A 55,461-nucleotide genomic window follows, 5' to 3' on the forward strand; every position below is an offset into this window, starting at 1 on the left:
GTCAGTTCCGGCACGGCGTTGAACAGGTCTGCCACGAGGCCGATGTCCGCCACCTGGAAGATGGGGGCGTCGGGGTCCTTGTTGATGGCGACGATGACCTTGGAGTCTTTCATGCCGGCAAGGTGCTGGATCGCGCCCGAGATGCCGATGGCGATGTAGACTTCGGGCGCCACGATCTTGCCGGTCTGGCCGACCTGGTAATCGTTGGGCACGTAGCCTGCGTCCACCGCAGCGCGCGATGCGCCGATGGCGGCGCCCAGCTTGTCTGCCAGCGGGGTGATATACTGCTCGAACGTCTCGCCGTCCTTCAGCGCGCGGCCGCCCGATACGACGATGCCTGCGCTGGTGAGCTCGGGACGGTCGCTCTTCACCGCGTCCAGCTTCACGAACTGCGAGATACCCGCATCGCCGGGGCCGCTCGCGGCTTCCACGCTGGCGCTGCCGCCTTCTGCCTCAGCCTTGTCGAAGGCCGTGGTGCGAACGGTGATCACCAGCTTGGGATCGCTCGACTCGACCGTGGCGATGGCGTTGCCGGCATAGATCGGGCGGGTGAAGGTCCTGGGGCCTTCCACGCTGATGATGTCGCTGACCTGCATCACGTCGAGCAGCGCGGCAACGCGGGGCAGCACGTTCTTGCCGGTGGTGGTGGCAGGGGCCAGCACGGCGTCATAGCCGTCCATGAGGCCGGCAATCAGCGGGGCGAGGTTCTCGGCAAGACCGTTGGCATAGGCGGCATCGTCCGCCACCAGCACCTTCTCGACACCGGCGATGGCAGCATGCGCATCGCCAGCGGCGGTGGTGAGCACGTGCACCGGGCCGCCGAGCGCGGCAGCGGCGGTGATGGTGGCGAGGGTGGCATCGGCGACAGCGTCGCCGTGGGGTTCAGCAAATACGAGTGCGGTCATTTCATCTAACCTCTCATTCCGTTCGCCCTGAGCCTGTCGAAGGGCTGTCCTTCTCTCAGCGCGACGTTCAAAAACAAAAGCAGTCCTTCGACAGGCTCAGGACGCTCTGCGCGACTTACGCCACTCCGAGCGCTTTGAGCTTCGCGACCAGCGCGTCCACATCTTCAACGATCTCGCCAGCCTGGCGGACCGGCGGCTCGGAGACGTTGGTGGTGGTGAGGCGCGGGGCCACGTCGACGCCGTAATCGGCAGGCGTCTTGGTATCCAGCGGCTTCTTCTTCGCCTTCATGATGTTGGGCAGCGAGGCATAACGCGGCTCGTTCAGGCGAAGATCGGTGGTGACGATGGCGGGCAGCGTCAGCTTCACCGTTTCGAGACCGCCGTCCACTTCGCGGGTGACGGACACGGCATCGCCGTCGATCTCCACCTTGCTGGCGAAAGTGCCCTGCGGGCGCTCCATCAGTGCAGCGAGCATCTGCCCGGTCTGGTTGGAATCGTCGTCGATAGCCTGCTTGCCCAGCATCACTATGCCGGGCTCTTCCTCTGCCGCGATGGCCTTCAGGATCTTGGCGACGGCGAGCGGTTCGACCGTCTCATCGGTTTCCACCAGGATCGCGCGGTCCGCACCCATGGCGAGCGCGGTGCGCAGCGTTTCCTGCGCCTTGGCCGGGCCGATCGACACCGCGATCACTTCCTCGGCCTTGCCCGCTTCCTTCAGCCGCAGAGCTTCTTCCACCGCGATCTCGTCGAACGGGTTCATGCTCATCTTGACGTTGGCAAGATCGACGCCCGATCCGTCGCTCTTCACGCGCGGCTTCACGTTGTAATCAATCACCCGCTTCACGGGCACGAGAATTTTCATGGGAATCGCCCTCTCGTTGGTTTCGTGTTCTGCCGCATATGTAAACTGCTTTACGTATAGGTCAAGCAGCCCCTTTTTCTGGCGGTCTTACGCCAACAACAAAGCCCGGGAGCCTGCGTTCCGAAGCGATAAACATGCATCGTGCTACCACGCCAGCGAAACCGGATGGTCGCCGAGGGATTGTCCAGGCAGGAGAGAAAATCGTGGCCGCATCCCAGTCGACATCACCGCGCAGCGTCAGCGACATCCTCGACGCGCTGGATGATCTTGCCGATAAGAACGAGTGGGTTTCCGCCGGGCAGGCGATGCAGACCTTCGGCACCCGCACATTCGGCCCGGCCATCATGGTGCCCGCCCTGCTGGAAATCACGCCAATCGGCGCGATCCCTGGAGTGCCGACATTCCTCGCCGTCATCGTGATCCTGGTGGCGGCGCAGAATATGATCGGCCGCAAGACCCTGTGGCTGCCCGGAATCATCACCAACCGTTGCGTCTCTGGCGAGAAGCTTGCCAAGTCCGCGGACAAGCTGAGGCCCATCGCGCGCTTCATGGACCGGCATTTTCACGGACGCTGGAAACGCATCACGCACGCGCCGTTCGCGCAGATCGCGGCGGGTATGGTATGCCTGCTCTGCCTGACCGTGCCGTTTCTGGAAGTGCTGCCGTTTGCCAGCAGTGTGCCGATGCTTGCCATCGCCGGGTTCGGCCTGGCGGTGCTGGTGCGCGACGGCGTGCTGATGGTGGCGGCGCTTGCTGCCAGCATGGTCGCGCTGGGGCTCGGCCTCGATTACTGGAACGGCGGTATGAGCGACACCGAGCAGGCCGACGGCATGGTCAGCGAGGAAACGATGGATGCAGCCAAGGAGAAGGCCGAGGAAGCCGGCAACGCCGTGCGCGAGGCCAGCGAAGGTGCTGCCGAGGCGGTGAAGGGCGAATAGCCCGCCAGCGCCCCGGCGTGCACTTCAAAGGGTCAGGCGGCCTGCTTCACTTCGGCGACGATCTTCTTCGCTGCATCGCCGAGGTCGTCTGCCGGGATGATCGGCAGGCCGGAATTGGCGAGGATATCCTTGCCCTGCTGCACGTTCGTGCCTTCCAGACGCACAACCAGCGGCACAGAGAGGTTCACTTCCTTGGCCGCGGCAACGATGCCGTCGGCGATGATGTCGCACTTCATGATGCCGCCGAAGATATTGACGAGGATTCCCTCGACAGCCGGATCCGACAGGATGATCTTGAAAGCCGAGGTCACTTTCTCGGTGGTGGCACCGCCGCCTACGTCGAGGAAGTTAGCCGGGAAAGCGCCGTTCAGCTTGATGATGTCCATCGTCGCCATGGCAAGGCCCGCGCCGTTCACCATGCAGCCGATGTTGCCGTCGAGCTTGATGTAGGCGAGATCGTGCTTGCCCGCCTCGACTTCCATCGGATCTTCCTCGGTCTCGTCGCGCATTTCCTCCACGTCGGGGTGGCGATAGAGCGCGTTCGAATCGAAGCTCATCTTGGTGTCGAGCACCAGCAGTTCACCGCCTTCGGTTTCCACCAGCGGGTTGATCTCCAGCATGGCGCAGTCGAGCTTGGTGAACGCCTCGTAGAGCTTCTTCGACAACTTCTGCGCTTCCTTGGCGAGGCTGCCTTCCAGCTTCAGCGCAAAGGCCACGGCGCGGCCGTGGTGCGGCATGAAGCCGGTGGCCGGGTCGATGGTGATGGTGGTGATCTTTTCGGGCGTGTTGTGCGCCACGTCCTCGATATCCATGCCGCCTTCGGTGGATACGATCATGGCAACGCGGCTCGTCTCGCGGTCGATCACCATGGAGAGGTAGTATTCCTTGGCGATATCCACGCCATCGGTCACGTAGAGGCGGTTGACCTGCTTGCCGGCGTCGCCCGTCTGCACGGTGACGAGGGTGTTGCCGAGCATATCCTTCGCGTCCTGCTCGACATCCTCGATCGACTTTGCGAGCCGCACGCCGCCCTTGGCATCGGCGGACAGTTCGGAAAACTTGCCCTTGCCGCGGCCACCGGCATGGATCTGCGCCTTCACCACGTAGAGCGGCCCAGGCAGCTTCTTCGCGCCTTCGACGGCTTCTTCCACGCTCATGGCCGGATAGCCGGTGGGCACGCCGATGCCGAATTTCGCGAGCAGTTCCTTGGCCTGGTATTCGTGGATGTTCATGGGTGAGCTGACCTTCGTTCAAGAAATGAGAGTCGGGACGGGATTTTGCTGGGCGCTAAAGCATTATCGCGCGGCGCTTGCAATCGGTTCCGCCCCGTCGCAAATGCCTTTGCATCCATGATCGACAGCATGAAACTTGAACAGATCTGCCGCGAGGCAGGTTACATGGCGCTTCGCAAGTGGCCTGCACGGGGCCATGACCTTGAAAGCTGGGAAAAAACTCCCGGCAGCCCGGTGTGCGAGGCCGACCTGGAAGTGGACGCTTTCCTGCGCCGCGAACTGGGCGCATTGCTCCCCGCCGCCGGGTGGCTGTCCGAAGAGACCGCGGATAGTCCGGACCGACTCGACAAGGGCCTCATCTGGCTGGTCGACCCCATCGACGGCACGCGAGACTACATTCGCGGGCGCGAGGGCTGGGCGATCTCGGTTGCCCTGATTTCAGGTGGGCGGCCACTCATCGGATCACTGGTGGCCCCGGCGCGCGAGGAAGTGTGGTCAGCAGTGGCAGGCAAGGGTGCCTGGCTGAACGGACAACGTTTGAGCGCCAGCACGCGGACCCGGTTTCCCGGCGCCCGCGTGCCCGTACACGATCTGCCCAAGGAAGATGGCGATCTCACCAAGGTGGAGCAGCCCAACTCCATCGCCCTGCGGGTAGCCATGGTGGCGGACGACAGGGCAGACCTTGTCGCCACAGTGCGCTGGGGGTTCGAATGGGATATTGCCGCCGCCGCCCTGATCGCCCGCGAAGCGGGGGCCGCGGTGACCGACGCTTTCGGCAAGCCGCTCGCCTACAACAAGCGCGATCCCCGCGCCTTCGGCCTGCTGGCCAGCGCTCCCGGAATTCACGCGGCGGCGGTCGAGCGGCTGAGCGAGAGGGCTGCGCGGCTGGTGAAGGGATAAGAAAAGGGCGCCCCAAGCGGAGCGCCCTTTCGATGTTGCGTCTCGGAAAAGCCGATCAGTAAGCCTGTTCCACGTCGTCCTGGGTGATCGGCGTGATACGGATTTCCACACGGCGGTTCTGCGAACGCCCGCTTTCGGTGGAGTTGTCAGCAATCGGATACTGCTCGCCGTAGCCGATCGTCTCGATACGGGCACGGGCCACGCCGCGCGAGACGAGATAGTTGGAGACCGATTCGGCACGGCGGCGCGACAGATCGAGGTTGTACTGCTCACTGCCAGTCGAATCGGTATGGCCCATCACGTCGATCAGCGACTGCGGGTAATCGATCATCGACTGTGCCACGCCATCCAGCGTGTCGCGCATCTGCGGCGAGATGGTGGTGGAATCGACCGCGAAGGTAACGTCGGGGAAGTTCACCAGGATACCGTCACCTTCGGGCGTTTCGCTCACATCCACACCCGTGCCGGCCGTGACTTCCTCGAGTTCGCGGATCTGCTCGTCCATGCGGTAGCCGACGTAGCCGCCAGCCGCCGCACCGATGCCGGCGCCGACGATGCGGGCCGTCTTGCCGCCGATCAGGCCGCCCAGCAGGTAGCCGAGGCCAGCGCCGCCGATGCCGCCGATGGCCGTGCGCGAAGCGTATTGTTCACCGGTGTTCGGGTCCGTCACACAGGCCGTGGTGGTGCCCAGAAGCGCGAGCGCTGCCGTGGTCGAGACGAGCATCTTGTTGATTTTCATAACGTCCTTCCTCATTTTGCATGCGGCACGATCCATCCACTGCCGCAATATCTGCCTGCATTAACGCCGGTTTGTGCAGCCTGTTCCGTGAACGTCCGCTTTCTGGGGCTTTCCCCACGGCTGCGAAACCTGCTAGCGGCGAAGACCTGATGGACCCGTTTCCCTGGCACTACCTCGCCGCGCTCGCCTTCCTGATCGTGCTCAACGGCGTATTTGCCATGTCGGAGCTGGCGATCGTCTCTGCTCGCACGGCACGGCTGCGCATGGCGGCCGAGAAAGGCAGCAAGGGCGCCGCGGTTGCCATGCGGCTGGCATCGGACCCGGGGAAGTTCCTCTCCACCGTGCAGATCGGGATTACGCTGATCGGCATCATCGCCGGTGCCGTGTCCGGCGCGACGCTGGGCGAGCCGGTCGGCCAGCGGATCGCCGCGCTGGGCGTCGATCCCGACCTTGCCGACAATCTTGGCATCGCCCTGATGATTGGTCTGACGACCTACTTTACCCTCGTGGTGGGCGAGCTGGTGCCCAAGCAGCTAGCCCTGCGCGCGGCTGAACCAATCTCGATCGTCATGGCGTTGCCGATGGACCTTCTGGCGCGGGCGACCGCGCCGTTCGTCTGGCTGCTCGACAAGTCGTCCGGCTTGATGCTGTCCCTTCTGGGCATTCGCCACAAGGGCGATCACAACCTGACGTCCGAAGAGCTGCGCATGATTCTGGCCGACGCCACACGGACCGGGGTTATCGAGGAGCAGGAGCACGCTATCCTCGCGGGTATCATGCGCCTCCAGGAACGGCCCGTGCGCGAATTGATGACGCCGCGCACCGAGATCGACTGGCTCGACATCGACGCCGACGAATCGGAGATCCGCCTAACCATCGCCGAATCGCCACACTCGCTGTTGCCGGTGGCCGAAGGTTCGCCCGACAAGGTACTGGGCGTGGTGAAAGTGCGTGAGGTGCTGACGCTGCTGATGACCGGGCAGGCCGTCGTACTGGATGAAATGCTGCGCAAGAGCGAAGTGCTGCCGGACCAGCTAGATGCGATGGATGCGCTGCGCGTGCTGCAGCAATCGGGCACCGGCATGGCCATGGTGCATGACGAATACGGCCATCTTGACGGGATCGTGACGACGGCAGACCTGCTGTCCGCCATCGCGGGCGATTTCGCCAGCCACCAGGACGAAGGCGACACGCCGATGTTTACGGAGCGCGAGGACGGCAGCTATCTCGTCTCCGGCGCGCTGGCGGCGGACGCGCTCGCCGAGCGGCTGGATATCGAGTTTCCCGAGCACAAGGAATTCGCGACGGCGGCGGGTTACGTGCTCTATGTCTTGAAACACCTGCCGGCAGAGGGCGAGCACTTCACCGAGCAGGGCTGGCGCTTCGAGATAGTCGACATGGACGGTCGCAAGATCGATAAATTGCTCGTGAGCAAGCCTGGGGACTGACACCCACACGCTAGCGCCAGGGGTCCGCGAGATTGTTTGTTTTGCGAAGCCGCCTCCGCGGCTTCGTCCTCGGTGCTATTCGCTTCGCGGCACCTGCGGGCGGCCGTTCGGCCTTGCGGCCCGCTATTTGCGGACCGTTTCTCGGCTTCTCAATCAGAGGGCGGCGAAAGTCTCGGTCGCGATCAGCGACCGCAAGCGCGAATGCGCGCCCGAGCTCATGCGAGGAAAGCCAAGCGGGCCGGACGGCTCGCGCCCGGCGCTTGAGGGACTAAACAAGCAATCAGCCCGGAATCACGGCCCTTGCCGCCTGACCGTCACCCTCGGGCGCGGCGATGATGGCCTGGACGGCCGTGCCCTTGTCCACCGTGTAGGTGTCGGCATCGCCCACCGACGAGCGGATGCCGGGCGCTGCTTCACCGGCCTGGCCCAGCGCGGAGGTTTCCACGGCGCTGCGCGGGGCGCTGCCGCCGAACAGCGCTTCCAGTGCCTGCTGCGAGGCGGTGCCTTCGGCTGGGCGCGGCGCGCCGGGTTGCGGGGGCACGAGATGGAAATCGGGCGGAACCACCAGCGGCGCCTGGCGCTGCACGGCGAATTCATCGGGACGCTCGCGGTCGATGCTGATGCCACCACAGGCGGCAAGGCCGAGCACGGCGGCGCTGGCAGCCACTATGCGGAAGATGGGGTCGCGGGTAAGGTTGCGCATAATTCTCAAGTCTCCGGGCCGGTGGCGGCCGTCGGTGTTTTTGGCGGTGTTCTATTCGGTAGCAGCGTCCTGCTCATTGGACGGTTTCTCGCGCATGAACAAGGCGCGGGCAAGGATAATCACGACGCCGACGGTGATCGCTGCATCGGCCACGTTGAAAATCAGGAATGGGCGGAACGTGCCGATATGGAAATCGGCATAGTCGACCACGTAGCCGAAGCGATAACGGTCGACGATATTGCCCAGCGCGCCGCCTAGCACCAGCGACAGCGCGAGGATTTCGCCCAGCAACTTCTCGCGCATCATCCACACCAGCACGACCAGCGCGATCAGCGCGGTGACGCCGACGAGGATCCAGCGCATCTCCATGGATGTAGCCTCGAACATGCCCAGCGACACGCCGTAATTGTTGGTGCGGGTGAAATCGAAGAACGGCAGCAGCGGATAGTGATCGCCCACGCGGGTGAGGCCCAGCGTGTTGACCACGTAGTCCTTCATCCATTGGTCGGCGGCGAAGATCGCCAGCGCCAGCAGTATGCCGTAAAGGCGGAATTTCGCGAGCGCACTCATTCGGCAGCATCCATCTGGGCCACGACGTCCTCGCAGCGGTTGCACAGGTCGCCGTCTTCGTCGACTTCCGGCAGCAGGCGCCAGCAGCGGCCGCACTTGGCGTCGCCCGATTTGGCAACGCTTACCACGTCCCCATCGCCCAGCGTCACTGTGCCGGTGATGAACAGCGTGGCAAGATCATCCGCCGAGAAACCTTCCGGCACGGCGCTGGCCGGCACCGTCACTTCGGCTTCCAGGCCGGAGCGGATCACCTTCTCGCGGCGCAGCGGTTCGATGGCTTCCATCACCCGTTCGCGCAGCGACCGCAGGGCTTCCCAGCGCTCCGCATTGGCATCTGCGGCGGGGATTTCCGGCCATTCGAGCAGGTGAACGCTGCCACCTTCCGGATGGCGCGTCGACCATACCTCTTCCGCCGTGAACACCAGCACCGGCGCGGCGTAGCGGATCAGCGCATTGAACAGCGTATCGAGCACGGTGCGATAGGCGCGGCGCTCCATGCTGCCGGGCGCATCGCAATAGAGCCGGTCCTTGCGGATATCGAAGAAGAAGGCCGAGAGGTCCTCGTTCATGAAATCCACCAGCGCGCGGGTGTAGGCATCGAAATCGTAGTTCGCGACGTGGGCGCGCAGCTTGCCGTCCAGCTCGCCCAGCAGCGCCAGCACATACCGCTCAAGCTCCGGCATCTGCTCGACGTCGGCGCGTTCGTCCTCGCTGAATTCGCCCAGTGCACCCAGCATGTAGCGGAAGGTGTTGCGCAGCTTGCGGTACTGGTCGGCAACGCCCTTGAGGATTTCCGGGCCGATCCGGTGGTCCTCGGTGTAATCGACCGAGAGCGCCCACAGGCGGATGATGTCGGCGCCGTATTCCTCCATCACCTTCAGCGGATCGATGGTGTTGCCGAGACTCTTCGACATCTTGCGCCCGTCTGCGGCCATGGTGAAACCGTGGGTCAGCACCTGCCTGTAAGGCGCGTGGCCACGCGTGGCGCAGGATTCCAGCAGCGAGGACTGGAACCAGCCGCGATGCTGGTCACTGCCTTCGAGGTAGAGATCGGCGGGCGATTGCAGGTCGGGCCAGTTGTCCGATTCCAGCACGAAGGCGTGGGTGGAGCCCGAATCGAACCACACGTCGAGAATGTCGGTGACCATCTCGAAGTCCTCGACCGCATAGTCGGGGCCGAGAAGCTGCGCAGCGCTCTCCTGCGTCCATGCATCGACGCCGTCCTGCCTGATCGCTTCGACGATGCGCGCGTTCACATCCTTGTCGACGAGGTATTCGCCAGACTCGCGGTTCACGAACAGCGTGATCGGCACGCCCCAGGCGCGCTGGCGGGAAAGCACCCAGTCAGGGCGGCCCTCGACCATTGAACCGATACGGTTCTTGCCCTTGGCGGGAACGAACCGGGTTTCATCGATCGCGGCCATCGCGGTCTGGCGCAGGGTGGCGGTATTGTCGCCCTGCGTGCCCAGCGCAACGGCGCCGCCCAGCGGGCCAGCATCGGCCACGGCGTAGTCGAACGTACCCAGCGGCTTGTCCATCGGCACGAACCACTGCGGCGTGCAGCGGAAGATCACCTTGGCCTTGGAGCGCCAGCTATGTGGATAAGAGTGTTGATAATCTGCGGACGCGCTGAGGAGAGCGCCTGCTTCGCGCAGGTCCGAACAGATCGGCCCGTCGGGCGCGTTGAACTTGGGATTGATGACCGATGCGTTCCGCTCATCAGTGCGCGGCAGCCAGCCCCAGTCCTCGCGGTAGCGACCATCGTCGTCGACCACGAATTTCGGCGTGATGCCATTGGCCTTGCACAGGTCGAAATCGTCCTCGCCATGATCGGGCGCCATGTGGACGATACCCGTACCCGCATCGGTGGTGACGAAGTCGCCCGCCAGCATCGGGCGCGGTTCGGCGAAGAAGCCGCCGAGTTGGTGCATCGGGTGGCGCACCTTCGTTCCGGCGAGGTCGGAGCCTTTGTGCCGTCCCATCACGGAAAAATTGATAGTCACATCAGTGTCCGGAAATTCCTGATGAATTTCAGCGGAGAGAGCGTTTGCAATGCGCTGTTGAAAGTCTTGGACCAATGGTTCGGCGATCAGGAACTCTTTGCCGAAAAAACGATGTCCTGGGTTTTTGTCTGCGGCATCGTCTTGATGGCCCCAGCCTAGGACGCCAGTACTTGCCGCCCGAACCCGCACATACTCAACATCCGGCCCATAAGCCAAAGCCTGGTTCACCGGGATCGTCCAAGGCGTCGTCGTCCAGATCACCGCATGCGCGCCGACCAGTTCCTCGATCGGACTTTCGACAATCTCGAACGCCACGTCGATCTGCGTCGAGACGATATCCTCGTACTCCACCTCCGCCTCGGCCAGCGCGGTCTTTTCGACCGGGCTCCACATCACCGGCTTCGCGCCGCGATAGAGCATGTCGCTTTCGGCGAACTTCAGTAGCTCGGCGACGATGCCCGCCTCGGCTTCGGGGGCCATGGTGAGGTAGGGCTTGTCCCACTCGCCCATCACGCCCAGCCGCTTGAACTGTTCGCTCTGCACCGCCACCCATTCGGCGGCGTATTCGCGGCATTCCTGGCGAAATTCGGCGGGCGGAACCTCGTCCTTGTTCTTTTTCTTCTTGCGGTAGGCTTCCTCGATCTTCCACTCGATCGGCAAGCCGTGGCAATCCCAGCCGGGAACGTAGGGCGCGTCCTTGCCAAGCAGCGTCTGCGTGCGGACGACCGCGTCCTTCAGCACCTTGTTCAGCGCGTGGCCGATGTGGATGTTGCCGTTGGCATAGGGCGGGCCGTCGTGGAGGATGAACTTGTCGCGCCCGCTGCGGGCCTCGCGCAGCTGCTTGTAGAGGCCCTGCTCTTCCCAGCGCGCAAGGATGCCTGGCTCCTTTGCAGGGAGCCCGGCTTTCATCGGAAAATCGGTCTTGGGCAGGAAGACGGTGTCCCGGTAATCCCGCTTGGCTGTTTCGTCGGTCATCGCGCGGTTAATCCTTTGGGCGGGCACCTAGTAGGTCGCGCGCCCGCGCACAATCCTCTTCCATCTGCCGCTTCAGCGCGTCCAGATCGTCGAATTTCGCCTCGGGCCGCAGGAAGTGGTGGAAGGCGACGTCGATCTCCTGATCGTAGAGGTCGCCGGAGAAATCGAAGAAATAGGGCTCCAGAAGCTCCTTGGGCGGATCGAAACTGGGGCGCACGCCAAGGTTCGCCGCGCCCTGCAAGTGCTGCCCGGTGGCAAGCACGCGGCCCGTCACGGCATAGATGCCGAAGCGCGGGCGAAGGTAAGCGCCCATGTCGATATTCGCGGTGGGGTAGCCGAGGTCGCGCCCGCGCTTGTCACCGTGGATCACCTTGCCGCGCACGGTGAAGGGGCGAGTGAGCAGCCTTGCGGCAACATCGCACTCGCCCGCTTTCAGCGCGTCGCGGATGCGGCTGGAGGAGACGACCTGGCCACTTTCGCCCACGGGGCCGATAGCGCGGGCCTCGATGCCGCAGGTCGCGCCGACCTCGCGCAGCACTGCCACGTTGCCGCCGCGTCCCTTGCCGAAGGTGAAGTCCTCGCCCGTAACCACGCCGCCTGCGCCGATGTGACCTGCCAGCAGGTCGCGCACGAAGCTTTCCGCGCTCATGGCGGCAAGATCATCGTCGAAGTCGAACACCAGCATGGCGTCGGCCCCGGCGGCGCGGAACAGTTCGTGGCGCTGTTCCAGCGTGGTGAGGCGGAACGGGGGCACGTGCGGCGCGAAATGGCGGACGGGGTGGGGGTCGAAGGTGGCGACCACGGCCGGGCGGCCTTCGCTCTTTGCCCACTCCACTGCCTCGCGCACGACGTGCTGGTGGCCGATGTGGAACCCGTCGAAATTGCCGAGAGCGACCACGGCGCCGCGCAGGCTTTCGGGCACAGTATCGCGGTGCGAGAGACGGGTCATGCCAGCGGCTCCAAACCAGCTTCCAGCACGCGCAGGGCGTTGCCGCCCATCACTGCGCGGATTTCCTCTTCGGTAAAGCCTGCATCGATCAGCCCCTGCGTCACGTTGACGAGGCCCGCCGCGTCGAACCGGGTGGTAACGGTGCCGTCGAAATCGCTGCCGAGCGCGACGTGCTCGATGCCGACGAGATCGCGGATATGCGTCATGGCGGCGACGATGGCGGCGGGGGAGGTGTCGCACACGGCACCCTCCCAGTAGCCCACGCCGATCACGCCGCCTGTCGCGGCAAGCCCGCGAATCTCCGCGTCGGTCAGGTTGCGGTTTACAGGGCAGGTCGCCTGCACGCCGCCGTGGCTGGATACGACCGGACGCTGCGCCATGGCCAGCACCTCGGCCACGCACTGGTGGCTGCAATGGGCAATGTCGACGACCATGCCCATTCTTTCCATCCGCCGCACGGCCTCTCGGCCTATGTCGGTGAGTCCGCCCTTGTCGATGCCGTGCATCGACCCTGCGAGATCGTTGTCGAAAAAGTGCACCAGCCCCGCCATACGCACGCCTGCGTCGTAGAGCGCATCGAGATTGGCGAGATCGCCTTCGAGGTTGTGCAACCCTTCCACCGAGAGCATCGCCGCCACCGGCGCGCTGCTGGCATCCGGCGCACGAACCGGCACGATATCCGCAGGCGTGCGGACCAGTGCGAGGTCGCCTTCCGATTCGGCAGCGGCGCGCTCCAGCCTCTCGCCGTGCCACAGCGTACGTTCCAGCAGCGAGGTCCAGGTGCGCAGCGGCTGCAACTGCCCGATCGCGAGCAGGGTGATGTTGTCGGTCTCGGCGGTGTTGTTGTCGTAGTTCTGGTCGCGCGGGGTCTTGGTGACGCTGGAGAACACCTGCAGGGCGACGTTGCCTTCCTTGAGCCGCGGCAGGTCTATGTGCCCGCGGTCCGCGGCTTCGAGCATGTCACGCTTCCACAGCAGGGTGTCGCCGTGCAGGTCGACAATGGTGAGCGTTTCGTGGAGCGCGCGGGCCTCGTCCGATACAGGCGGCAGCGGCAGGCCGTCGATCACGTTCATGTCCCGCTCGACGTAACCGGGCGCGAAGATGAAGAAGGCGACCAGCGCCGCCAGCAGCACGCCGCCAAAGCCGATGGCGAAACGCTTCATGCCGGGCGATGCCTCTCAAACGTTACGAAATCGTAGGGTGGCCAGCCGTCTTTCGCCGGGCGGCTCTCGCGCGCCACTTCGCGCCAGGTGGGATCGCTCGCCGGGTCGCGCATGGTGACATCGCCGGTCGTATCTTCGAACACTTCGGTCAGTTCGAACGTCGTTCCCCGGTCCCAGAACAGGTCGAAGATCTCCGCCCCGCCGATTACTGCGACATCGCCAGCGCCCGCCATTGCCATGGCCTCGTCAGGCGAGGATGCCACTTCCGCGCCTTCAGCCTGCCAGTCGTCCTGCCGGGTCAGCACGATATGGCGGCGACCGGGCAGCAGGCCGGGCAGGCTTTCGAAAGTCTTGCGGCCCATGATCATGGGCTTACTCATCGTCAGGCGCTTGAACCGCTTCAGGTCCTCGCTGATCGCCCACGGCACGTCGCCGTCCTTTGCGATGACGCCGTTGGTCGCCCGCGCGACGATGAAGAGCACGTCGGCGGCCACTTACCAGACCCGCGTGATGTGGCCCATCTTGCGGCCCTCGCGCGCCTCGGCCTTGCCATAAAGGTGCACGTGCGCGCGCCCTTCCGAGAGGTGGCGGGCAAGGTCCAGCGCTTCCTCGCCGATAAGGTTGTCCATCACCATCGAGCCGGAAACGCTGGCCGTGTCGCCCAGCGGCAGGCCGCAGATGGCGCGAATATGGTTCTCGAACTGGCTGGTGACGGCACCCTCGATGGTCCAGTGGCCTGAATTGTGCACGCGCGGGGCCATTTCGTTGAAGACCGGGCCATTCGGCGTAGCGAAGAATTCCAGCGTCAGCACGCCGACGTACCCCAGCGCGTCGGCCACCTTCCTCGCCATGTCGCGCGCCTTGTCGAGCTGCTGCGCCACGATGGCGGGGGCGGGCAGTTCGCAATGGGCGAGGATGCCGTTCTCGTGGCGGTTGCGGCTGGAATCCCAGAAGCGCACTTCGCCGTCGCGGCCGCGCACGAGGATAACCGAGAACTCGCATTCGAACGTCAGCCGCGCTTCGTAGACGCAGCCGGTTTCCGGGATGCGCACCCCCTGTGCGTCGGCTCGCTCGTTGATCGCCCACTGGCCTTTCCCGTCGTAGCCGTCGCGCCGGGTCTTCAGAATGCCGGGCACGCCGATCCGCTCCACCGCGTCGGCCAGTTCGCTGTCGTGGTCAACAACGGCGAAATCGGCGGGAGTGCCGCCCGCGTCCTGCATGAAGCGCTTCTCGCGCACCCGGTCCTGCGCCACTTCCAGCGCGCGGGTGCCCGGTGCCAGCTTGTCCTGCGGCACGTTCGCCAGCGGTCCGACCGGGACGTTCTCGAACTCGTAGGTGATGACGTCGCAATCGCGCGCGAAGGCTGCCAGCGCATCGCCGTTGTGCCACGGGGCGCAGGTGTAGGCCGCCGCGACATGGGCGGCCACGTTGTCCCCCTCGGGCGCGTAGATGTGGCAGCGATAGCCAAGCTGCGCTGCGGACATGGCCATCATGCGGCCAAGCTGCCCGCCGCCAAGGATGCCGATGGTGGAACCGGGAGGAAGCGCGCTCATGGATTGTCGACCGGTTTCTCTGCAACCTTGTCCGTCTGCGCCTGGCGGAAGGCCTTGAGGCGCCCTGCCAGCGCGTCGTCTTCCAGTGCCAGGATCGAGGCGGCGAAGATACCGGCGTTGGTCGCGCCGGCATCGCCGATGGCCAGCGTGCCAGTAGGAACGCCTGCGGGCATCTGCACGATGGAGAGCAGGCTATCCATGCCCGACAGCGCCTTGCTCTGCACCGGCACGCCGAGGACGGGCAGGTGGGTGAGCGCGGCGATCATGCCAGGCAGGTGCGCCGCGCCGCCGGCGCCTGCAATGATGACCTTGAAGCCTTCGTCCGCCGCACCCTTGCCGAAGGCGTGCAGCCGGTCGGGCGTGCGGTGGGCGGAGACGATGCGCGCGTCGTATTGAACGCCAAGCTCGTCCAGCACGGCTGCGGCCTTGGTCATGGTGGGCCAGTCCGACTGGCTGCCCATCACGATTGCGACAGGAGCGCCCATGTCTCAGCTATCCTTCAGGTAGTAGCGCTCGCCCACGGGGGAGGCGCCTTCGAATTCGTAGATGATCGGCTGGCCGGTGGGGATTTCCAGTCCGGTAATCTCGTCGTCCGAGATGTTGGAGAGGTGCTTCACCAGTGCGCGCAACGAGTTGCCGTGGGCGGAGATGATCACCGTCTCGCCTGCCACCAGCTTGGGCAGAATGTCGCTTTCCCAGTAGGGCAGGACACGCTCGATGGTCAGTTTCAGGCTCTCGGTCTGCGGCACGTCGATGCCTTCGTAGCGCGGATCGTTGCCGGGATCGTACTCGTCGCCCTTTTCCATCGGCGGAGGCGGCACATCGAAGCTGCGGCGCCAGATGTGCACCTGTTCGTTACCGTGCTTGTCGCGCGTTTCCTGCTTGTTGAGACCCGTCAGGCCGCCGTAGTGCCGTTCGTTCAGGCGCCAGTCCTTGGTTTCCGGGATCCACAGCCGGTCGCACTCTTCCAGCGCCAGGTGCAGCGTCTTGATCGCGCGCTTCTGCACGCTGGTGAAAGCGACGGTGGGGAACACCCCCTTTTCCTTCAGCAGGCGGCCTGCTTCCCTCGCTTCCTCGACGCCCTTTTCAGTGACGTCGACATCCCACCAGCCGGTGAAACGGTTGGCGAGGTTCCATTCGGACTGGCCATGGCGGACGAGGATAAGTTTGGGCACTGTCAGACTCTCCGGTTGCGGGAGGAATGGCGGGAAAGCGCGCCCTAGCCTTCACCGGCGCGATTGGAAAGGCCCGGAGAAGCATGGTCCGAATCGTCGTCGGGCCTGGACGGCTCGTCGCCGGCCATTGCCTTCTTCTGCGCCTTGCGCCGTTTCAGGTTCGCACGCAGCTGTGCGGCCAGACGTTCCTCGCGGGACAAATCCTTGCTCATGGGCGATATATCTGCCGCAACCGCCGCCATCACTCAAGCTTGGCTTGACTTTCGAGCGGCTGGCGACAATAGCGCGCGCCTGCCCGGCGACACTTGCTTCGCCTTCGGGCCCGGACGCTGCTGTAGCTCAGTGGTAGAGCGCACCCTTGGTAAGGGTGAGGCCGGGAGTTCAATCCTCCCCAGCAGCACCATTCTCCCAGACATACGCAGGCGAAAGATGTCGGCACGTCGTCGACCGGGAACGTCAGCGGCGTTCGAGAAAGGCTGGGCGGTCATCTAGCCTCTTCCCATACGGTGTATTGCTGATACAACTCACCCTTATGGACACCGAACCGCTCAGCAAACTCGATCCCGCCTATGCCACTGTCATGCGCATCGAAGGCACGCTCACGGTCCTGCCGTTCCTCATCGCTGCGCTGGTAATGGGCGTCGCTGGCGCGCTGCCGGAGCCGTGGACCTGGGCGCCGATGATCGTGCCAGTGCTGATCGCGCTTGTCATGGTGCTACTGATCCCGATGAAGCGCTATCGCAGTCGCGGCTATCACGTGAGTACGGACCGCCTGAGGGTGGTGAAGGGGGTGATGTTTCATGCCGACACCGTCGTCCCGTTCAGTCGCGTGCAGCATCTCGATGTTGAACAGGGTCCGCTTGAGCGCGCGTTCGGCATTGCGCGGCTGATCCTGCATACGGCGGGCACGCATAATGCCTCCGTCACCCTGCCGGGACTGCGGCACGCAGATGCCGTGGCCATGCGCGAGGAGATCCGCCAGCACGTAAAGCGCGAATCGCTGTGAGCGAGCGCGCATCCCAACCTCTGGCCGCGCCGGACGTCGAAACGGACGAGTGGCAGCGCGTCAATCCACTCACCATGATGGTTCAGATGGCGCGTACGCTGGCGCAGGCCATCCTTCCGGCCATCGCAGTGCTGTATGGCGCGGCGTCCAGCGAACCCGACAGTGAGGGACTGGGAGCGATTGCACCCTACTTCGTGCCGATCTTCGGTGCGATCATCGGTATCAACCTGCTCGGCGCGTGGCTTTCGTGGCGGCGGCTGCTCTACCGCGTGGGCGAAACGGACGTGCGGGTGGAACAAGGCATCATCAGCCGCTCCGCCCGCTCCGTCCCTTACGAACGTATCCAGGACGTCAGCCTCGAACAGAAACTGATCCCGCGCCTGCTCGGCCTTGTCGAAGTGAAGTTCGAGACAGGCGCGGGCGGCAAGGAAGAGCTGAAGCTTTCCTACGTGTCCGAAGCCGAGGGCGAGAAGCTGCGCGAGACGGTGCGGGCCCTGGTGGAGGGCGAGACAGCCAAACCGGCTCTGATCGGTGAGGCAGGCGAAGCCAGCCTACAAGTGGCTGAGCCTGTCGGGCGAACGCTGTTCGCGATGGATACGAAGCGGCTGTTCCTGTTCGGGCTGTTCAATTTTTCGCTGGTGGTCTTCGCGGTGCTGCTGGGCGCGCTGCAGCAACTGGAATTCCTGCTGCCCTTCGACATGTGGGACTATATCGCCGACATCTTCCGCGACGAGCGCATTGCCGAGGCGGGTGAGCTTGTGAACGGCTACAGCACTTTCGCGCAGGTTCTCGCCATTCTCTATGCCGTGGCTGCCGTCGTGGTGGTGGGCATGGCCAGCGGCGTGGTGCGCACTTTCGTGCGCGACTGGGAGTTCCGGCTGGAACGCACGCCAAAGGGCTTTCGCCGCCGCCGCGGGCTGCTGACCAAGACCGACGTGGTGATGCCGGTGCACCGGGTGCAGGCGCTGGTGCTGAAAACCGGCTGGCTGCGTCGCCGGTTCGGCTGGCACGGCCTGTCCTTCATCAGCCTTGCGCAGGATGCAGGCAGCGCGAACCACGACGTGGCCCCTTTCGCGCAGATGAAGGAAATCGCCCCCATCGCCCGCGAGGCGGGTTTCTCTCTACCCGACGACAGCGCCGACTGGCGACGGGCCAGCGAGGACTACTATTTCGACAGGGCCGTGATGCAGGCCTTCGTGCCGGTCGTGGCGGCGCTTGTTCTCGCTTTGCAGGGGTACTGGGTGCCGACCGTGCTACTGCTCGGCCTCGCCGCCTTCCTCGCGGTGGGTGAATACTATCGCTGGCGCGTCGTGCGCCACGCGCTGGACCCGCAACAGGTCGTCTCGCGCCGGGGCTGGCTGGCACCGAACTACCGGATCGCCAACAGGGTGAAACTGCATTCCGTGGAGATCAGTCAGAACCCGCTTGGACGCTGGCGCGGCTATTGCACCTTGCGCTTCGGCCTTGCGGGTGGCCGCCTCGCTTTTCCCGGACTTTCTCTGGAAGATGCGCGCCAGATGCGCGCCGCGGCACTGGAATCGATCGCGGCTGTCGATTTCGCCAAGCTGCCGCGCTGACAAGCGAAAGGCCCCGGTTTGCACCGGGGCCCGTCGCTCTTTCAGGAATTTTAGGGCGGCTCAGTAAAGCACGCCGTAATAAGCGTAGACGTTCTCGCCATACTCCCGGTTGAATTCGGGTCGCTCGTTACGGCTGTAGGAAGGCGCATCCCTCAGTCGACCCTTGTCGATATTGACGATGTAGCCGCCGCGCCTGGTGTCGTAATCCAGCGCGTCCCAAGGAACGGGGTGATAATGCTCGCCGATGCCCAGGAAACCACCGAAGCTCATTACCGAATATTCGACTCGGCCTGAGCGCTTGCCGATCATCAGGTGATCGATCGTGCCCAGCTTCTCGCCGTCGGTGGAATAGACAGCCGTTCCTTCAACCTTGTCGGACGAGATCAGATCGCTCGTCTCGTCTCGTTCGAGCGGGCGCGAGCGGTCGAACTGGCTTCTGCGTTCCAGCTCGGCATCGGAATAGGTCGTTCGGTTCTGCATCTGTTGATCGTGTGCCATTGGTTCTCTCCTCTTGGTCGAACCGGCGGCATGTCTTCTGATTTCATGAATTCGGCGATCAATCGCATCGACCCGTCGGCATACGGGGCGCGAGTCGCCGGTGCCACCGGCATTCACACCAGACTAACGAGGCCGGGAACGCCAATGTTCCGAAAAAACCGTTATTTTTCAAAGACGCCGTGCAAGGTCTGGTGTCAGCTCTCGATATCGGCGCGCACGTCCGCCCATTCCGGGTGCTTGCGGAATTGGACCGCGACATAGGGGCACTGCGGCACGATGGTGAAACCCTTGTCGCGCGCGTCCTGCACCATGAATTCCACGAGATCGAACGCGATGCCCTTTCCGCGCGCGGCGGGAGGGGTGAAGGTGTGGTCTGCGATGCGCGCCTCGCCGCGCGCTTTCCATGTCAGTTCGGCCGGCTGGTCGCTGCCTTCCACGTCCACGCGGTATGCGCCGTGGGTGGTTTCATCGGTGACTTCGATCTTCGCCATGAATTTCTCCTTCTTGCGCTGAACGCCGCCCACGGCCATGGCGTTCCGCGATGCAGTTCCTCTCCGACAATGCAGCGCCTGTCCATCCCCGGCTGTGGGAGGCGATGCGCGCTGCCGACGCGCCCGACATGCCTTATGATACCGATGCCCTGAGCCGGGAGCTGGATGCGCGGCTCTCTGCCACGTTTGGTCGCGAGTGCGCGGCGCTGTGGGTGGCGACCGGCACGGCTGCGAACTGCCTTGCGCTCGCCACGATGGTCGATCCTCACGGCGGCGTCGTCTGCCACGAGGAAGCGCACATCGAGATGGACGAATGCGGTGCACCCGGTTTCTACCTGCACGGCGCGAAGCTGCTGCTGGCCAAGGGCGAGGGCGCCAAGCTGACGCCAGACTCGATCGCCGAGGTGCTGTCCGGCATCACGCGCGGCGTGCACCAGGTGCCTGCGCAGGCAATCTCGATCACCCAGGCCAGCGAGTACGGCCTTTGCTACGCGCCCGATGAACTCGCCGCAATTGGTGCCCTGGCGAAAGAACATGGCCTCGGCCTGCACATGGATGGCGCGCGCTTCGGCAACGCTTGCGCCTTCCTCGATGCATCGCCTGCCGAAGTGGCAGGCCCGGTCGACGCACTCAGCTTCGGCTTCGTGAAGAACGGCGGGATGGGAGCCGAGGCCGTGATCCTGTTCGACACCGAAAAGGCGGACATGATCCGCTTCCGCCGCAAGCGCGCCGGACACCTGCAAAGCAAGGGACGTTTCCTCGCCGCGCAGATCCACGCCATGCTGGCCGACGACCTGTGGCTGGAGAACGCCCGCGCCGCCAATGCAGCAGCAGCGATCATCGCCGACAGCGCGGCTGACCGGCTGGTCTACCCGGCACAGATCAACGAGCTGTTCGTGACAATGACTGCCGACGAACGCGCCGCCGTGCGGGCGCAGGGCTTCTCTTTCTACGACTGGGACGACACCTGCGTGCGCCTGGTGACCCACTGGGCCACCGATCACGAACATGCGCGCGCATTGGGCAAGGCCATCGCTTCGCTGTGAGCGCTGCCTCCAACCCGATTCAGGCCAAGATCCTCAGCTGGCGCGTGATCGTACCCTTCGTGCTGACCGGCACGATCTGGGGCTCGACGTGGTTCGTCATCACCGGGCAGATCGACGGCGTGCCAGCCGCGTGGTCGGTGTTCTACCGCTTCGCGCTGGCCACACCCGCGCTCTTCCTCGTCGCCATGCTGATGAAGCGGCGGCTGCGGCTGACCCGGCCCGAGCAGGTGCTGGCGCTGGGGGTAGGGATCGCGCAGTTCAGCGGCAACTTCCTGTTCGTCTATCATTCCGAGCTTTATGTTACCTCCGGCATAGTTGCGATGATGTTCGGCCTGCTGATGGTGCCCAACGCCTTGTTCGCCCGGGTTTTTCTGGGCGAGAGGGTGCAGGGCGGCTTCATCCTCGGCAGTGCGGTGGCCATCGTCGGCGTGTCCTTCCTGCTCTGGCACGAATGGCAGGCCAATCCCGATGCGGGCGTGATCGGCGGCAACGTGGGGCTGGGCATCGTGCTGGCGGTGATCGGCATCCTCGCTGCATCGATCGCCAACGTGATCCAGGCCAACCCCACGGGACGCGGCGTGCCGATGGTCAGCCTGCTTGCCTGGGCCATGCTCTATGGCACCATTTTCGACCTCGCCTTTGCCTGGGTGACAGCCGGGCCGCCGCCGCTGCCGACGGGCGCGGCTTACTGGGGCGGCATCGTCTACCTCGCGCTGATCGGCTCTGTGGTGACATTCCCGCTGCACTACAATCTCGTGCGCGAGATCGGTGCGGGGCGCGCAGCCTACAACTCGATCATCACAATCTCGGTCGCCATGCTGCTGTCGACCCTATTCGAGGGCTATCGGTGGACGTGGCTGACCGCGAGCGGGATGGTGCTGGCCGTCATCGGGATGGTTCTGGCGCTGCGGGCACGAAAGCAAAAGGGCGTCCAGGTCCAGCAATCGGCGCGCCTGCGTCACGACGCACCATCATCAGTGCAGGGCGAGTAACCCCTCGCGATAGGTCGGATAGGCCGGCTCCCACCCCAGTATCCGCTTGGCCTTGCCATTCGCGACACGGCGGTTCTCGGCATAGAAACCGCGCGCCATCGGAGAGAGACCCGCTTCCTCGATGGTCTGGAGTGGTGGCGGTTCGACCTGAAGCAGGTCGCAAGCGAATTCAATCAGCGTGTTCTGGCTGCATGGGAGATCGTCGGAGAGGTTGTAGGCGCCCGGCGGCGCATCGCCCGTCAGCGCCGCCACAACGCCGCTGGCGATGTCCTCCACGTGCACCCGGCTGAAGACCTGTCCCGGCAGGTCGATGCGGTGCGCCTTGCCAGCGCGGATTCGGTCGAAGGCGCTGCGCCCCGGCCCGTAGATGCCCGGCAGGCGGAAGACGCGCGCCCCGCGCTCCAGCCACTGCGCATCACATTCTGCGCGCGCCGTGCGCCTGCCTTCGCCGGTGGGAGAACTCTCGTCCACCCAAGCGCCCTGCGCATCGCCGTAGACGCCAGTGGAGGAGAGGTAGCCGAGCCAGTGCCTGCCCAGTGCATCACCGTAACTATCCAGCACCGGGTCCAGTCCGCTTTCCCGGTCTGGCGGGACTGACGACAGGACATGACCCGCCTGCGCAAGCGCAGCCATCACCGAATCGCGCTTGGCAAAGTCCACATCGCCGTCCGATCCGGTTGCGGAAACGGTCCATCCCGCGGCCTTTGCCGAGGCAGCAATGCGTTTGGCAGTGTAGCCGAGGCCGAATATGAACAGATGCGCCATCTCGTGCGTTCTAACCACTCGACGCGGCAACGGAAGAAAATTAGGTCAGACTCATGGATATCGCCCGCACACCCTCCACGCCCGACGGCAACCCCGAACTCGCGGATGCCGCGCCCGCCCCGCACGAGCCGCCGACGATCCGGCGCGAGGACTACCGGCCCTTCCCATGGTTGGTGCCCGAAGTTGCGCTGGACTTTGACCTGGGCCTCGACGCGACCCGCGTCGTCTCCACGCTGACGGTAGCGCGCAACGCCAAGGCCGACCATTCGTCCACCATCCGCCTCAACGCCGACGGGCTGGACGTGCTTTCGGTGAAAGTCGATGGCGAAATGTCGAACAGCTGGACGATGGACGGCGATGATCTGATCGTCACGCTGCCCGGCGATGCGCACGAGATCGCTGTGGCGACCGAGATCGATCCCTCGGCCAACACCCAGCTGATGGGGCTCTATGCTTCCGACGGGATGCTGTGTACGCAGTGCGAGGCGGAAGGCTTCCGCCGCATCACCTTCTTCCCCGACAGGCCCGACGTGCTTTCGACCTACCGCGTGCGGATGACAGGCAATGCGGAGACATTCCCCGTCCTGCTGTGCAATGGCAATCTCGAGGCCAGCGGCAGGAACGATGACGGCACGCACTGGGCCGAGTGGCACGATCCCTGGCCAAAGCCGAGCTACCTGTTCGCACTGGTGGCAGGCCAGCTGGTGACCAATACCGACAGCTTCACCACCATGAGCGGGCGCGAAGTCACGCTGAACATCTACGTGCGAGAGGGCGACCTCGACCGCACCGGGCACGCCATGGAATCGCTCAAGAAGTCGATGAAGTGGGACGAGGAAACATTCGGCCGCGAGTACGATCTCGACCTGTTCAACATCGTGGCCGTTTCCGATTTCAACATGGGCGCGATGGAGAACAAGGGCCTCAACGTCTTCAACACGAAATACGTACTGGCGGACGAGGATACCGCGACCGACGGCGATTTCGACGGCGTCGAAGGCGTGATCGCGCACGAATACTTCCACAACTGGTCGGGCAACCGCGTGACCTGCCGCGACTGGTTCCAGCTTTCGCTGAAGGAAGGCTTCACCGTGCTGCGCGACCAGCTGTTCTCGCAGGACATGGGATCGGAGCCGGTCAAGCGCATCGAGGACGTGCGCGTGCTGCGCGGTGCGCAGTTCCCGGAAGACAGCGGCCCGCTGGCGCACCCGATCCGGCCCGACAGCTATCGCGAAATCAGCAATTTCTACACTGCCACGGTCTACAACAAGGGTGCCGAAGTCATCCGCATGATGCGCACCATGTGCGGGCCGGAACGGTTCCGCAAAGGCACGGACCTCTACTTCGAGCGCCATGACGGCGAGGCCGCGACCTGCGAGGATTTCGTCAAGGCCATTGAGGATGGCGCGGGACTGGATCTCAAGCAGTTCCGCTTGTGGTACTCGCAGGCTGGCACGCCCAGGGTTTCCGTCCGGGTTGAACACGATGGCGACACCGCCACGCTGCACCTGTCGCAGGTCGTGCCCGCAACGCCGGGCCAGCCCGACAAGCAGCCGATGCCGATCCCGCTGAAAGTGGCCCTGTTCGACCGCACCAGCGGCCAGCATAAGGGCGAGGAACTCGTCATCCTCGATACCGCGGAAGCCAGCTTCGTGTTCGAAGGCTTTGCCGAGAAGCCAGTTCTCTCGATCAACCGCGGCTTCTCCGCGCCTGTCACCATAGAGCGCGACATTACCGCGGCAGACCTCGTGTTCCTTGCTGCGAACGACGACGATCCCTTTGCCCGCTACGAGGCTTTGCAGGATCTCGTCGTCCGCCATCTCAGGCAGGCGGTCGAGGGCGAACTGGACGATGCCACTCGCGCCGAGGCGCGCGATGCGATCACCGGCGCCTTCCGCGCCGTACTGGCCGACGATACGCTCGATGACTTGATGCGCGGCGAGCTGCTGGTCCTACCGACGGAGACCTACCTTGCCGAGACAATGGCGATTGCCGATCCCGGCCGCATCCACACACAGCGACAGGCGCTGCGCGCCGCTATCGGCTCCGCGCTGGAAGAGGAATTTGCAGCGCTCCACGCCCGTGCCGCAGCCGTGCCCTACAGCCTCTCGGCGCAGGCCCGCGGTGCGCGCAAGGTCAAGACGCAGGCGCTGCTCTATCTTGCGGCAGGTAACGAGGATCACGGCCGCGAGCTGGCGTGGTCGCAGTATTCCGGTGCGGACAACATGACCGACCGTCAGGGCGCGCTGATGGTGCTTGCAGGCATGTCCGGCATCGAGCGGACCGATGCGCTGCTCGACTTCTACAACCGCTACAAGGGCAATGCGCTGGTGGTGGACAAGTGGTTCACCTTGCAGGCAAGCTCGATGCATCCCGACGTACTGGAGCACGTAAAGGCGCTGGCGGACCATCCGCAGTTCACGTTGAAGAACCCCAACCGCGTGCGCTCGCTCTACATGGCCTTTGCCTACAACCCGCACGCTTTCCACGCCAAGAGCGGCGAGGGTTACAGGCTTGTGGCCGACGTGATCCTGGCGCTCGACCCGATCAATCCGCAAACGGCGGCGCGTTTCGTGCCGCAGCTGGGCCGCTGGCGGCGGATCGAGCCGAAGCGGTCCGCCATGATGAAGGCGCAGCTCGAACGGATCGCCGCGTCGCCGAAGCTTTCGCGCGATACCTACGAGCAGGTGAGCCGCAGCCTTGGGTAATCCGGCAAAGGTCATCCGCGCAGAGAATATCGCGCTGCCGCACGGCTTTCTCGATGCCGCGCAGAGCGATGCCCATGCCCACGGGCTTGCGGTGGGCGGGGCGGACGTCGTCTTCGTGGAGCAGGTGCATTCCGCCGAGGCGATTGTGGTGGGCAAGGCGATCCCCGAGAGCGAGCGGCCCGAAGTGGACGGTATGGCCACCGCAACTCCCGGCCTCGCGCTGGCGATCGTCACCGCAGATTGCGCGCCCATCCTGATGGCGGACGAAGCTGCGGGTGTGATCGGCGCAGCCCACGCAGGCTGGCGCGGCGCGCAGGGCGGCGTGATCGAGGCGACAGTGGCGCGAATGGAGGAGCTTGGTGCGCAGCGCAGCAGAATTGCCGCCGCCATAGGCCCTTGCATCGCGCAGGACAGTTACGAAGTAGGCGCGGACATGCGGGCGAACTTCGCCTCTGCCGAACACCGCTTTTTCGAAGCAACCGGCCCGGGAAAGTGGCATTTCGACCTGGAGGGCATCGTCGCCGCTCGGCTCGCCGCTGCCGGCATCGAATCGATCTGCCCGCTGGAAATGGACACTTACGCGGCCGCGCGCCGGTTCCATTCCTATCGCCGCGCAACCCATCGCGGAGAGTTGACAACGGGCCGCCAGGTTTCGTTGATCGCCCTTCCGGGCTAGGCGCAGCCACATCACACCAGACTGCGCTCCGGCGCGCATGTCATATTACCACCAAAAGGCGGGTTGGCAGCGCGGCATTGCTCGTCTATCAGCCGCGCCAAGCCGCCGCCCGGCAACGGTTCGTCGTGCGGCTTTTTTGGACGAATCTTTTCGCCGCCGGAACTTTCGTTCCAAGGGATTTCCGGCAGCGACAGGCAAGGCAAGGGTATGGCATCCACCACTGGCAATGCTGAAGCGACTCCGGACGTGACCGGCGCAGTCGAAGGCGACGACGGCGTTCGTCGCCGCGATTTCATCAACATCGCTGCCGTTTCCGCGGCAGGCGTGGGCGGTCTCGCCGTGGTCTATCCGCTGGTCAGCCAGATGGCCCCTTCGGCAGACGTGCTGGCCGAAAGCACGACCGAGCTGGACATCACCACGCTGGAAGCCGGCCAGTCGATCAAGGCCGTGTTCCGCAAGCAGCCGGTCTTCGTTCGCCGGCTGACCCAGGCCGAGATCGACGCAGCAAACGCTGTCGACGTCTCCAGCCTGCGCGATCCGGCAACGCTCGACGAAATCACCCAGCCCGGCCACGGCGATGTGCTGGTGGTGATGGGTGTCTGCACCCACCTCGGCTGCGTGCCGCTGGGCGCGCAGGAGGGCGAGAACAAGGGCGAATTCGGCGGCTACTTCTGCCCGTGCCACGGTTCGCACTACGACACCGCCGCGCGCATCCGCAAAGGTCCGGCACCGACCAACCTGGCCGTGCCCGAGTATCAATTCACGTCCGACACGACCATCGTGATCGGCTGAGGCGAGAGAGAAGAACATGAGCTTTCCCTGGGCCAAGGAATACCAGCCGCAGAACGGCGTGACGAAGTTCCTCGACGAGAAGCTTCCGCTGCCACGCCTCGTCTACAACGCCGTGGGCGCGGGCTACCCGGTGCCGCGCAACCTCTCCTACTTCTGGAATTTCGGCGTTCTAGCCGGCTTCTTCCTGGTGGTGCAGATCATCACCGGCGTCGTGCTGGCCATGCACTATGCGGCCAACACGCAGGTTGCCTTCGCCTCCGTCGAACACATCATGCGGGACGTGAACTGGGGCTGGCTGATGCGCTACACGCACGCCAACGGCGCCAGCTTCTTCTTCGTCGTCGTCTACATCCACATCTTCCGCGGCCTGTTCTACGCATCGTACAAGCCGCCGCGTGAAATGATCTGGCTGCTGGGCGTCACCATTTTCCTGCTAATGATGGCAACCGCCTTCATGGGCTATGTGCTGCCGTGGGGCCAGATGAGCTTCTGGGGCGCGCAGGTGATCACCGGCCTGTTCGAGGCCATTCCGCTGGTCGGCCCGCCGCTGAAGACCTGGCTGCTGGGCGGCTTCGCGCCGGACAACGCCGCGCTGAACCGCTTCTTCTCGCTGCACTTCCTGCTGCCGTTCGTCATCGCCGGCTGCGTCATCCTGCACATCTGGGCGCTGCACATTCCGGGTTCCAGCAACCCGACCGGCGTGGAAGTGAAGAGCGAAAGCGACACGCTGCCGTTCCACCCTTACTACACCGCGAAGGACGGCTTCGGCCTCGGCGTTGCCCTGATCATTTTCATGGCTTTCGTGTTCTTCCTGCCGAACCAGTTGGGCCACCCCGATAACTATATCGAGGCAAACCCGCTCTCGACTCCCGCGCACATCGTGCCGGAATGGTATTTCTATCCGTTCTACGCGATCCTGCGTGCGTTCACCTTCGACTTCATCCTGCCTGCGAAGCTGTGGGGCGTGCTCGCCATGTTCAGCTCGATCCTGGTGTGGTTCTTCCTGCCGTGGCTGGACAAGTCGCCGGTGCGTTCGGGCCACTATCGCCCGCTGTTCCGCAAGTTCTTCTGGTTCGGCCTGATCCCGACGATGGCAGCATTGTTCTACCTCGGCGGCGCGCCCGCGGAGGAGCCCTACGTGATGCTGAGCCAGATCTTCACAGCGTACTACTTCCTGCACTTCCTGGTGATCCTGCCGATCATCTCCTCGATCGAACGGCCCGACCCGCTGCCGTTCTCCATCACCGAGGCCGTGCTGGGCTCCGACAAGAAGGCCGTGCTTGGCGAAAACGCCGAGCCCGCAGTCTGAAAAGCCGAGATTAAGGGAAAGACAAAAACATGATCCGCCTTGTTGGTATCCTGATCGGTCTCGGCTTCACCTTCGTGGTGCTGCTTGCCTTCGTCACCGGCGCCTACACCGCCGCGACCGAGGACGTCGCCCCGACCGCCGAATACACCTTCTACGAAGAAAGCCATGGTCCCGAGGCCGGCTATTCGTTCGACGGTCCTTTCGGCAAGTGGGACCTGGCCCAGCTGCAGCGCGGCTACCAGGTCTACAAGGAAGTGTGCGCCGCCTGTCACTCGCTGAACTACGTCGCCATCCGCGACCTGGAAGAGCTCGGCTATTCCGAAGCGCAGGTGAAGGCGGAAGCCGCCACCTACATGGTGCCCGGCGTCAACCCGGATACCGGCGAGGACGAGCTGCGCCAGGCGCTGCCGACCGACTACTTCCCCTCGCCCTATCCCAACGCCGTGGCTGCGGCTGCTGCCAACGGCGGCAAGATTCCGCCCGACCTCTCGCTGATGGTGAAGGCCCGTCACCACGGCAGTGATTACATGTACAACTTGCTGACGGGTTATCAGGAAGCTCCTGCCGAGCTGACGCAGCAGTTCCCTGATTTCACCATCCCCGCTGGCGGTTACTACAATCCCTACTTCGCTTCACTGGTGATCGGCATGCCGCCGCCACTGCTCAGCGATGGCCAGGTCACCTATGCCGACGGCACCGACGCTACGATCTCGCAGATGGCGCAGGACGTGTCGGCCTTCCTCACCTGGACTGCCGAGCCCAAGCTGATCGAGCGCAAGTCGACCGGCTGGCCGGTGCTGGGCTTCCTGCTCTTCGCCACCATCCTCGCATGGCTTGCGAAAAAGCAGATCTGGGCGGCAGCGAAGCCGCGCCGGGAAGACTGAGCGAACCTTTGACGGATCACGGTCCGGGACTGTCGCGAGACGAGCTCAGGCAGCTTGTCCGCACGGTCCCGGATTTTCCGTCTTCGGGCATCCAGTTCCGCGACATCACCACGCTCCTCGCCCACGGTGAGGGGCTTTCGGCGTCTGTCGACATGCTGGCCGAAATGGCCGCCGATCTGGGAGCAACCAAGGTTGCCGGGATCGAAGCGCGCGGCTTCATTTTCGGCACTGCGCTCGCCCTGCGCCTCGGCGTGGGATTGGTACCCATTCGCAAGGCTGGCAAGTTGCCGGTGGAGTGTATCGGCGAGGACTACGCGCTCGAATACGGAGAGGCTCGCGTCGAGCTCGATCCCTCCATTATCGAATCGGATGATAAGGTGCTGGTGGTGGACGATCTTCTGGCCACCGGAGGCACCGCGCTGGCCGCTGTCCGCCTGCTGCGCCGTGCGGGAGCGGACGTTGCACACGCGCTCTTTGTAATCGACCTGCCCGAACTCAACGGCGCGAAGGCGCTGGCGGAAGAAGGCATCACGACGCACGCTCTGATCGATTTTGCGGGGCACTGAGAACCTGCGCGGAGGGCCGGCGATGGTCCGGGTGGGAAAGCTTTCCCGCTTCGCGCATTGTTGACCTGTAGACGGGGTATCAGGAAAGCAGGAGACTGATGGAAGAACAGGCGCTTGTCATCGCGCTCGTCGGTGTTCTTGGCATCGGTGCTCAATGGGTTGCCTGGCGGACGGGGTGGCCTGCCATCGTGCTGATGCTGGCCGCCGGTTTCCTGGCGGGTCCGGTGCTGGGCATCATGGACCCGGAGAGCGCGTTCGGCGACCTGCTGGAGCCGATGATTTCCATCGGCGTTGCGCTGATCCTGTTCGAAGGCGGCCTCAGCCTCGATTTCCGTGAATTCCGGAAATACGGCGGCGGCGTGTGGCGCCTCGTCGTGTTCGGCGTGCCGCTGGGATGGTTCTTCGGCTCACTGGCGGGATACTATGTTGCTGGCCTCGTCTGGCCTGTCGCCATCCTGTTCGCAGGGATCCTCGTCGTTACCGGGCCGACCGTCGTGATCCCGCTCCTGCGCCAGAGCGCTGTGCAGCAGCGCCCCGCTGCGCTGCTGAAGTGGGAAGCCATCGTCAACGATCCCTTCGGCGCGCTGTGCGCCGTGATTGCTTATGAATACTTCCGCAGCACGGCGGCAGGCGGCGGCACCGCCTACGACGTGGTGCCCGAGATCGCAATTGCCGCGGGCATATCCGGCCTGATCGGGTTTGCCGCCGCGTGGGTGATCGCCTGGAGCTTTCCGCGCGGGCTGGTGCCCGAATTCCTCAAGGTGCCCGTCCTGCTCGTCGCCGTGGTCGGCACTTTCGTGCTATGCAACAAGATCGAGCACGAGGCGGGGCTGCTCGCCGTCACCGTCATGGGCATCGCGCTTGCCAACATGCACGTCTCATCCCTGCGCAGCATTCACCCCTTCAAGCAGAACATCGCCGTGCTGCTGGTGTCGGGCATTTTCATCCTGCTTTCCGCCGGGCTCGACATCGACCAGTTGCGGCAATTCGAATGGCAGTTCGGCCTGTTCCTGCTCGCGCTGCTGTTCGTCGTCCGCCCGGCAACCGTGCTGCTCAGCCTGCTGTTTTCCGACGTGCCTTGGAACGAGCGTCTGTTCCTCGCCTGGATCGCTCCACGCGGCATCGTGCTGGTGGCCATCTGCGGTCTGTTCGCGCTCAGGCTGGAAGACTTGGGCTATGCCGACGGCACCATTCTCGTCGGCCTGAGCTTCGCCGTCGTGGTGACAACGATCGTGGCCCATGGATTCACTGTCGATCTCGTCGCGCGCCTGCTGAAGGTAAAGGGCTTCTCGCGCCCCGGAATGCTGATCGTCGGCTGCACGCCTTGGACCGTGGCGCTCGCCAAGCAGATGCACGACATGGATACGCCAGTGATGATCGTTGATTCCAGCTGGCAGCGCCTCAAGCCCGCGCGTGCGGCGGGCCTGCCGACCTACCATGGCGAAATCCTCAACGAGGCGACCGAGCACAATATCGACCTGACGCCCTATCAGGCACTGATAGCCGCGACCGATAACGAGGCTTACAACACGCTCGTATGTTCCGAGTTTGCCCCGGAGATCGGGACGGACCGGGTCTACCAGCTGGGTGAGAGCGAGCCGGAAGACGATCACCGCGCCATTCCCGCCAGCCTGCGCGGCCGTTCGCTCTTCCGCTCCGGTTTTGGCGTGGACGACGTGCAGCAGCGGCAAAACGAGGGCTGGGTGTTCCGCCGCACCAAGCTCTCCGACAAATTCAACGTGGACGACGCGCGCGAAACGCTGCCCGAGGCGACCAGCATGTTGTTGCTCATCGAGCCCGACGGCGAAATGCGTTTCTTCACGCACGCCGCCGCGCCGGAGCCGGAGCCGGGCGATACGATCATCTCCTACTCGCCCCCGCGCACCAAGACGCCGGAAGAGCAGGCCGCCAAGCGCGCCGGCAAGGGCGGACCAAAGCCGAAACCCGCATGAGGATGCAGGACATGAAACCATTTCTTACCATAGCTGGCAGCCTGACCCTGGCACTGACGCTGTCGGCCTGCGAAATGCGCCGCGATGGCGAGGCCGAGGAGCCGACACCGAGCGAAGGAAGCGCAACCGCAGGTCCCTCCGGCACCGCTTCGCCCACGCCAACGCAAAGCGCCTCCCCGGTTGCCTCCATCATCCGCGATGCGGCCGCCCCGATGGCGGAAGATATCGAACTGCCCGTTCAGCCTGTGGAACTGACGCTGCCATTCCCGGATGGAACCGAGATCAGCGCTGCCCTCGAGCGCAGGCTCGCCGGGCTGATGGAACGCAGGGCGATCGAGGAAGATTGGCCGGTGATCCTCGCCGGGCACACCGATTCGAGCGGCAACGATCAAGCCAACCTGCGCGCCTCGCGTGCTCGGGCAGAGGCGGTGGCCGCATGGCTTGTGGAACGCGGCGTGGATGACGACCGGATCGAGGTCATCGCGTTCGGCGAACAGAATCCGATCGAACCAAACGCCCTGCCGGATGGTACTCCCAACGAGGAGGGCCGCCGCGCCAACCGCCGGGTGGAGATTCGCATCGCACCGCCTGAGGACGAGAATTCTGAAGCCGAAGATGAAAGCGCGTCCGCCGATCAGGACGCTTGACGAAGGCCTCGCTCCAGTGGCAACTGCGCGACACGGCCATGAGCGGGTATAGCATAGTGGTAATGCTCCAGCCTTCCAAGCTGGCTAGAGGGGTTCGATTCCCCTTACCCGCTCCAGTCCTGCCCCCTAATCATTTCAGATAGAGCGGCCTTGTCAGGCTAGCCCGGCTAAACCGGCTTGTTGTCGATCAGCCGCGTACCGCCGATGCGCGCCGCGACGAACAGGCGGGCCTTGCCGTTGTCATGGTCCAGCAGCGCAATGGAATCGGCATCGCGCAATTCGGCGTAGTCCACGCTGGAAAAGCCCGCGCCCAGCACCTCGTCTTCCAGCATGGCGAGCGTAGGTCCAACCTCCTGCCCGTCGCGGATTCGCGCAATCGCCTCGTCCATTGCGCGCGGCAGGGCGGCGGCGGCGGCGCGATGCTCGGGCGAGAGGTAGGCGTTGCGGCTGCTCATCGCCAGGCCATCGGGATCGCGCACGATGGGCACGCCGTAGATCGCGTCGACGTGCGGCTGCGTCAGGTCCAGATCCCCCGCCATCCGGCGGATGACGGCGAGTTGCTGCCAGTCCTTTTCCCCGAACAGCGCCATGTCGGGGCGCACCTGGTTGAACAGCTTGCACACTACCGTTGCCACGCCGTCGAAATGGCCAGGCCGATCCGCCCCGCAGAGGCCGTCGCTGACGCTCGACACGCTGATGTTGGTGGCATAGCCCGCGGGATACATCGCTTCCGGCCCCGGTGCCCACAGCAGCGCGACCCCTTCCGCCTCCAGCTTGGCGGAATCCTCCGCCAGCTGGCGCGGATAGGCGTCGAGGTCCTCGTTCGGGCCGAACTGGCGCGGGTTCACGAAGATGGAAACGACGACGCGGTCGGCCCGCTTCGCCGCCTCGCGCACCAGCGTCAGGTGCCCCTCGTGAAGCGCGCCCATCGTGGGCACGAGCGCCACGGTGTCCCGTTTCGAGTCAAAGCGGCGCAATTCATCCACAGCTTGGCGCAGGTCGGGCAGGGTCGTGACTGTTTGCATGGGCGCAAGGCTCCGGTAGACTGTAGCCCACTGGCCTAGCGTCACTCATCCAACGGAGAAAGCCCGCTCGTGACTGCCCCGCATCGTATCGTCTTCGCCAACGAAAAGGGCGGCACCGGGAAAAGCACCACCGCCGTGCACGTGGCCGTGGCGCTCGCCTACCAGGGCGCGAAAGTCGCCGCGCTCGATCTCGATGTGCGCCAGCGCACCTTCTACCGCTATTGCGAGAACCGCGCCGAAACCCAGCGCCGCCGCGACGTGGCCCTGCCCGGTCCGGTTTTCGACGTGTGCCACGGCGACAGCGTGGAGGCGTTGGAGGCAGAGGCCGCGCGCATCGGCGAGGGCATGGATTTCCTGCTGTTCGATACGCCGGGCCGCGATGACCCCTTCGCCCGCCACGTGGCCGCCAGCGCCGATACGCTGGTGACGCCAATGAACGACAGCTTCGTCGATTTCGATCTGATCGGGCAGGTGGATGCGGAGAGTTTCAAGGTCCGCAAGCTGAGCTTCTACGCCGAACTGATCTGGGAAGCGCGCATCAAGCGCAGCCGCGCCACGATCGAGCAGCAGAAGCGCGAGATGGACTGGGTCGTGGTGAGGAACCGCACCGGTTACACCGACGCGCGCAACCAGCGCCGCATCGACGAGGCGCTGACAGAGCTGTCGAAGCGCGTGGGCTTCCGCGCGGTGCAGGGCCTTTCCGAACGCGTGATCTACCGCGAGCTGTTCCCTTCGGGCCTCACACTGCTCGACAAGGGGCACCTGGGCGAACTTGGCACCAGCCACCTCGTCGCCCGGCAGGAACTGCGTAACTTGATCGCCAATCTGAACCTGCAACTGCCCGAACGCGAGAAGTCTGCGGCGAAGCCAGTGACGACGCTCGTGACCGAGGCCGCCTGATCCGTCATGGGCAAGGTCATCGTCATCATCGGGGCGGTGATCCTGCTCTATTACTTCCTGTTGAAGCGCTGGCCGTGGCAGCCGAAGGTATCTGCCCACGATCAGGCGATGGAAAATGCGCGCAAGGTGCTGGGTGTATCCCGCTTTGCCAGCAGAACTGACATCATTGCCGCGCACAAGCGGCTCGTCGCCGCGGTTCACCCTGACCGGGGCGGCAGCAGTGCACAGGTGCACGAGGCGAATGCCGCGCGCGACCTGTTGCTGGCGCAATTGCCTGACGACACGCGCTAGACGCTGCGCTAGGTTCTCCGGAACCCCAAGGAGCTGTAATGAAACACGAATTCGATCCCACCGTGCTGCGCGAATACGACATTCGCGGCATCATCGGGGAAACGCTGGGCGCCGACGATGCGCGGGCCATCGGGCGCGGGTTCGGCACCCTGCTGCGCCGCGACCTGGGAGAGGGCGAGGACGCGCCGATGGTGGCCGTGGGTTACGATGGGCGCGTCAGTTCGCCGATGCTGGAACATGCGCTGGTGGAGGGCCTTACCTCCAGCGGCTGCAACGTGCGCCGCATCGGCATGGGGCCGACGCCGATGCTCTATTACGCGGAAGCTTCAGCCGAAGATGTACAGGGCGGCATTCAGATAACTGGCAGCCACAATCCCGCCAATTACAATGGCTTCAAGATGGTATTTCGGGGACGGCCGTTCTTCGGCGCCGATATCGCCCGGCTTGGGGAACTTGGCGCCGCGGGCGACTGGCTGGACGGGGCGGGGCGCGTCGAAAGTGTCGATATCCTCGAAGAGTATGTCGAGCGTCTCCTGACTGCACTCGCGGGGCTGGACACCGCTTCGCTTGCCGGTCTGAAGGTCGGCTGGGACGCCGGCAACGGCGCGGCCGGCCCGGCGCTGGAACTCCTCGCCCAGCGCCTTCCTGGTGAGCATCACCTGCTCTTCACTGAAGTCGACGGTAATTTTCCCAATCATCATCCTGATCCCACTGTCGAGGCCAACCTTGCCGACCTCGCGAAGCTTGTCGCCGAGAAGAACCTCGACTTCGGAGTGGCTTTCGACGGCGACGGCGACCGGATCGGCGCGATCGACGGCGAAGGCCGGATCATCTGGGGGGATCAACTACTGATGATTTACGCCGAGGACCTCCTCGGAAGACTACCTAGCTCCACGATTATCGCCGATGTGAAGGCCAGTCGGGCGCTGTTCGACCACGTCGAGAAACACGGTGGCAAGCCGCTGATGTGGAAGACCGGCCACTCTCTGATTAAGTCCAAAATGAAGGAAGTTTCCTCGCCGCTGGCGGGTGAAATGAGCGGACACGTGTTCTTTGCCGACGAATACTACGGTTTCGACGACGCGCTTTATGCCGGCGTGCGCCTGATCGCGGCAGCGGCGAGGCTGGGCAAGTCGGTGACGCAGCTGCGCGGCGAAATGCCCGCCATGCTCAACACGCCGGAACTGCGCTTCCAGGTGGACGAGAGCCGTAAGTTCGCCGCCATCGGCGAGATCGCCGAACGCATCGCCGCCAGCGACGCGGTGGCCGACACCACCGACGGCGTTCGCGTCACCACCGACGACGGCTGGTGGCTGCTGCGCGCCTCCAACACGCAGGACGTGCTGGTCGCCCGCGCCGAAAGCGACAGCGATGACGGGCTGGAGCGGCTGCTGCACCAGATCGACGAGCAACTTGCGCTGAGCGGCCTCGAACGCGGCGAAAGCGTGGGCCAATAGGGGGGAGATACAGAAGATGCTTCGCAAGACCATGATCGCGCTTTCGGGCGCTGCCGCTCTGACGCTTCTGTCCACGCCCACGCTGGCGCAGGATGAGATGGGCCAGGATGAATTCGCCGCCATTGCCGCCATGTTCGAAGTCGAGCCGCTGACTGCGGAGCAGGAGGCGCGGCTCCCGCTGGCCACGCAGATCGTCGGCAGGGTGCTGCCGGAAGGGGCGATGATGGAAGTCATGGGCTCCATGTTCGAGCGGACGCTGGGTCCAGTCATGGCAATGGCAAACGAGGATACCGGGGCAGCTTTGACAGGCGCACTGGGCTATTCCGCCGACGAGTTGGCCGTGAGCAACGAAACCAGCGCCGAAATCCTCGCCATCGTCGATCCCGCCTGGCGAGAGCGCAATGCGGCGATCACCAACGTGACGCAGGCGATGATGGCCGACATGATGACGCAGATGGAACCCATCGTGCGCGATGTCATGGCAGAGCTTTACGCCATCTATTTCACCGAGAGCGAACTCGTCGATATCGACGCCTTCTTCTCCACGCCCAGCGGCCTGCGCTACGCCCGCGAATCCTATGCCATGGCAGGCGATCCCCGGATCATGTCGGCCATGTTCTCCAATCCCGAAATCATGTTCGGCATGGTGAACGAGATGCCCGCGAAAATGGAGCAGGCGCTGGCCGATGTTCCTGCCGCTCGCGGTTTCGACGAACTCTCGTCGGCCGAACAGGCGCGGGTGATGGCGCTGACGGGCCTCTCCAAGGCCGAACTGCGCGACGGCATGGCCGCTGCTGCACAGATGCACGAAGGAGGTATGTAGCAGCGAAACGTATCGCCGGCGCGAGCGATTGTCTGGGGCCCGTCGTTCCCCGACACAGCCCTCAATGGCTCTTGAGCAAAGAGAGTTCCCGCGAATACAGTGCCTTGTGCCTGCGGCTCGACAAGCGATGAAAATAAGTCATACTTTCGCCAGTTCCGGGGGGAATCGATGGCGACAACAGCACCGGCAGGCTTCAGCCTCGTATTGACTGAGAACAAGCTGCTACGGCTGCTAACTCTCCTGCTGTTTTACTTTACGCAGGGCTTTCCCGTCGGACTGTTTTTTTATGCCGTGCCGACCTGGATGGCCGCGAACGGCAGCGGAACGGCGGAGATTGCTTCGGTCGTCGGCATCTCGGCGCTTCCCTGGTCGCTCAAGATTATCAATGGCTTCCTCATCGATCGCTACACCTTTCTGCCGATGGGCAGGCGGCGCGTGTGGATCATCGGAGCGCAAGGCTGCATCGTCCTCGCCTTGCTGGCAGGCGCGGTGGCCTATCCGGAGGCGAGCGACGTCATACTGCTCTCGGTGCTGGGCTTTGCCGCCAATGCCGCGGTCACGTTCCAGGACGTGGGGATAGACAGCCTTGCCGTGGACATCATGCCAGAGGAAGAGCGTGCCCACGCAGGCGGCGTCATGGGCGGTGCGCAGCTGATCGGTATTGCCGCGACCACGGCGGCAGGCGGCTGGCTGCTCGCCAATTACGGCATCGCGGTGTGCCTGATGATCGGGGCGATCATACCCGGCTTGGTCATGCTTTACGGCATTGTCATCAAAGAACGGCCGGGCGAACGGCACCTGCCGTGGACCGATGGCAAGAGCCATCCGCGCAATCTCGATATCCAGGTGGAGGCATGGTGGCCGCTGCTGAAGAACTCGTTTCGCGCCATCGTCATGCCGCTCAGCTTGCTGTTCGTACCGCTGATCCTTGCGCGCGCCGTTCCGTGGGGCGGGTTCGAGGCTTTCCATCCGGTGCTGTTCCAGGAAACCGGCGGCTGGAAGCTGACCGAATACACCAGCTTCATCTCGACCCTTGGCTTCGTCAGCGGCGTGACGGGCCTCGTCGTGGGGGGATGGCTTACCGAGAAGATCGGGGCGCAGCGCACGCTGATCTTCTGCCTGGTGATCGGGATCGTCGCGATGGCGGCGATGGGATTTGCGCAGCCTTACTGGTCGAATCCGCGGGTGCTCGTTGCCTTCATGGTGACGATGGACATGATGCAGATTTTCTATTTCATCGCTGGCATCACGATGGCCATGCGGTTGTGCAGTCCTGCGGTCGCGGCAACGCAATTCACGATCTACATGGCGAGCGGCAATTTCGGTAGACCGATGGGCGCGTGGCTGGCGGCGGAAACAGCAGGCGCAGGTAATCCGCAACTGTTCTACTGGTCACTTGCTGCTTTCTGGGCGGTGGTGCTGGCAATCGCATTGAAAGTGACATTCCCCGGAGAGAACCGGGCGCAGCACGAAGTGGCGGAAGGCCTGCCGCAGGGCGAAGGGCCTTCACCCCGCGTCAACTAGGGCGCTTGACGGAACCGCGGCGGCAGGCGAACGCTTTTCCCTGCAGTGACAGACGCGGCCATCCCCCAGGAAATCAGCGAATGGTTCGCCAGCCGCGACTGGCGCGTGCGGCGGCACCAGGCCGACATGCTGGCGGCTGCGGACGCGGGCCAGCACGCGATGCTGGTGGCCGATACCGGGGCGGGCAAGACGCTGGCGGGCTTCCTCCCGACGCTTGCGGACTTCTGCCCCTCACGCATTGACGACGGAAAGCCGCCCGAGGGGCTGCACACGCTTTACGTTTCGCCGCTGAAGGCCTTGGCGCACGACGTGCAGCGCAACCTCGTCACCCCGGTGGAGGAAATGGGCCTTGGCCTGCGGATAGAGACGCGCAGCGGCGATACCCCGTCCGACCGCAAGAAACGCCAGCGCACCCGTCCGCCCAACGTGCTGCTGACCACGCCCGAGAGCCTTTCGCTACTCCTCAGTTATGAAGACAGCTTCACCCTGTTCGCGGGGCTCAAACGCGTGGTGGTCGACGAGATTCACGCCTTCGCGACCCAGAAGCGCGGCGACCTGCTGGCGCTGGCGCTTTCCCGCCTGCAGGCGATAGCGCCCGGCATGCAGCGCGCCGCGCTCTCCGCCACGGTGGCCGACCCGGAAGGCTACCGCGCGTGGATCGCGCCGTGGGGCGACATCGACAGCGTCGAGCTGGTGCAGGGCGAGAAGGGCGCAGAACCGCAGGTGGAAATCCTGCTGCCGGAGGAAGAGCGCGTGCCGTGGGGCGGCCACGCGGCCACGTGGTCCATCCCGCAATTGTACGAGCGAATCCGGGCGAACAACACAACGTTAGTCTTCACCAACACCCGCTTTCTCGCCGAGTACATCTTCCAGAACCTGTGGGACGCGAACGAGGACAACCTGCCCATCGGCATCCACCACGGATCCTTGTCGAAAGAGGCGCGCCGCAAGGTGGAGGGGGCGATGGCGCGCGGCGAATTGCGCGCGCTGGTGTGCACGGCCAGCCTCGATCTCGGCGTCGACTGGGGCGATATCGACATGGTGGTGCAGATGGGCGCGCCCAAGGGCTCCAGTCGCCTGCTCCAGCGCATAGGCCGCGCCAACCACCGGCTCGACCAACCCAGCCGCGCGCTGCTGGTGCCGGGCAACCGTTTCGAGTTCCTCGAGGCGACCGCAGCGATGCAGGCGGTGGACGAAGGCCAGCGCGACGGCGAGGACTTCCGCCCCGGCGGGCTCGACGTGCTGGCCCAGCACGTGATGGCCTGCGCCTGCGCCGCCCCCTTCCGCGAGGACGAATTGCTGGCCGAGATCCGATCCTGCTGGCCCTATGCCATGATCGACGCGGAACAGTTCGGCCGCGTGCTCGAATTCGTCGCCACCGGCGGTTACGCGCTCAAAGCCTACGACAAATTCAAGCGCATCACGCGCGATCGTGAAGGCGTGTGGCGGCTCACCCATCCCGAGCAGGCGTACCGCCACCGCATGAACGCCGGTATCATCGTCGATTCCGAGATGCTGGAAGTGCGCTTCCGCAATGGCCGCTCGCTGGGGAAGGTGGAGGAACGCTTCGCCGCCTCGCTCCGCCCCGGCGACACGTTCCAGTTCGCAGGCGTGAACGTGGAAGTGGAGCAGCTGAAGGACATGGAGCTGATCGTGCGCGCCAGTTCGAAGTCCGCGATGATCCCCAGCTACGGCGGCCTGCGCCTGCCGCTCACCACCCATCTGGCAGACCGCGTACGCGCGCTGTTGGTGGACAGGGCGGGCTGGGCGCGCTTCCCCGACGACGTGCGCGAATGGCTGGAAGTGCAGGACTGGCGCAGCCATCTGCCGGGACCGGACAACCTGCTGGTGGAGAGCTTTCCCCACGCCAAGCGGCATTACACCGTCTATTACACATTCACCGGCTGGAACGCGAACCAGTCGCTCGGCATGCTCATCACCGCACGGATGGAGGCGATGGGCCTGATGCCGGGCGGTTTCGTGGCCAACGACTATTCGCTGGCGGTCTGGGGGCTGAAGCCGGTGGAGGACCCGCGCCCCCTGCTGTCTCCCGATATCCTGACCGAGGAATTCATCGACTGGGTGCAGGATTCGCACCTGTTGCGCCGCGCTTTCCGCGAAGTGGCGGTGATCGGCGGACTGGTGGAGCGGCAGCATCCCGGCAAGCGCAAGAGCGGGCGGCAGGTGACCTTCAGCACGGACCTTATCTACGACGTGCTGCGCAAGTACGAGCCCGACCACGTGCTGATCGAAGCCGCTTGGGCCGATGCCCGCGCCCGCATGACCGACATCGGGCGGCTGGGCGACCTGCTGGATACCGCCGCCGAACGGCTCGATCACGTTAAGCTCGACCGCGTCAGCCCGCTGGCCGTGCCGGTGATGGTGATGATCGGGCGCGAAAGCGTGCCACAGGGCGCGCAGGACGACGAACTGCTGCTGGAAGCGGAGACCCTGGCGGGCGCGGCAATGCGGGTGGACGGACTGCCGGAGGGGCTGGAGGACTAAGGGTTCAGGTGGGGAGCCACTGCAGCGGCGCAGGTAGGTCGTCCGCCGAGTAATCGACCTGGAGGACACGACGATGCCCCTGCGATTTCGAGGCGGCGGAGGCGTGCAGGATCGGCGTTGCATAGCACCACACATCGCCTGCCTGCGCGAGGCAGACCGCCGTGCCGCAGCGCGCGACGACGCTGGTGATCTCGGCTTCCGGGATCAGCCCGAGCCGGTGCGACCCGGGTGCGATCATCAGCGGCGCATTGTTTTCGGTCACATCGTCAAGGTGTAGCCGCAGCGTGACCATGCGGGAAAGTAGCGGGAATGGCGGCTCGGCATGGTGGATACCCTGTTTCACCGTCCAGTTGCGAAAGCCCTGTGCAGGGGCGCGGGCCCGTAAGGCCACCGTGCGATCCTGATGCCACGCGAGCGACCAGTTGGCACCGGCAGTCTTGTCGAAAAGTACGGCCCGCACGGGCCGGGCGCGTGCGCCCAGCTTCTCTCGGGCGATCGATCCCGCCTTCCCCTCGACTAAAAACGGGGCGAGCGGCGCCAGATCGGCAAAACGATGTCCGGCGCGAGTGCTGCAGGCCTCCAGTGTCTGGGCAAGCTGAGCCAGATCATCGGAAATGGCATCGGAGTAGAGCTGTGTTCCAGCGGACTGATAGTCGACGTGTTCGGGCACCATCATGCTGTGGAGCAGGTGTCGGAACGGCGCAACCGCGATCAATAGCCATAAGGCCAGCTACACGCCCGGTGCATAGCTGGCTGCGGATCGTTGTCGGGCTCTTCGTCCTCGTAGCGGCGATGGCGCCAGGTATCGGAGAAGATGAAGCAGGCGTCGATCAGGCCCTCTTGCCGCACGATGTCCATCAGTGCCGTCGCATCGCCGTAGGAGGCATCTGGAGCAGGGGCGAAATGCAGCGCGGGCTGGGGCACTTCCTTCAGGGTCTGCGCCAGGTTTGCGCGAAGCTCTGCTTCGGTCACCGGGGTGTTGTTCCAGGTGTACTGGCCGTCCCGCGCGATGCTCAGCAGGTTTACCGGCGGGGAGAGCGGCGCGATCCCGATCGGTTCGCCGGGAGTGGGCAGGTCTACCTCTATCGCGTGGGTCTTCAGGCCGTAGGTGCTCATGGCCAGGACGGCCACGATCAGCAGTACGCCGGCCAGCGGGACCAGCGACATGCTGGTGATCAGCGCGAATTCTTCGTCCTGAGCGCCGCCACGGCGCCACTTATTGCGCATCGAATTCCCGGTAGCGCTCGTTACCGACGAAGGCGAACTTGTCGAGCTTGGCATCGGCCACGGCGTTGATCACGTTTACGCTTGCTGCGTAGCTGGCATTGGCCTCTGGCTCGAAACGGATCAGTGGCATTTCGGGCTGGACGGCCGCTGCGGCAAGGCGGGTGCCCAACTCGTCGCTGCTCACAGGCTCCCCGTTCCACAGCACCGCGCCATTCTGCTGCACCACCAGGGCTACGCTTTCGTAGTCGGTTGCTGCACCGGGTATGGGGCCGGGCAGGTCCACGTCCAGCCGGTGGGCGGCGATGGGGATGGAGAGGATCAGCATGACGAGGAGAACCAGCAGCACGTCGATCAGCGGCGTGATGTTCAGCGCGCTCATCGGTTCGGGCTGACGGTTGAAGCTGCGATCTAGCATCCACGAGCGAATGGCCATGATGTTCTCCTCAACCCGATTTATGTAACACAATAACATCACACAAAGGCCCGGTGGTCAAGGCTGGCGCTGGGGAGATGGTAATGCACGGAATGCGGGCACAAAAAAGGGGCGAATCGCTCCGCCCCTGATTTGGTCAGCTTTTGGGTGAAGGATTATTCCTTGCCGAAGCTGCGGTATTTCTCGTTGCCGACGAAGCCGAACTTGGTGACGCCGCTGGCCTTGATGATGTTGAGCACCTTTGCCGACAGGTCGTAGCTGGCATTCGCTTCCGGCTCGAACTGCAGTTCCGGCTCCACCGCGTAGGTCAGCGACTGCTGCAGGTTGCCAACCAGTTCGCCCTGGCTGATGGGGCTGGCGTTCCAGAGGATCTGGCCGTCCGGGGTCAGCACGATCTTGTTCTTGATCGGGTCGACATCCGGGGTGTCCGGGTTGTTGGTGGGCGAGGGCAGATCGATGTTGATCGCGTGTGTCGCCACCGGGATGGTTATGATGAACATGATGAGCAGCACGAGCAGGACGTCGATCAACGGCGTCATGTTCATGTCCATCATCGGTTCGCCATCATCGCTGCCGCCTGACATTGCCATGGTAGCTTACTCCTTAAAGTCTATCGTCCGCGTCGTGACCGAAGGGCTGGATCAGCCGTTCGGGTCGACGGGGTTGGAAATGAACCCGACGGTGGGATAGCCAGCCGCCTGGACGTTGAAGATCGTGCCTGCCACGCAGCGCCACGGGGCGTTCACGTCACCGCGGATATGCACCTGCGGGATCAGTTCCGGGTTCTGCATGATCGCTTCGGGTCCACCGGCGTTGGTCACGATTGTATCGAGACGCTCGAACGCACGATCGTACAGCTCGCCCGAATCGACCAGCGTGGTGTTGTTGAGGAAGATCCGGCATTCGCCGTCGCGCGTCGCACCGGTGTAGGCGGTGTTCAGCGTGCTGGGGGTGCGGCCTTCCGGATCGGTGGTGGTGACGGTGATCAGCAGGTTCTCGACCTTGTCATCCGATTCAACCGACTCGAAGATCGGAATCTCGAGCTCTTCGACCGTCTGGATGGCAACCGGAACCGCGATCAGGAAGATGATCAGCAGCACCAGCATGACGTCCACCAGCGGCGTGGTGTTGATGTCCGACATGGGCGTTTCGCCGCCGTCTCCCATCGATATGGCCATGTCTCTAGTCCTATCTCAGAATTCGTATCTGGTGGCGGGCGCTCGCATGCGAAAGCGCCCGCCCCGGTTCTCTTGCGTCGCTTGCCTTAGGCCTTCGGGGCGTTCGGCGTGGTCGACGTGGCCGTGGCACCTGCCTTGGTGGTGGCGGGCTTGGCAGCGGCCGTCTTGCTGGCGGCGGCCGGGGCCAGGGCCGGCTTCACGGCGCCGTTCGAGGTGATGTTGGCCTGCAGATCGGTTGAGAAGCCCGAAAGCATCGACTGGATCTTGCGGTTGCGGCTCATCAGGTAGTTGTAGGCGAACACCGCGGGCACGGCCACGAGCAGACCGATAGCGGTCATGATCAGGGCCTCACCCACCGGGCCTGCAACCTTGTCGATCGAGGCCGAGCCGGACATGCCGATGTTGATGAGAGCGCGGTAGATACCGATCACGGTGCCGAGCAGGCCCACGAACGGTGCGGTTGCACCCACGGTGGCGAGGAACGGCAGGCCGCCGTTCAGCTTGGCCATGATGGCGCTTTCCGAACGGGCGAGGGTGCCGTGCAGCCAGTCATGCGATTCGAGGCTGTCGTGCATCTTGGCCGATTCGTCGCCGGCACGGATGCCGTCGTCGACCAGCTGGCGCCATGCGCTGTTCTTGTCGAACTTGGTGGCACCTTCCTTGATGGAACCGGCGCGCCAGAAAGCGGCACGGTTGGTACGGTATTCCTTCATCACCTTGTTCTGTTCGAAGATCTTGGTGAACAGGATGTAGAACGAACCGACCGACTGGATCACCAGGATGGCCAGAATCGACCAGGCGACGGGGCCGCCCTGTTCCATGGCTTCCATGAAGCCGAACTGCTGGGCTCCAACTTCGGCACCCGTCGGGGCGAGAATTTCGATAAGCATGCGTTTGTGTCCTCTTCCTAGAGAATGTCTGTGTGATCAGTTGATCTGGTAAACAATGTTGGTGGACCAGCTGCCCGTCGTCGGGTTGCCGGCATCGTTCAGGGCCGGGTTGAAGCGTGCGTAGCGCGTAATGTCAGAACACGCGGCTTCGTCCAGGATCGGATCGGCGGACCGCGTGACGCGGCATCCCGATACGCGGCCTTCGGCATCGATGGTTACCGAAACACCGACCGTACCCTCGATTTCGCGGCGAAGGGCGCGCGACGGGTAGTTCTCGATGATACGACGGGTCCAGCGAGCCTGGCCGTCCGGCGTCGCCGGGCGCGCCTGCGAAGGCGGCGGCGGCGGGGGCGGTGCAGGCGGTGCCGCCGGGGCTGGCGGCGGAATACGCAGCGCGGGCGGAGCCGGCGGCGGAATGTTCGCCTGTGTCCGGATCGGCGGCGGTGCCGGCGAAATGTTCATCGGCGGAGGCGGCGCAACCGGCGGCGGCGGCGCAACTTCCTGCTCGGGCGGGGGTGGCGGTGGCTCCTCCTCCGGCTCCGGCACTTCTTCCTCAATGTCCACGGTGGTCACTCGCTCAGCGATTTCCTTCACCGCCGACATGGCGAGTCCGGAAATGAGCAAATAGCCCACTGCCACGTGGATGAGGGCAACGATGACAATCGAGATTACTCGACTGCCGCTCATTTCTTGGTCAGCGTAAGCCATCCAGTCCCTTCACTCCGTTTCTCAACCGGCCGGATCGAACAATCCGGCCCTCCTGAGATTACCCGGATTGGCTCCGAGCGATCCCGCATGAATGTTTTGCCTATCGCTTGATAACTAGTGACGCGGACCCGGCACAACCTAAAATGTGCCAAAAACGTCACAGCGGGAAATTTTCTATCTTTCTCCCGGACAGACTTGGGCGGCTCTTAACGGGCCAATAGGGATGGAGCAAACCCTTTGTTGATTAAGCCCCGATTCAGCGAGATGGCGCTGCATTGCAACGAAACCCGGACCCGACGTCGGTCCTGGTGCATTGTTGCACTGTCCGATCGCGCCCATAAGGCCTGTTTCAGATGGTTCGTCCGAGAAGGAATCCTATGCCGACCCGATCCAGCATTACCCCTTTTCGCGCGTTGTTCGTCGGGCTGCTCGGCAGTGCGGCGGCCGCCTGCGCCACCACCGGCCCGGCGATGTCGCAGGACATGCCCGTAGCGGAACTGCCGCCCTCTCAAGCGCCCACCTATGCCGACCTGGTGACGATGGCGATGGACGCCGACACCGTGGCCATCGTGGCGGTAGAAGACCAGATCCCCTTCCCGGCCGAGCGCGCACCGAACCTCCCGCCTTCGCAGGTGCGCCTGTATATCGAGGCGCTGACGCAGAGCCTGCTGGTCGCGCCTCAGGGCGTGGGCAGCGAACTGGTGTTCGTGGTGGACCAGAAGCGTGACGCTGATGGCGACGCGCCGGACCTCGAAGACCGCACCTTCCTCATCTTCGGAGACCTCTCGCGCAGCCAGCCCGGCGCGATCCAGCTATTGTCCTCCGATTCAATGCTGCCCGCAGGGCCGCGCATCGAATCGCGCGTGCGCCGCGTGCTGACCCAACTGGCCTCGGCGGATGTGCCGCCGGCGATCACCGGTGTGCGCGACGTGATCTCGGTGCCGGGCAACCTCGCAGGCGAATCGGAAACCCAGATGTTCGTCGAGACCGAGAGCGGCGCGCCCGTATCGCTGTCGGTGATCCGACGCCCCGGCATGACGCCCGAATGGGGCGTGTCGCTGGGCGAGTTGGTCGATGCCTCGGCCACTCCGCCGGAGCCCGAATCGCTCGAATGGTTCCAGTTCGCCTGCTTCCTGCCGCGCGAACTGCCCGCCGACTCGTTCCTCCAGACGGACCGCGCCTCGCAGGCGCGTGCCCGGGAGGACTATGCCTTCATCCTCGCCGAACTCGGCCCGTGCGAGCGGCGCTTTACCGGGTAGAAGCACGACTGGTCTGGCCAAGCGAGGCCTCGATGCCTAACGGTCCCGCCCCGAACGTATTAGCGAACGTATCAGGACGGGGAATGCAATGGCTGACAATCTGCGAATCGCCTTGGCGGGTCTTGGAACCGTGGGCGCGGGCGTGCTGCGCCTGCTGGCCGAGAACGGCGACCTGATCGCCGCCCGCGCCGGACGCGCGATCGAGGTGGTGGCGGTTTCTGCGCGTGACCGCGGCAAGGATCGCGGCGTGGACCTCTCGCCCTACGCCTGGGAAGACGACATGACCGCCTTCGCCGCGCGCGACGATGTGGACGTGGTGGTGGAACTGGTCGGCGGCTCGGACGGGCCTGCGCTGGCTCTGGCGCGCAAGGCGCTGGGCAGCGGCAAGGGCCTCGTCACCGCGAACAAGGCGATGGTGGCGCACCACGGGCTCGAACTGGCGAAGCTGGCCGAGGGTAATGGCGCGCCGCTGCGTTACGAGGCGGCGGTGGCGGGCGGCATCCCGGTCATCAAGGGACTGGCGGAAGGCGCGGCGGCCAACCGGATCGAGCGCATCTACGGCATCCTCAACGGCACCAGCAACTACATCCTCTCCGAAATGGAAACGACGGGGCGCGATTTCGGCGAGGTGCTGAAGGACGCGCAGGCGCTGGGCTATGCCGAGGCCGACCCGACTTTCGATATCGAGGGCGTGGACGCGGCGCACAAGCTCTCCATCCTCGCCAGCATTGCCTATGGGACCGAGCTGGATTTCGCTGCCGTCGACACCAGTGGTATCAGCAAGATCCGCGCTGCCGACATCGCCCAGGCCCGCGCTCTGGGCTACGTCATTCGCCTGATCGGCCTGTCGGATTGCAAGGAGGAGGGCGGCGAGCGCCACCTGTTCCAGCGCGTTGCGCCGTATCTCGTGCCGGTGCGCCACCCGCTTGCCGGCGTGGACGGACCGACGAACGCGGTGGTGGCGGAAGGCAATCACGTCGGGCGCCTGCTGTTCCAGGGCGCGGGCGCGGGCGATGGCCCCACGGCCAGCGCGGTCGTGGCCGACCTCGTCGATATTGCGCGCGGCAGCCGCATGGCCCCGTTCTCGCAACCTGTGGAGACGCTGGTGGCCAGCACGCCTGCCGATCCGGGCAACCGCCGCAACCGCGCCTATGTGCGCTTCACCGTGGCTGACCGCCCCGGCGTGCTGGCGGAGATCACCGCCGCGATGCGCGATGCGGGCGTCTCTATCGAGAGCATGATCCAGCACGGCCATCCCGATGACGGGAACGAGGAGCCGGTCCTGGTGGCGCTCGTCACCCATGAAGGCCCGGAAAGCGGCGTCACCCGTGCGCTGGAGCTGCTGGAAGGCTCGCCCGCGCTGGTGGAAGAACCGCTGGTGATGCGCCTGATCGGCTAGCCTTCTTCCGACAGGTCGATCGGGACGCGTTCGCCGGTCAACACTTCCGAAGGCGAGACATCCTCCACCACGACCGCCGAAACCGCCGCTGCCTCCTCCTCGCTCAGCGGTTCCGGGAAAGCGGAAACGTCGATCAGCGGCGGATAGGGCGGAACGTAGCCCACGCGCATGCAGGCGAGCGATTCGGGCTGCGTAACCCAGCACGGCGGGTCTGTCAGGCCGGGCACGTGGCGCTTGTCCGACCGCACCGGGCGCGGCAAGGGGGACAGGTAACGCTCCGCCTCGTCCAGTTCGCGGCACACGACGATGGCGCCGTCCTCGCGGACCTCTTCTTCGCAAGGCTTCGCCTCCACCAGCGGCACCGGCTCGTCGCTGCTCGCTTCGCTTTCAAAGTCGCTGGGGCCATAGACTTGCTGCGCCCCGGCGGGCGCGCAAACGGCCAGAGGGACGAAAAACAGGGCCAGCCGCCTCGACATTGTCATCCCCCCGACCTAAGCGCCCCTACAGTCATGGCCTGACATTCAGATGGGAGCCTGAATTACCTATGAATTCCGCGAAAACCGCCGACAGCGTGCTCGACCGCGTCCTCGTCATGGAACTGGTGCGCGTCACCGAAGCCGCCGCCATTGCCGCATCGGACCTTGTCGGCCGGGGTGACGAAAAGGCTGCCGATGCCGCCGCCGTGGAGGCCATGCGCAGGAGCTTCGACACGCTCTACATCGACGGCACCGTGGTGATCGGTGAGGGCGAGCGGGACGAGGCACCCATGCTCTACATCGGCGAGAAGGTGGGCGGCGCGCCCGGCAAGGGCCCGAAGATCGACATCGCGCTCGACCCGCTGGAAGGCACCACCATCACCGCCAAGGCGGGCCCCAACGCGCTGGCCGTGCTGGCCGCCGCCGAGGAAGGCTGCCTGCTGAACGCGCCCGACGTCTACATGGACAAGATCGCCGTCGGACCCGGCTATCCCGAGGACGTGATCGACCTCTCCAAAACGCCGACGCAAAACGTGGAGGCCGTGGCCGCAGCGAAGGGCGTCGAGCCCAAGGACATCATCGTGTGCGTGCTCGACCGTCCGCGCCATGCCGAACTGATCGCGGAACTGCGCGGCATCGGCTGCGGCGTGGTGCTGATCGGCGACGGCGACGTGGCCGGCGTGATCGCCACGACGGACCAGGACACCACGATCGACATGTACATGGGATCGGGCGGCGCGCCCGAGGGCGTGCTGGCTGCCGCCGCGCTGCGCTGCGTGGGCGGACAGTTCAACGGCCGCCTGCTGTTCCGCAACGACGACGAACGCCGCCGCGCACACAAGTGGGGCATCGAGGACCTCGACCGCATCTACAAGCTGCACGACCTTGCCAAGGGCGATTGCATCTTTGCCGCCACCGGCGTCACCAGCGGCTCCCTGCTCGACGGCGTAAAGCGCATCAAGCGCCCCAACGGCGAACGCATCATGACGACCGAGAGCGTGGTGATGCGGGCAAGTTCGGGCACCGTGCGATGGGTGCGGGGCGAACACCGCATCTAGGGCGGCACGCGGCTTCACATCAGCTTGCCGATGCGTACGAAACCAACTAGATCGCGCGCATGGACCTGATGGCATTGTTGACAGACCCGGCCGCATGGCTGGCCTTGCTCACCCTTATCGCGCTGGAAGTGGTGCTGGGGGTCGACAACCTCATCTTCATTGCCATCCTTTCCAACAAGCTGCCGGAATCGCAGCAGGCGAAAGCCCGGCGCATCGGCCTGATGCTGGCGCTCGTCATGCGCATCGGACTGCTCATGCTGATCGGCTGGATCGTCACGCTGGAAACGCCCATCTTCGACCTCGGCATCACGGGCGCGCCCGACGAATACGGCAGGGTGAGTTTCGAGACGGCGTTTTCCGGGCGCGACCTGATCCTTCTGGCAGGCGGGCTATTCCTGTTGTGGAAGGCCACCAAGGAAATCCACCACTCGATGGAGCCGCACGACAATTCGGGCGACCTCATGGACAAGACACCGGGCGCGGCGGACGTGGCCAAGGCCAGCTTCGGCATGGTGATAGCCCAGATCATCGCCATCGACCTCGTCTTTTCGATCGATTCGATCCTCACCGCGGTCGGCATGACGGACGAGATCCCGATCATGGTCGCGGCGGTCGTCATCACGGTCGGCGTCATGATGATCGCGGCGGATCCGCTTGCCCGCTTCATCGAGAAGAACCCGACACTGGTCATGCTGGCGCTGGCTTTCCTCGTGATGATCGGTCTTGTCCTGATCGCCGACGGGTTCGGCTTCCACGTGCCCAAGGGCTACATCTATGCGGCGATGGGCTTCTCCATCGCGGTGGAATTGCTCAACATGGCGCAGCGCAACCGGCGGCAGGGGCAGGTCGCCTGACGACAAACCCTGCCCGCCACGTTGCAATTCCATGACGCTCCGCTAGGGCGAAGCCAATCTCATCGCCTAGGGGATTCGCATCCATGAAAATCATGTCCGGCAATTCCAATCTGCCGCTCGCCCGTGCCATTGCCGGCTATCTCGAAGTCCCCCTCACCGATGCCAGCGTTCGTCGCTTCGCCGATGAAGAGGTCTTCATCGAGATACACGAGAACGTGCGCGGGGAGGACGTGTTCATCGTCCAGTCGACCAGCTTCCCGGCGAACGACAACCTGATGGAACTTCTGATCGGGATCGACGCGCTGCGCCGTGCCTCGGCCAAGCGCATCACCGCTGTGGTGCCCTACTTCGGCTACGCCCGGCAGGACCGGAAGCCCGGCCCGCGCACGCCGATCTCGGCCAAGCTGGTCGCGAACCTCATCACCGAGGCAGGGGCGGACCGGGTGCTGGCGGTGGACCTGCATGCAGGTCAGATCCAGGGCTTCTTCGATATCCCGACCGACAACCTTTACGCCGCGCCCACGATGGCTGCGGATATCCAGGCGCGTTACGGCGACAAGGACCTGATGGTCGTCTCCCCCGACGTCGGCGGCGTGGTGCGCGCCCGCGCGCTGGCAAAACGCCTCGACAACGCGCCGCTGGCCATCGTCGACAAACGCCGCGATCGCCCCGGCGAGAGCGAGGTGATGAACATCATCGGCGACGTGAAAGGTCGCTGCTGCATCCTCATCGACGATATCGTCGATTCGGGCGGCACCTTGTGCAACGCGGCGCAGGCGCTGCTGGACCAGGGCGCGAAATCGGTGACAGCCTATATCACCCACGGCGTGCTGTCGGGCGGCGCGGTGGCACGTGTGAACAAGTCCGCGCTGAAGGAACTGGTCATCTCCGATTCCATCCAGCCGACCGATGCCGCGAAGGACTCTGATTCGATCCGCATCCTGCCGATAGCGCCCCTGCTGGGCGAGGCGATCCGCCGCATCGCGGATGAAAGCTCCGTCTCGAGCCTGTTCGACTGATCGAGGCGGACCGGAACGGGTGGATACGAGAGGGGTTGAAGGCGCATGAACCTCGACGCTGAAATCGCCCTCGCTCATCGCCTCGCCGATGCAGCGCGCAAGGAAATCGTGCCGCTGTTCCGCTCTGGCGTGGATAGCGAGGCCAAGGGCGACGCCACGCCTGTTACAATCGCAGACCGCAATGCCGAGGAGGCGATGCGCAAGCTGATCGAGGCGGAGTTTTCCGCCGATGGCATTCACGGCGAGGAGTTCGGCGTGAAGGACGGTGTATCGGGCCGCCAGTGGGTGCTCGACCCTATCGACGGCACCACGGCCTTCCTTGCCGGTCGTCCGATCTTCGGCACGCTGATCGCGCTGCTGGTGGAAGGCTTCCCGGTGCTGGGCATGATCGACCAGCCGATTGCGAGCGAACGCTGGCTCGGCATTGCAGGGCAGGGCACCACCTATAACGGCAAGCGGGTGGAGACGCGCCGCTGCCGCGAGCTTTCGTCCGCCAGCCTTGCTACCACCGGGCCGCAATACTTCAGCCAGACCGAGGGCGACATCTTCATGATGCTGGCGGCCAAGACCGATCACAAGCGCATGGTGATGGGCGGCGATTGCTACAATTACGCCTGCCTCGCCTCGGGTCACCTCGACATCGTGTGCGAGGCGGGGCTGAAGCTGCACGATTATGCAGCGCTTGTGCCGATTGTCGAAGGCGCGGGCGGAATGATGTGCGACTGGCAGGGCGAGCCGCTCCATGCCGATAGCGACGGCTCCGTGCTGGCGCTGGGCGATCCCGCGCGGCTGGAGGACGTGCTGGAAGCGATGGGGGGCAACTGATGCGCCTGTTCGTTTACGGCGTGCTGATCCGCAAGCTGGCGCATGGCCGCGCCGCCGAACTGGTCGCTGCGCTGGACGATGGTCTGCCCGCTACCACGCGCGGCGCGCTCTACGGCGTGGAAGGCAAGGACGGCGGCTGGTATCCGATTCTCCTGCCCGATCCCGACGGTGACGAGATTCACGGCGTGGTGCACGAGGCAGGCGCAGTCGAATGGCAGGCGATGGACGAATTCGAGGATGCCCACGACGGTCCCGACGCCGAATACCGCCGCGAGACCATCCCGGTGATGTTGCCCAACGCGCTGGTGGTGGATGCGCAGGCCTATTGCTATGCACGCAAGGTGCCAGCCGATGCCGTGCGCATCGAGGGCGGCAGCTTCGCCGCATGGCTGGAAGAGACAGGTCGCAGGCCTATCCTTTCGCGCTGAACGGACTCTGCTTGCATTTCGCCGCAGAATCGCTAGATGCGCGCCCTTCACTGACACGTGATTATCTTCCGGTCTGGCTGAAAGGGCTGCCAGGGCTGGTTGGACGTGTTTCTGACTAAAGGAGACGAAAATGCCCAAGCTGAAGACCAAGAGCGGCGTGAAGAAGCGCTTCAAGCTCACCGCCACCGGCAAGGTCAAGCATGGTGTCGCCGGCAAGCGCCACCGCCTGATCAGCCACAATGCAAAGTATATCCGCCAGCAGCGCGGCACCAAGGTTCTGTCCAAGGCAGACTGGAGTGCTGTGAAGAAGTGGGCGCCCTACGGCCTCGATTGAGCCGGGTTTACAGGAGATAAGATATGCCTCGCATTAAACGTGGTGTGACCACCCGCCAGAAGCACAAGCGTATTCTCGACCAGGCCAAGGGTTACCGTGGCCGTCGCAAGAATACGATCCGCGTCGCCCGTCAGGCCGTCGAAAAGGCCGGCCAGTACGCCTACCGCGACCGCAAGGTTAAGAAGCGCAATTTCCGCGCCTTGTGGATCCAGCGCATCAACGCCGCCGTGCGTCCCGAAGGCCTGACCTACTCGCAGTTCATGCACGGCGTGAAGCTTGCCGGTATCGAGCTGGACCGCAAGGTGATGGCCGATCTGGCGATGAACGAAGCCGAAGCATTCGGCCTGATCATCAAGCAGGCCAAGGAAGCGCTGCCAGCCTAATTCGGCAGGTCGCTTTCAGGCACGCAAAAGGGCGCGGATGGCATTGGCCGTCCGCGCCCTTCGCTTTTGCGGGAATGACCCGTCGCAGGCCAGGCAGGCGCCAACCGGGATCGTATTCGCAGGCGCCCGCCCATTGCCGCTCGGACTATTGCAGGTCCTCTACGGAGACCCAGCCGCTTGTGCCGAAATTGTCGGACACCTCGATCCACAGGCCTTCGCGCTGGCCGGACGGCGTCAGCTGTGTCCCTTCGCGCAGCGAGCGGACTTCCCCAGCGGTAGCATCAGGCCGCTCTCGCATCGCCGTGGCTACTGCGACGACAGCAGCCGGCTCCTGGCTGGCTGGTGCGGTGGCGACCGGCGTGGCTTGCAGCGCGGCGCGCTGCTCCACCAGCTGGTTGAAGGCGACGATGAAAGCCTCGGTCAGCTTGCGCCCGTTGCCGCTGTCGCCGTAGCCGGCGGTATCCGCCAGTCCGCGGTTGTAGGCTCCATCGGAGCCGCGGAAGCTGAGACTGGAACGGCTGACAGAGCCGGTGCCCGCGGCCAGCGGCTGTCCCGTCGCGGGGCTTACCACCGTCAGTGCGGCAGAAACCGTCGTCCGCCGCCCGCCGAGCCCGCCCAGCATCCCTAGCGCGGCGCCGCCGAATGGCACGCGCGAGAGGATGCCTGTCGCCGCGCCGGAGCGCCACAGCGCCTCCTTGGCGACGCCTGTAGCCATGTTGATGCCCTCGTCGACTTCCTCCTGCGACCCGGCAATCGCCGTCACCAGAAAGTTTGCAGCGCTGCCGTCCGCCCCGGTGTGCGGGGTGAAACATCCTGACTCTGCCGCCAGTCGCGACACCAGCATGCGCGGGCTGCCGAGATCCCACTGGCTCCAGCCCGCCGCAGGACTGTCGACCAGGGCGATGGTGCCGAGGCTTTCCTCGCACCGTACCAGTTCCATTTCCTCTTCGTCCGCCATGGCAGGCGCAGGTGCAAGCGCCAGCATCGCCGCGCCTGCGCAGAACATCGCATTTCTCATAAACGTCATCGGCTGTCCCCCGGTTGATCCGCAGCCTGTCCGCCGCGTGACGGGAGAGGGAGGCGCATCGGCAGCATTGAACAAGAGGCAAGGTGAAACCTAACAGCGCTTGTCATGTTGCTAACGGCGTTTTTCATGATCTGGCGGCCTACTTGCCAGATATGAGGGCGACGGGCTGAAGAATTGGCGAGGGAATTGCAACGCAGGTTTTACGCCTAACCTTTGACACGATCGAAATGCGCCAGTTTGGATAGATTCGTCCAAATTGGAGTTATTGCCTTGTAGAATGTCATGAACTTTGGTTTTGGTGCCGCGCTCGTCGGACCTTGCCGACGAATGGGGGCCATTATTTCGACGAAGCCGGAATTGCATGACGGGGTTGAAGTCCGGATCTACAGCCTGAATCCCCGGCTGCAGAATTACTTCACTGCGCTCTATTGTTTCTCTGTCGACATTGCCGACGGGCGCGAGGTCGTCGATTGCCACTATCCGGATTGGGCCGGTGTCCATTTCCTTGCCGAAGGAGAGCCGCACCGGGTTTGCCTGTGGGGCGAAACACCCCGGGAGCGAGCGCCTTTTACGGCGAACGGGCCTACCAGCCGCGCCCTCAGCGTGCGCCTGCAGTCCAGCCAATTCTGGAGCATAGGACTCAATCCCATCGGGTGGTCCCGCTACGCCGAGGGCTCGGCAAGCGACATAGCCAACACGATTGTCGATGGTCATGACCATGCGGCTTTCGAACGGCTGGCCCCCATTCTCGAGATTGCCCGCGAAGATCCCGGCGATCCCGACAGCACTGCGCGGCGGATGGAGGACTTCCTGTGCAACATCCGTTCTACGCGCAGCCCGCACGAGGAACAGGTCATCGCGCTGCATGAGGCGTTGCGAGACCCGGCGATCGGCGATGTGGAGGGGCTGGTTGAGCGCGTCGGCGTCAGCCGCAGGACGCTGGAGCGGCTCGCATCGCGCTATTTCGGCTTCTCGCCAAAGCTGCTGCTGCGCCGACAGCGCTTCCTGCGCAGCCTCGGCAAGTATACCCGCAGTTCCGACAGCAACTGGAGCACGTCGCTGGACGGGCATTACGTCGACCAGGCCCATTTCGTACGCGACTTTCGCGCCTTTATGGGCATGACGCCCAGCGAATACGTGCAGATGCCGCACCCCCTGTTGAAGGGGATTTTCACCCCCCGGCTGGCGGAACAGGGCGCGCATCAGGGCTGACGGTGGCCCGTCCCGGTGAATTAGGGCTTGGGCGCCGGGCGGCAGGCGGCTAACAGGCGCGGCCAAAGCGCAAATCGTCCTGACCGTAGAACAAATCGAAGCACCATGTCCGATCACCAACTCACTGCTCAAGAAGCGAGCACCCGCATTGCCGAAGCGGCAGACCTGAGCGCGCTGGAAGCGCTGCGCGTCGAGTATCTCG

59 protein-coding genes and 2 tRNA genes (1 of these 61 only partly in view) are annotated in these 55,461 nt (G+C 64.4%); 34 read left to right on the top strand and 27 right to left on the bottom strand.

The features are described 5' to 3' along the window. Both D4Q51_RS03230 and D4Q51_RS03235 read right to left on the bottom strand, forming a co-directional pair. Positions 1–905: electron transfer flavoprotein subunit alpha/FixB family protein (locus tag D4Q51_RS03230; protein ID WP_120075330.1), on the bottom strand; the 905-nt coding region annotated here is incomplete at its 3' end. Positions 906–1,020: 115 nt separating this feature from the next. Then, positions 1,021–1,767 carry an electron transfer flavoprotein subunit beta/FixA family protein gene (locus D4Q51_RS03235; protein WP_120076324.1) on the bottom strand — a complete coding sequence of 249 codons (747 nt, stop codon included), beginning with the start codon at positions 1,765–1,767 and terminating at the stop codon, positions 1,021–1,023. A gap of 203 nt (positions 1,768–1,970) precedes the next feature. Between D4Q51_RS03235 and D4Q51_RS03240 the strand changes: the two genes are divergently transcribed. After that, positions 1,971–2,705: an exopolysaccharide biosynthesis protein gene (locus D4Q51_RS03240; protein WP_240624541.1), complete on the top strand. Its 735-nt coding sequence runs from the start codon at positions 1,971–1,973 to the stop codon at positions 2,703–2,705. A 32-nt stretch (positions 2,706–2,737) separates the two neighbouring features. On the opposite strand, the gene sucC is transcribed toward D4Q51_RS03240, so the two are convergent. Continuing rightward, positions 2,738–3,937: an ADP-forming succinate--CoA ligase subunit beta gene (gene sucC, locus D4Q51_RS03245; RefSeq protein WP_120076326.1), complete on the bottom strand. Its 1,200-nt coding sequence runs from the start codon at positions 3,935–3,937 to the stop codon at positions 2,738–2,740. A gap of 117 nt (positions 3,938–4,054) precedes the next feature. Between sucC and D4Q51_RS03250 the strand changes: the two genes are divergently transcribed. Continuing rightward, complete coding sequence (locus D4Q51_RS03250; RefSeq protein WP_120076327.1) at positions 4,055–4,837, top strand: 3'(2'),5'-bisphosphate nucleotidase CysQ; 783 nt, start codon at positions 4,055–4,057, stop codon at positions 4,835–4,837. A 55-nt stretch (positions 4,838–4,892) separates the two neighbouring features. Here D4Q51_RS03250 and D4Q51_RS03255 read toward each other — a convergent pair whose 3' ends face one another. After that, entirely contained in the window at positions 4,893–5,576 is a 684-nt protein-coding gene (locus D4Q51_RS03255) for a YiaD family glycine zipper/OmpA-like lipoprotein (RefSeq protein WP_120076328.1), read from the bottom strand. A 149-nt stretch (positions 5,577–5,725) separates the two neighbouring features. Between D4Q51_RS03255 and D4Q51_RS03260 the strand changes: the two genes are divergently transcribed. Next, positions 5,726–7,024 (top strand): hemolysin family protein, encoded by a 1,299-nt coding sequence (locus D4Q51_RS03260; protein ID WP_120076329.1) that lies wholly within the window; start codon positions 5,726–5,728, stop codon positions 7,022–7,024. Between the two features lie 280 nt (positions 7,025–7,304). Here D4Q51_RS03260 and D4Q51_RS03265 read toward each other — a convergent pair whose 3' ends face one another. From D4Q51_RS03265 to D4Q51_RS03310, 10 genes are read right to left on the bottom strand one after another with little or no spacing between them, the layout of a single operon-like run. Further along, positions 7,305–7,727 carry a DUF3035 domain-containing protein gene (locus D4Q51_RS03265; protein ID WP_120076330.1) on the bottom strand — a complete coding sequence of 141 codons (423 nt, stop codon included), beginning with the start codon at positions 7,725–7,727 and terminating at the stop codon, positions 7,305–7,307. A 51-nt stretch (positions 7,728–7,778) separates the two neighbouring features. Continuing rightward, a complete protein-coding gene (gene lspA, locus D4Q51_RS03270) occupies positions 7,779–8,297 on the bottom strand; it encodes a signal peptidase II (protein WP_120076331.1) in 519 nt (172 codons plus the stop codon). Then, a complete protein-coding gene (locus D4Q51_RS03275) occupies positions 8,294–11,275 on the bottom strand; it encodes an isoleucine--tRNA ligase (protein WP_120076332.1) in 2,982 nt (993 codons plus the stop codon). Before D4Q51_RS03275 ends, lspA begins: the two co-directional genes overlap by 4 nt. Positions 11,276–11,282: 7 nt before the next feature. Further along, positions 11,283–12,224, bottom strand: coding sequence for a bifunctional riboflavin kinase/FAD synthetase (locus D4Q51_RS03280; RefSeq protein WP_120076333.1), 942 nt, complete (start codon positions 12,222–12,224; stop codon positions 11,283–11,285). Further along, complete coding sequence (locus tag D4Q51_RS03285; protein WP_120076334.1) at positions 12,221–13,387, bottom strand: dipeptidase; 1,167 nt, start codon at positions 13,385–13,387, stop codon at positions 12,221–12,223. Before D4Q51_RS03285 ends, D4Q51_RS03280 begins: the two co-directional genes overlap by 4 nt. Then, positions 13,384–13,881, bottom strand: a complete 498-nt coding sequence (locus D4Q51_RS03290) for a dihydrofolate reductase (RefSeq protein WP_120076335.1) — start codon at positions 13,879–13,881, stop codon at positions 13,384–13,386. The genes D4Q51_RS03285 and D4Q51_RS03290 overlap by 4 nt, the downstream gene beginning before the upstream one ends. Then, positions 13,882–14,940 carry a 5-(carboxyamino)imidazole ribonucleotide synthase gene (locus D4Q51_RS03295; RefSeq protein WP_120076336.1) on the bottom strand — a complete coding sequence of 353 codons (1,059 nt, stop codon included), beginning with the start codon at positions 14,938–14,940 and terminating at the stop codon, positions 13,882–13,884. Further along, positions 14,937–15,425: a 5-(carboxyamino)imidazole ribonucleotide mutase gene (gene purE, locus D4Q51_RS03300; RefSeq protein WP_120076337.1), complete on the bottom strand. Its 489-nt coding sequence runs from the start codon at positions 15,423–15,425 to the stop codon at positions 14,937–14,939. The genes D4Q51_RS03295 and purE overlap by 4 nt, the downstream gene beginning before the upstream one ends. Positions 15,426–15,428: 3 nt before the next feature. Continuing rightward, on the bottom strand, positions 15,429–16,115 hold the full coding sequence (gpmA, locus tag D4Q51_RS03305) for a 2,3-diphosphoglycerate-dependent phosphoglycerate mutase (protein ID WP_120076338.1): 687 nt from the start codon (positions 16,113–16,115) through the stop codon (positions 15,429–15,431). Between the two features lie 44 nt (positions 16,116–16,159). Further along, positions 16,160–16,327 carry a hypothetical protein gene (locus D4Q51_RS03310; RefSeq protein ID WP_162925114.1) on the bottom strand — a complete coding sequence of 56 codons (168 nt, stop codon included), beginning with the start codon at positions 16,325–16,327 and terminating at the stop codon, positions 16,160–16,162. 116 nt (positions 16,328–16,443) lie between these two features. Between D4Q51_RS03310 and D4Q51_RS03315 the strand changes: the two genes are divergently transcribed. From D4Q51_RS03315 to D4Q51_RS03325, 3 genes are all read left to right on the top strand, one after another. Then, positions 16,444–16,518: transfer RNA gene (locus tag D4Q51_RS03315), tRNA-Thr, on the top strand. A gap of 129 nt (positions 16,519–16,647) precedes the next feature. After that, a complete protein-coding gene (locus tag D4Q51_RS03320; RefSeq protein ID WP_240624542.1) occupies positions 16,648–17,121 on the top strand; it encodes a PH domain-containing protein in 474 nt (157 codons plus the stop codon). Continuing rightward, the gene (locus D4Q51_RS03325) at positions 17,118–18,698 is read left to right on the top strand and encodes a PH domain-containing protein (RefSeq protein WP_240624543.1); all 1,581 of its coding nucleotides are present in this window, start codon (positions 17,118–17,120) and stop codon (positions 18,696–18,698) included. Before D4Q51_RS03320 ends, D4Q51_RS03325 begins: the two co-directional genes overlap by 4 nt. A 60-nt stretch (positions 18,699–18,758) precedes the next feature. Here D4Q51_RS03325 and D4Q51_RS03330 read toward each other — a convergent pair whose 3' ends face one another. Both D4Q51_RS03330 and D4Q51_RS03335 read right to left on the bottom strand, forming a co-directional pair. Further along, positions 18,759–19,196, bottom strand: coding sequence for a PRC-barrel domain-containing protein (locus tag D4Q51_RS03330; RefSeq protein ID WP_240624544.1), 438 nt, complete (start codon positions 19,194–19,196; stop codon positions 18,759–18,761). Between the two features lie 194 nt (positions 19,197–19,390). After that, a complete protein-coding gene (locus D4Q51_RS03335; protein ID WP_120076519.1) occupies positions 19,391–19,687 on the bottom strand; it encodes a GNAT family N-acetyltransferase in 297 nt (98 codons plus the stop codon). A gap of 50 nt (positions 19,688–19,737) precedes the next feature. Between D4Q51_RS03335 and D4Q51_RS03340 the strand changes: the two genes are divergently transcribed. Continuing rightward, positions 19,738–20,733 carry a threonine aldolase family protein gene (locus tag D4Q51_RS03340; protein WP_120076340.1) on the top strand — a complete coding sequence of 332 codons (996 nt, stop codon included), beginning with the start codon at positions 19,738–19,740 and terminating at the stop codon, positions 20,731–20,733. Then, positions 20,730–21,725: a DMT family transporter gene (locus D4Q51_RS03345; RefSeq protein ID WP_120076341.1), complete on the top strand. Its 996-nt coding sequence runs from the start codon at positions 20,730–20,732 to the stop codon at positions 21,723–21,725. The genes D4Q51_RS03340 and D4Q51_RS03345 overlap by 4 nt, the downstream gene beginning before the upstream one ends. Here the strand turns inward: D4Q51_RS03345 and D4Q51_RS03350 are convergent. Next, positions 21,708–22,490, bottom strand: coding sequence for a Rossmann-fold NAD(P)-binding domain-containing protein (locus D4Q51_RS03350; RefSeq protein ID WP_120076342.1), 783 nt, complete (start codon positions 22,488–22,490; stop codon positions 21,708–21,710). The genes D4Q51_RS03345 and D4Q51_RS03350 overlap by 18 nt on opposite strands. 53 nt (positions 22,491–22,543) lie before the next feature. Here D4Q51_RS03350 and pepN point away from each other — a divergent pair, with 53 nt between their 5' ends. The 9 genes from pepN (at position 22,544) to D4Q51_RS03395 (ending at position 32,140) form a co-directional block, all read left to right on the top strand. Further along, on the top strand, positions 22,544–25,198 hold the full coding sequence (gene pepN / locus D4Q51_RS03355) for an aminopeptidase N (protein ID WP_120076343.1): 2,655 nt from the start codon (positions 22,544–22,546) through the stop codon (positions 25,196–25,198). Then, the gene (gene pgeF, locus D4Q51_RS03360) at positions 25,191–25,874 is read left to right on the top strand and encodes a peptidoglycan editing factor PgeF (protein WP_120076344.1); all 684 of its coding nucleotides are present in this window, start codon (positions 25,191–25,193) and stop codon (positions 25,872–25,874) included. Before pepN ends, pgeF begins: the two co-directional genes overlap by 8 nt. Positions 25,875–26,081: 207 nt before the next feature. Next, complete coding sequence (gene petA, locus D4Q51_RS03365) at positions 26,082–26,666, top strand: ubiquinol-cytochrome c reductase iron-sulfur subunit (protein WP_120076345.1); 585 nt, start codon at positions 26,082–26,084, stop codon at positions 26,664–26,666. A gap of 16 nt (positions 26,667–26,682) precedes the next feature. Beyond that, positions 26,683–27,975, top strand: a complete 1,293-nt coding sequence (locus D4Q51_RS03370) for a cytochrome b (RefSeq protein ID WP_120076346.1) — start codon at positions 26,683–26,685, stop codon at positions 27,973–27,975. Positions 27,976–28,004: 29 nt separating this feature from the next. Continuing rightward, positions 28,005–28,859, top strand: a complete 855-nt coding sequence (locus D4Q51_RS03375) for a cytochrome c1 (RefSeq protein ID WP_120076347.1) — start codon at positions 28,005–28,007, stop codon at positions 28,857–28,859. A 29-nt stretch (positions 28,860–28,888) separates the two neighbouring features. Further along, positions 28,889–29,425, top strand: a complete 537-nt coding sequence (locus D4Q51_RS03380) for an adenine phosphoribosyltransferase (RefSeq protein WP_120076520.1) — start codon at positions 28,889–28,891, stop codon at positions 29,423–29,425. Positions 29,426–29,523: 98 nt separating this feature from the next. Continuing rightward, positions 29,524–31,377: a cation:proton antiporter gene (locus D4Q51_RS03385; protein ID WP_120076348.1), complete on the top strand. Its 1,854-nt coding sequence runs from the start codon at positions 29,524–29,526 to the stop codon at positions 31,375–31,377. 11 nt (positions 31,378–31,388) lie between these two features. Further along, complete coding sequence (locus D4Q51_RS03390) at positions 31,389–32,024, top strand: OmpA family protein (protein WP_162925115.1); 636 nt, start codon at positions 31,389–31,391, stop codon at positions 32,022–32,024. A 42-nt stretch (positions 32,025–32,066) separates the two neighbouring features. Then, a tRNA-Gly gene (locus D4Q51_RS03395) sits at positions 32,067–32,140 on the top strand. Positions 32,141–32,191: 51 nt separating this feature from the next. On the opposite strand, the gene panC is transcribed toward D4Q51_RS03395, so the two are convergent. Then, complete coding sequence (gene panC / locus D4Q51_RS03400) at positions 32,192–33,049, bottom strand: pantoate--beta-alanine ligase (protein ID WP_120076350.1); 858 nt, start codon at positions 33,047–33,049, stop codon at positions 32,192–32,194. Between the two features lie 69 nt (positions 33,050–33,118). On the opposite strand from panC, the gene D4Q51_RS03405 reads away from it, so the two are divergent. The 6 genes from D4Q51_RS03405 to D4Q51_RS03430 all read left to right on the top strand — a co-directional run bounded on the left by D4Q51_RS03405 (position 33,119) and on the right by D4Q51_RS03430 (position 40,549). Continuing rightward, on the top strand, positions 33,119–33,949 hold the full coding sequence (locus D4Q51_RS03405; RefSeq protein ID WP_120076351.1) for a division plane positioning ATPase MipZ: 831 nt from the start codon (positions 33,119–33,121) through the stop codon (positions 33,947–33,949). A gap of 6 nt (positions 33,950–33,955) precedes the next feature. Beyond that, positions 33,956–34,240, top strand: coding sequence for a J domain-containing protein (locus D4Q51_RS03410; RefSeq protein WP_120076352.1), 285 nt, complete (start codon positions 33,956–33,958; stop codon positions 34,238–34,240). A 38-nt stretch (positions 34,241–34,278) separates the two neighbouring features. Continuing rightward, complete coding sequence (gene pgmG, locus D4Q51_RS03415) at positions 34,279–35,697, top strand: phosphoglucomutase/phosphomannomutase PgmG (RefSeq protein ID WP_120076353.1); 1,419 nt, start codon at positions 34,279–34,281, stop codon at positions 35,695–35,697. A 16-nt stretch (positions 35,698–35,713) separates the two neighbouring features. Next, positions 35,714–36,520, top strand: coding sequence for a DUF2059 domain-containing protein (locus D4Q51_RS03420; protein WP_120076354.1), 807 nt, complete (start codon positions 35,714–35,716; stop codon positions 36,518–36,520). Between the two features lie 168 nt (positions 36,521–36,688). After that, the gene (locus D4Q51_RS03425) at positions 36,689–38,044 is read left to right on the top strand and encodes an MFS transporter (RefSeq protein ID WP_120076355.1); all 1,356 of its coding nucleotides are present in this window, start codon (positions 36,689–36,691) and stop codon (positions 38,042–38,044) included. Positions 38,045–38,089: 45 nt separating this feature from the next. Continuing rightward, positions 38,090–40,549 (top strand): ligase-associated DNA damage response DEXH box helicase, encoded by a 2,460-nt coding sequence (locus D4Q51_RS03430; protein WP_120076356.1) that lies wholly within the window; start codon positions 38,090–38,092, stop codon positions 40,547–40,549. Between the two features lie 4 nt (positions 40,550–40,553). Here D4Q51_RS03430 and D4Q51_RS03435 read toward each other — a convergent pair whose 3' ends face one another. From D4Q51_RS03435 to D4Q51_RS03465, 7 genes are all read right to left on the bottom strand, one after another. Further along, positions 40,554–41,225, bottom strand: a complete 672-nt coding sequence (locus D4Q51_RS03435) for a phytanoyl-CoA dioxygenase family protein (RefSeq protein WP_240624545.1) — start codon at positions 41,223–41,225, stop codon at positions 40,554–40,556. Positions 41,226–41,260: 35 nt separating this feature from the next. After that, positions 41,261–41,776: an ExbD/TolR family protein gene (locus D4Q51_RS03440; RefSeq protein ID WP_162925117.1), complete on the bottom strand. Its 516-nt coding sequence runs from the start codon at positions 41,774–41,776 to the stop codon at positions 41,261–41,263. Beyond that, positions 41,766–42,209, bottom strand: coding sequence for an ExbD/TolR family protein (locus tag D4Q51_RS03445; RefSeq protein ID WP_240624546.1), 444 nt, complete (start codon positions 42,207–42,209; stop codon positions 41,766–41,768). Before D4Q51_RS03445 ends, D4Q51_RS03440 begins: the two co-directional genes overlap by 11 nt. 155 nt (positions 42,210–42,364) lie before the next feature. Continuing rightward, positions 42,365–42,799: an ExbD/TolR family protein gene (locus tag D4Q51_RS03450; RefSeq protein ID WP_120076358.1), complete on the bottom strand. Its 435-nt coding sequence runs from the start codon at positions 42,797–42,799 to the stop codon at positions 42,365–42,367. 51 nt (positions 42,800–42,850) lie between these two features. Then, complete coding sequence (locus D4Q51_RS03455; protein ID WP_205689430.1) at positions 42,851–43,387, bottom strand: ExbD/TolR family protein; 537 nt, start codon at positions 43,385–43,387, stop codon at positions 42,851–42,853. 86 nt (positions 43,388–43,473) lie between these two features. Beyond that, positions 43,474–44,277, bottom strand: a complete 804-nt coding sequence (locus D4Q51_RS03460) for a MotA/TolQ/ExbB proton channel family protein (protein ID WP_120076359.1) — start codon at positions 44,275–44,277, stop codon at positions 43,474–43,476. Between the two features lie 36 nt (positions 44,278–44,313). Beyond that, a complete protein-coding gene (locus tag D4Q51_RS03465) occupies positions 44,314–44,964 on the bottom strand; it encodes an energy transducer TonB (protein ID WP_120076524.1) in 651 nt (216 codons plus the stop codon). Between the two features lie 398 nt (positions 44,965–45,362). Here D4Q51_RS03465 and D4Q51_RS03470 point away from each other — a divergent pair, with 398 nt between their 5' ends. Further along, positions 45,363–46,244 (top strand): hypothetical protein, encoded by an 882-nt coding sequence (locus tag D4Q51_RS03470; protein WP_120076360.1) that lies wholly within the window; start codon positions 45,363–45,365, stop codon positions 46,242–46,244. A gap of 88 nt (positions 46,245–46,332) precedes the next feature. Continuing rightward, a complete protein-coding gene (locus D4Q51_RS03475) occupies positions 46,333–47,643 on the top strand; it encodes a homoserine dehydrogenase (RefSeq protein WP_120076361.1) in 1,311 nt (436 codons plus the stop codon). Here D4Q51_RS03475 and D4Q51_RS03480 read toward each other — a convergent pair. Continuing rightward, the gene (locus D4Q51_RS03480; RefSeq protein ID WP_120076362.1) at positions 47,640–48,119 is read right to left on the bottom strand and encodes a hypothetical protein; all 480 of its coding nucleotides are present in this window, start codon (positions 48,117–48,119) and stop codon (positions 47,640–47,642) included. The genes D4Q51_RS03475 and D4Q51_RS03480 overlap by 4 nt on opposite strands. Positions 48,120–48,187: 68 nt before the next feature. Between D4Q51_RS03480 and glpX the strand changes: the two genes are divergently transcribed. The 7 genes from glpX (at position 48,188) to rplT (ending at position 53,020) form a co-directional block, all read left to right on the top strand. Then, the gene (gene glpX / locus D4Q51_RS03485; protein ID WP_120076363.1) at positions 48,188–49,177 is read left to right on the top strand and encodes a class II fructose-bisphosphatase; all 990 of its coding nucleotides are present in this window, start codon (positions 48,188–48,190) and stop codon (positions 49,175–49,177) included. Positions 49,178–49,236: 59 nt separating this feature from the next. After that, the gene (locus D4Q51_RS03490) at positions 49,237–50,031 is read left to right on the top strand and encodes a TerC family protein (protein WP_120076364.1); all 795 of its coding nucleotides are present in this window, start codon (positions 49,237–49,239) and stop codon (positions 50,029–50,031) included. A gap of 83 nt (positions 50,032–50,114) precedes the next feature. Continuing rightward, complete coding sequence (locus D4Q51_RS03495; RefSeq protein WP_120076365.1) at positions 50,115–51,050, top strand: ribose-phosphate pyrophosphokinase; 936 nt, start codon at positions 50,115–50,117, stop codon at positions 51,048–51,050. Positions 51,051–51,095: 45 nt separating this feature from the next. Continuing rightward, on the top strand, positions 51,096–51,875 hold the full coding sequence (locus D4Q51_RS03500) for an inositol monophosphatase family protein (protein WP_120076366.1): 780 nt from the start codon (positions 51,096–51,098) through the stop codon (positions 51,873–51,875). Continuing rightward, complete coding sequence (locus D4Q51_RS03505; RefSeq protein WP_120076367.1) at positions 51,875–52,303, top strand: gamma-glutamylcyclotransferase family protein; 429 nt, start codon at positions 51,875–51,877, stop codon at positions 52,301–52,303. The genes D4Q51_RS03500 and D4Q51_RS03505 overlap by 1 nt, the downstream gene beginning before the upstream one ends. A 130-nt stretch (positions 52,304–52,433) precedes the next feature. Next, positions 52,434–52,637 carry a 50S ribosomal protein L35 gene (gene rpmI, locus D4Q51_RS03510; RefSeq protein WP_119586734.1) on the top strand — a complete coding sequence of 68 codons (204 nt, stop codon included), beginning with the start codon at positions 52,434–52,436 and terminating at the stop codon, positions 52,635–52,637. A 23-nt stretch (positions 52,638–52,660) separates the two neighbouring features. After that, positions 52,661–53,020, top strand: a complete 360-nt coding sequence (rplT, locus tag D4Q51_RS03515) for a 50S ribosomal protein L20 (protein WP_120076368.1) — start codon at positions 52,661–52,663, stop codon at positions 53,018–53,020. 145 nt (positions 53,021–53,165) lie between these two features. Here rplT and D4Q51_RS03520 read toward each other — a convergent pair whose 3' ends face one another. Beyond that, the gene (locus D4Q51_RS03520) at positions 53,166–54,047 is read right to left on the bottom strand and encodes an SH3 domain-containing protein (RefSeq protein WP_240624547.1); all 882 of its coding nucleotides are present in this window, start codon (positions 54,045–54,047) and stop codon (positions 53,166–53,168) included. A 327-nt stretch (positions 54,048–54,374) separates the two neighbouring features. On the opposite strand from D4Q51_RS03520, the gene D4Q51_RS03525 reads away from it, so the two are divergent. Continuing rightward, positions 54,375–55,259, top strand: a complete 885-nt coding sequence (locus D4Q51_RS03525; protein ID WP_162925119.1) for a helix-turn-helix domain-containing protein — start codon at positions 54,375–54,377, stop codon at positions 55,257–55,259. 105 nt (positions 55,260–55,364) lie between these two features. Then, positions 55,365–55,461: the start of a phenylalanine--tRNA ligase subunit alpha gene (gene pheS, locus D4Q51_RS03530; protein ID WP_120076371.1), read on the top strand. 1,019 nt of this gene lie beyond the right edge of the window; only the first 97 of its 1,116 coding nucleotides appear in the window; the start codon lies at positions 55,365–55,367; its stop codon lies off the right edge, out of view.

Origin of the sequence: Aurantiacibacter odishensis (genome assembly GCF_003605195.1) — a bacterium.
Taxonomy (GTDB): domain Bacteria; phylum Pseudomonadota; class Alphaproteobacteria; order Sphingomonadales; family Sphingomonadaceae; genus Alteraurantiacibacter; species Alteraurantiacibacter odishensis.

Coding starts and splice junctions, on each gene's coding strand:
- petA (WP_120076345.1), top strand. CDS start 26,082: ATGGCATCCACCACTGGCAATGCTGAAGCGACTCCGGACGTGACCGGC.
- D4Q51_RS03435 (WP_240624545.1), bottom strand. CDS start 41,225: ATGATGGTGCCCGAACACGTCGACTATCAGTCCGCTGGAACACAGCTC.
- D4Q51_RS03285 (WP_120076334.1), bottom strand. CDS start 13,387: ATGAAGCGTTTCGCCATCGGCTTTGGCGGCGTGCTGCTGGCGGCGCTG.
- D4Q51_RS03260 (WP_120076329.1), top strand. CDS start 5,726: ATGGACCCGTTTCCCTGGCACTACCTCGCCGCGCTCGCCTTCCTGATC.
- D4Q51_RS03465 (WP_120076524.1), bottom strand. CDS start 44,964: ATGAGCGGCAGTCGAGTAATCTCGATTGTCATCGTTGCCCTCATCCAC.
- D4Q51_RS03480 (WP_120076362.1), bottom strand. CDS start 48,119: ATGTCGAGGCGGCTGGCCCTGTTTTTCGTCCCTCTGGCCGTTTGCGCG.
- D4Q51_RS03370 (WP_120076346.1), top strand. CDS start 26,683: ATGAGCTTTCCCTGGGCCAAGGAATACCAGCCGCAGAACGGCGTGACG.
- rplT (WP_120076368.1), top strand. CDS start 52,661: ATGCCTCGCATTAAACGTGGTGTGACCACCCGCCAGAAGCACAAGCGT.
- D4Q51_RS03320 (WP_240624542.1), top strand. CDS start 16,648: ATGGACACCGAACCGCTCAGCAAACTCGATCCCGCCTATGCCACTGTC.
- D4Q51_RS03385 (WP_120076348.1), top strand. CDS start 29,524: ATGGAAGAACAGGCGCTTGTCATCGCGCTCGTCGGTGTTCTTGGCATC.
- pgmG (WP_120076353.1), top strand. CDS start 34,279: ATGAAACACGAATTCGATCCCACCGTGCTGCGCGAATACGACATTCGC.
- purE (WP_120076337.1), bottom strand. CDS start 15,425: ATGGGCGCTCCTGTCGCAATCGTGATGGGCAGCCAGTCGGACTGGCCC.
- lspA (WP_120076331.1), bottom strand. CDS start 8,297: ATGAGTGCGCTCGCGAAATTCCGCCTTTACGGCATACTGCTGGCGCTG.
- D4Q51_RS03275 (WP_120076332.1), bottom strand. CDS start 11,275: ATGACCGACGAAACAGCCAAGCGGGATTACCGGGACACCGTCTTCCTG.
- D4Q51_RS03265 (WP_120076330.1), bottom strand. CDS start 7,727: ATGCGCAACCTTACCCGCGACCCCATCTTCCGCATAGTGGCTGCCAGC.
- D4Q51_RS03490 (WP_120076364.1), top strand. CDS start 49,237: ATGGACCTGATGGCATTGTTGACAGACCCGGCCGCATGGCTGGCCTTG.
- D4Q51_RS03420 (WP_120076354.1), top strand. CDS start 35,714: ATGCTTCGCAAGACCATGATCGCGCTTTCGGGCGCTGCCGCTCTGACG.
- D4Q51_RS03250 (WP_120076327.1), top strand. CDS start 4,055: ATGATCGACAGCATGAAACTTGAACAGATCTGCCGCGAGGCAGGTTAC.
- D4Q51_RS03500 (WP_120076366.1), top strand. CDS start 51,096: ATGAACCTCGACGCTGAAATCGCCCTCGCTCATCGCCTCGCCGATGCA.
- D4Q51_RS03375 (WP_120076347.1), top strand. CDS start 28,005: ATGATCCGCCTTGTTGGTATCCTGATCGGTCTCGGCTTCACCTTCGTG.
- D4Q51_RS03470 (WP_120076360.1), top strand. CDS start 45,363: ATGCCGACCCGATCCAGCATTACCCCTTTTCGCGCGTTGTTCGTCGGG.
- D4Q51_RS03255 (WP_120076328.1), bottom strand. CDS start 5,576: ATGAAAATCAACAAGATGCTCGTCTCGACCACGGCAGCGCTCGCGCTT.
- glpX (WP_120076363.1), top strand. CDS start 48,188: ATGAATTCCGCGAAAACCGCCGACAGCGTGCTCGACCGCGTCCTCGTC.
- panC (WP_120076350.1), bottom strand. CDS start 33,049: ATGCAAACAGTCACGACCCTGCCCGACCTGCGCCAAGCTGTGGATGAA.
- D4Q51_RS03445 (WP_240624546.1), bottom strand. CDS start 42,209: ATGGCCATTCGCTCGTGGATGCTAGATCGCAGCTTCAACCGTCAGCCC.
- D4Q51_RS03280 (WP_120076333.1), bottom strand. CDS start 12,224: ATGACCCGTCTCTCGCACCGCGATACTGTGCCCGAAAGCCTGCGCGGC.
- D4Q51_RS03505 (WP_120076367.1), top strand. CDS start 51,875: ATGCGCCTGTTCGTTTACGGCGTGCTGATCCGCAAGCTGGCGCATGGC.
- D4Q51_RS03440 (WP_162925117.1), bottom strand. CDS start 41,776: ATGCGCAATAAGTGGCGCCGTGGCGGCGCTCAGGACGAAGAATTCGCG.
- D4Q51_RS03350 (WP_120076342.1), bottom strand. CDS start 22,490: ATGGCGCATCTGTTCATATTCGGCCTCGGCTACACTGCCAAACGCATT.
- D4Q51_RS03520 (WP_240624547.1), bottom strand. CDS start 54,047: ATGACGTTTATGAGAAATGCGATGTTCTGCGCAGGCGCGGCGATGCTG.
- D4Q51_RS03495 (WP_120076365.1), top strand. CDS start 50,115: ATGAAAATCATGTCCGGCAATTCCAATCTGCCGCTCGCCCGTGCCATT.
- pepN (WP_120076343.1), top strand. CDS start 22,544: ATGGATATCGCCCGCACACCCTCCACGCCCGACGGCAACCCCGAACTC.
- D4Q51_RS03310 (WP_162925114.1), bottom strand. CDS start 16,327: ATGAGCAAGGATTTGTCCCGCGAGGAACGTCTGGCCGCACAGCTGCGT.
- D4Q51_RS03410 (WP_120076352.1), top strand. CDS start 33,956: ATGGGCAAGGTCATCGTCATCATCGGGGCGGTGATCCTGCTCTATTAC.
- D4Q51_RS03335 (WP_120076519.1), bottom strand. CDS start 19,687: ATGGCGAAGATCGAAGTCACCGATGAAACCACCCACGGCGCATACCGC.
- D4Q51_RS03460 (WP_120076359.1), bottom strand. CDS start 44,277: ATGCTTATCGAAATTCTCGCCCCGACGGGTGCCGAAGTTGGAGCCCAG.
- D4Q51_RS03525 (WP_162925119.1), top strand. CDS start 54,375: ATGGGGGCCATTATTTCGACGAAGCCGGAATTGCATGACGGGGTTGAA.
- D4Q51_RS03295 (WP_120076336.1), bottom strand. CDS start 14,940: ATGAGCGCGCTTCCTCCCGGTTCCACCATCGGCATCCTTGGCGGCGGG.
- D4Q51_RS03425 (WP_120076355.1), top strand. CDS start 36,689: ATGGCGACAACAGCACCGGCAGGCTTCAGCCTCGTATTGACTGAGAAC.
- D4Q51_RS03235 (WP_120076324.1), bottom strand. CDS start 1,767: ATGAAAATTCTCGTGCCCGTGAAGCGGGTGATTGATTACAACGTGAAG.
- sucC (WP_120076326.1), bottom strand. CDS start 3,937: ATGAACATCCACGAATACCAGGCCAAGGAACTGCTCGCGAAATTCGGC.
- D4Q51_RS03455 (WP_205689430.1), bottom strand. CDS start 43,387: ATGGCCATATCGATGGGAGACGGCGGCGAAACGCCCATGTCGGACATC.
- D4Q51_RS03330 (WP_240624544.1), bottom strand. CDS start 19,196: ATGGCACACGATCAACAGATGCAGAACCGAACGACCTATTCCGATGCC.
- rpmI (WP_119586734.1), top strand. CDS start 52,434: ATGCCCAAGCTGAAGACCAAGAGCGGCGTGAAGAAGCGCTTCAAGCTC.
- D4Q51_RS03450 (WP_120076358.1), bottom strand. CDS start 42,799: ATGGCAATGTCAGGCGGCAGCGATGATGGCGAACCGATGATGGACATG.
- D4Q51_RS03340 (WP_120076340.1), top strand. CDS start 19,738: ATGCAGTTCCTCTCCGACAATGCAGCGCCTGTCCATCCCCGGCTGTGG.
- D4Q51_RS03475 (WP_120076361.1), top strand. CDS start 46,333: ATGGCTGACAATCTGCGAATCGCCTTGGCGGGTCTTGGAACCGTGGGC.
- D4Q51_RS03390 (WP_162925115.1), top strand. CDS start 31,389: ATGAAACCATTTCTTACCATAGCTGGCAGCCTGACCCTGGCACTGACG.